The organism is Halocynthiibacter namhaensis, from assembly GCF_000812685.1.
Taxonomy (GTDB): Bacteria; Pseudomonadota; Alphaproteobacteria; order Rhodobacterales; family Rhodobacteraceae; genus Halocynthiibacter; species Halocynthiibacter namhaensis.
This window is the reverse complement of record NZ_JWIF01000011.1, coordinates 1-57,671: the sequence shown is the minus strand read 5'-3', so window position 1 is coordinate 57,671 and position 57,671 is coordinate 1. Positions and strand designations below refer to the sequence as shown.

General features: G+C 53.6%; 58 protein-coding genes (1 of these 58 running past the window's edge). 14 read left to right on the top strand and 44 right to left on the bottom strand.

Annotated features, from left to right (window positions below):
* Positions 1-344, bottom strand: the 5' portion of a protein-coding gene (locus tag RJ38_RS01320; RefSeq protein ID WP_156121707.1) for a hypothetical protein. Its footprint begins 982 nt before the window's first position; the window shows 344 of its 1,326 coding nt (coding positions 1-344); it begins with the start codon at positions 342-344; its stop codon lies beyond the left edge, outside the window.
* Positions 345-510: 166 nt separating this feature from the next.
* Here RJ38_RS01320 and radA point away from each other — a divergent pair, with 166 nt between their 5' ends.
* From radA to RJ38_RS01280, 8 genes are all read left to right on the top strand, one after another.
* Entirely contained in the window at positions 511-1,878 is a 1,368-nt protein-coding gene (radA, locus tag RJ38_RS01315) for a DNA repair protein RadA (protein WP_039017113.1), read from the top strand.
* 29 nt (positions 1,879-1,907) lie between these two features.
* On the top strand, positions 1,908-2,471 hold the full coding sequence (locus RJ38_RS01310; protein WP_039017112.1) for a CvpA family protein: 564 nt from the start codon (positions 1,908-1,910) through the stop codon (positions 2,469-2,471).
* A 192-nt stretch (positions 2,472-2,663) separates the two neighbouring features.
* Positions 2,664-4,187 carry an amidophosphoribosyltransferase gene (purF, locus tag RJ38_RS01305; RefSeq protein ID WP_082005590.1) on the top strand — a complete coding sequence of 508 codons (1,524 nt, stop codon included), beginning with the start codon at positions 2,664-2,666 and terminating at the stop codon, positions 4,185-4,187.
* Positions 4,184-4,690: a DUF1284 domain-containing protein gene (locus RJ38_RS01300; RefSeq protein WP_052245120.1), complete on the top strand. Its 507-nt coding sequence runs from the start codon at positions 4,184-4,186 to the stop codon at positions 4,688-4,690. Before purF ends, RJ38_RS01300 begins: the two co-directional genes overlap by 4 nt.
* Before the next feature lie 67 nt (positions 4,691-4,757).
* A complete protein-coding gene (locus RJ38_RS01295) occupies positions 4,758-5,411 on the top strand; it encodes an SDR family NAD(P)-dependent oxidoreductase (RefSeq protein WP_039017111.1) in 654 nt (217 codons plus the stop codon).
* A 297-nt stretch (positions 5,412-5,708) separates the two neighbouring features.
* Positions 5,709-6,491 (top strand): 5'/3'-nucleotidase SurE, encoded by a 783-nt coding sequence (gene surE, locus RJ38_RS01290; protein WP_039017110.1) that lies wholly within the window; start codon positions 5,709-5,711, stop codon positions 6,489-6,491.
* A gap of 2 nt (positions 6,492-6,493) precedes the next feature.
* Complete coding sequence (locus RJ38_RS01285; RefSeq protein ID WP_039017109.1) at positions 6,494-7,159, top strand: protein-L-isoaspartate(D-aspartate) O-methyltransferase; 666 nt, start codon at positions 6,494-6,496, stop codon at positions 7,157-7,159.
* A 72-nt stretch (positions 7,160-7,231) separates the two neighbouring features.
* Positions 7,232-8,479: a peptidoglycan DD-metalloendopeptidase family protein gene (locus RJ38_RS01280; protein ID WP_082005589.1), complete on the top strand. Its 1,248-nt coding sequence runs from the start codon at positions 7,232-7,234 to the stop codon at positions 8,477-8,479.
* Positions 8,480-8,694: 215 nt separating this feature from the next.
* On the opposite strand, the gene RJ38_RS01275 is transcribed toward RJ38_RS01280, so the two are convergent.
* The 8 genes from RJ38_RS01275 to RJ38_RS01240 form a co-directional block, all read right to left on the bottom strand.
* Positions 8,695-9,540, bottom strand: coding sequence for an ATP-binding protein (locus RJ38_RS01275; protein ID WP_039017108.1), 846 nt, complete (start codon positions 9,538-9,540; stop codon positions 8,695-8,697).
* Positions 9,537-10,433 carry a twin-arginine translocase subunit TatC gene (gene tatC / locus RJ38_RS01270; protein WP_039017107.1) on the bottom strand — a complete coding sequence of 299 codons (897 nt, stop codon included), beginning with the start codon at positions 10,431-10,433 and terminating at the stop codon, positions 9,537-9,539. Before tatC ends, RJ38_RS01275 begins: the two co-directional genes overlap by 4 nt.
* A gap of 2 nt (positions 10,434-10,435) precedes the next feature.
* Positions 10,436-11,074, bottom strand: coding sequence for a Sec-independent protein translocase protein TatB (tatB, locus tag RJ38_RS01265; protein ID WP_039017106.1), 639 nt, complete (start codon positions 11,072-11,074; stop codon positions 10,436-10,438).
* 18 nt (positions 11,075-11,092) lie between these two features.
* Positions 11,093-11,308 (bottom strand): twin-arginine translocase TatA/TatE family subunit, encoded by a 216-nt coding sequence (locus RJ38_RS01260; RefSeq protein ID WP_039017105.1) that lies wholly within the window; start codon positions 11,306-11,308, stop codon positions 11,093-11,095.
* Positions 11,309-11,486: 178 nt separating this feature from the next.
* Positions 11,487-12,596: an ABC transporter ATP-binding protein gene (locus tag RJ38_RS01255; RefSeq protein WP_052245119.1), complete on the bottom strand. Its 1,110-nt coding sequence runs from the start codon at positions 12,594-12,596 to the stop codon at positions 11,487-11,489.
* 94 nt (positions 12,597-12,690) lie between these two features.
* Positions 12,691-13,776 (bottom strand): methyltransferase domain-containing protein, encoded by a 1,086-nt coding sequence (locus RJ38_RS01250; RefSeq protein ID WP_052245118.1) that lies wholly within the window; start codon positions 13,774-13,776, stop codon positions 12,691-12,693.
* Between the two features lie 84 nt (positions 13,777-13,860).
* Positions 13,861-14,982, bottom strand: a complete 1,122-nt coding sequence (locus RJ38_RS01245; protein ID WP_039017104.1) for a DNA alkylation repair protein — start codon at positions 14,980-14,982, stop codon at positions 13,861-13,863.
* 27 nt (positions 14,983-15,009) lie between these two features.
* Positions 15,010-15,789, bottom strand: a complete 780-nt coding sequence (locus RJ38_RS01240; protein ID WP_039017103.1) for an SDR family oxidoreductase — start codon at positions 15,787-15,789, stop codon at positions 15,010-15,012.
* A 293-nt stretch (positions 15,790-16,082) separates the two neighbouring features.
* On the opposite strand from RJ38_RS01240, the gene RJ38_RS01235 reads away from it, so the two are divergent.
* From RJ38_RS01235 to RJ38_RS01220, 4 genes are all read left to right on the top strand, one after another.
* Positions 16,083-17,147 carry a Hint domain-containing protein gene (locus RJ38_RS01235; RefSeq protein WP_052245117.1) on the top strand — a complete coding sequence of 355 codons (1,065 nt, stop codon included), beginning with the start codon at positions 16,083-16,085 and terminating at the stop codon, positions 17,145-17,147.
* A gap of 71 nt (positions 17,148-17,218) precedes the next feature.
* On the top strand, positions 17,219-18,826 hold the full coding sequence (locus tag RJ38_RS01230) for a peptide chain release factor 3 (RefSeq protein ID WP_039017102.1): 1,608 nt from the start codon (positions 17,219-17,221) through the stop codon (positions 18,824-18,826).
* A 1-nt stretch (position 18,827) separates the two neighbouring features.
* Complete coding sequence (locus RJ38_RS01225; RefSeq protein ID WP_039017101.1) at positions 18,828-19,592, top strand: hypothetical protein; 765 nt, start codon at positions 18,828-18,830, stop codon at positions 19,590-19,592.
* 205 nt (positions 19,593-19,797) lie between these two features.
* The gene (locus tag RJ38_RS01220; protein ID WP_039017100.1) at positions 19,798-21,333 is read left to right on the top strand and encodes a DEAD/DEAH box helicase; all 1,536 of its coding nucleotides are present in this window, start codon (positions 19,798-19,800) and stop codon (positions 21,331-21,333) included.
* Positions 21,334-21,461: 128 nt separating this feature from the next.
* Here the strand turns inward: RJ38_RS01220 and RJ38_RS01215 are convergent, their stop codons facing one another.
* The 23 genes from RJ38_RS01215 to RJ38_RS01100 all read right to left on the bottom strand — a co-directional run bounded on the left by RJ38_RS01215 (position 21,462) and on the right by RJ38_RS01100 (position 43,344).
* Positions 21,462-23,129, bottom strand: a complete 1,668-nt coding sequence (locus RJ38_RS01215) for a ribonuclease J (protein WP_039017099.1) — start codon at positions 23,127-23,129, stop codon at positions 21,462-21,464.
* The gene (locus RJ38_RS01210) at positions 23,126-23,905 is read right to left on the bottom strand and encodes a type III pantothenate kinase (protein WP_039017098.1); all 780 of its coding nucleotides are present in this window, start codon (positions 23,903-23,905) and stop codon (positions 23,126-23,128) included. The genes RJ38_RS01215 and RJ38_RS01210 overlap by 4 nt, the downstream gene beginning before the upstream one ends.
* A 15-nt stretch (positions 23,906-23,920) precedes the next feature.
* Complete coding sequence (locus RJ38_RS01205; RefSeq protein ID WP_039017097.1) at positions 23,921-24,676, bottom strand: biotin--[acetyl-CoA-carboxylase] ligase; 756 nt, start codon at positions 24,674-24,676, stop codon at positions 23,921-23,923.
* Positions 24,666-26,108, bottom strand: a complete 1,443-nt coding sequence (gene nuoN / locus RJ38_RS01200; protein ID WP_039017096.1) for an NADH-quinone oxidoreductase subunit NuoN — start codon at positions 26,106-26,108, stop codon at positions 24,666-24,668. The genes RJ38_RS01205 and nuoN overlap by 11 nt, the downstream gene beginning before the upstream one ends.
* Before the next feature lie 12 nt (positions 26,109-26,120).
* Positions 26,121-27,668, bottom strand: a complete 1,548-nt coding sequence (locus RJ38_RS01195) for an NADH-quinone oxidoreductase subunit M (RefSeq protein ID WP_039017095.1) — start codon at positions 27,666-27,668, stop codon at positions 26,121-26,123.
* A 1-nt stretch (position 27,669) separates the two neighbouring features.
* On the bottom strand, positions 27,670-29,817 hold the full coding sequence (gene nuoL, locus RJ38_RS01190; RefSeq protein WP_039017094.1) for an NADH-quinone oxidoreductase subunit L: 2,148 nt from the start codon (positions 29,815-29,817) through the stop codon (positions 27,670-27,672).
* A gap of 6 nt (positions 29,818-29,823) precedes the next feature.
* Positions 29,824-30,129, bottom strand: a complete 306-nt coding sequence (gene nuoK, locus RJ38_RS01185; RefSeq protein ID WP_039017093.1) for an NADH-quinone oxidoreductase subunit NuoK — start codon at positions 30,127-30,129, stop codon at positions 29,824-29,826.
* Between the two features lie 118 nt (positions 30,130-30,247).
* Positions 30,248-30,862, bottom strand: a complete 615-nt coding sequence (locus tag RJ38_RS01180; protein ID WP_039017092.1) for an NADH-quinone oxidoreductase subunit J — start codon at positions 30,860-30,862, stop codon at positions 30,248-30,250.
* Positions 30,859-31,284, bottom strand: coding sequence for a carboxymuconolactone decarboxylase family protein (locus RJ38_RS01175; RefSeq protein WP_039017091.1), 426 nt, complete (start codon positions 31,282-31,284; stop codon positions 30,859-30,861). Before RJ38_RS01175 ends, RJ38_RS01180 begins: the two co-directional genes overlap by 4 nt.
* Positions 31,281-31,772 (bottom strand): NADH-quinone oxidoreductase subunit NuoI, encoded by a 492-nt coding sequence (gene nuoI / locus RJ38_RS01170; protein ID WP_039017090.1) that lies wholly within the window; start codon positions 31,770-31,772, stop codon positions 31,281-31,283. The genes RJ38_RS01175 and nuoI overlap by 4 nt, the downstream gene beginning before the upstream one ends.
* A 3-nt stretch (positions 31,773-31,775) precedes the next feature.
* The gene (gene nuoH, locus RJ38_RS01165) at positions 31,776-32,816 is read right to left on the bottom strand and encodes an NADH-quinone oxidoreductase subunit NuoH (protein ID WP_039017089.1); all 1,041 of its coding nucleotides are present in this window, start codon (positions 32,814-32,816) and stop codon (positions 31,776-31,778) included.
* 10 nt (positions 32,817-32,826) lie between these two features.
* A complete protein-coding gene (locus tag RJ38_RS01160) occupies positions 32,827-33,228 on the bottom strand; it encodes a hypothetical protein (protein ID WP_039017144.1) in 402 nt (133 codons plus the stop codon).
* 62 nt (positions 33,229-33,290) lie between these two features.
* On the bottom strand, positions 33,291-35,309 hold the full coding sequence (nuoG, locus tag RJ38_RS01155; protein WP_039017088.1) for an NADH-quinone oxidoreductase subunit NuoG: 2,019 nt from the start codon (positions 35,307-35,309) through the stop codon (positions 33,291-33,293).
* 3 nt (positions 35,310-35,312) lie between these two features.
* On the bottom strand, positions 35,313-35,735 hold the full coding sequence (locus RJ38_RS01150; protein WP_052245115.1) for a DUF5333 domain-containing protein: 423 nt from the start codon (positions 35,733-35,735) through the stop codon (positions 35,313-35,315).
* A gap of 149 nt (positions 35,736-35,884) precedes the next feature.
* Complete coding sequence (nuoF, locus tag RJ38_RS01145; protein ID WP_039017087.1) at positions 35,885-37,180, bottom strand: NADH-quinone oxidoreductase subunit NuoF; 1,296 nt, start codon at positions 37,178-37,180, stop codon at positions 35,885-35,887.
* A 54-nt stretch (positions 37,181-37,234) separates the two neighbouring features.
* The gene (locus tag RJ38_RS01140) at positions 37,235-37,456 is read right to left on the bottom strand and encodes a DUF5337 domain-containing protein (protein WP_039017086.1); all 222 of its coding nucleotides are present in this window, start codon (positions 37,454-37,456) and stop codon (positions 37,235-37,237) included.
* 3 nt (positions 37,457-37,459) lie between these two features.
* Entirely contained in the window at positions 37,460-38,650 is a 1,191-nt protein-coding gene (locus RJ38_RS01135) for an NADH-quinone oxidoreductase subunit E (protein WP_039017085.1), read from the bottom strand.
* 55 nt (positions 38,651-38,705) lie between these two features.
* The gene (locus tag RJ38_RS01130) at positions 38,706-39,926 is read right to left on the bottom strand and encodes an NADH-quinone oxidoreductase subunit D (protein WP_202903853.1); all 1,221 of its coding nucleotides are present in this window, start codon (positions 39,924-39,926) and stop codon (positions 38,706-38,708) included.
* Positions 39,926-40,801, bottom strand: coding sequence for a sulfotransferase (locus RJ38_RS01125; protein WP_039017083.1), 876 nt, complete (start codon positions 40,799-40,801; stop codon positions 39,926-39,928). The genes RJ38_RS01130 and RJ38_RS01125 overlap by 1 nt, the downstream gene beginning before the upstream one ends.
* Positions 40,802-40,821: 20 nt before the next feature.
* Positions 40,822-41,430, bottom strand: coding sequence for an NADH-quinone oxidoreductase subunit C (locus RJ38_RS01120; RefSeq protein WP_039017082.1), 609 nt, complete (start codon positions 41,428-41,430; stop codon positions 40,822-40,824).
* Between the two features lie 12 nt (positions 41,431-41,442).
* On the bottom strand, positions 41,443-41,973 hold the full coding sequence (locus RJ38_RS01115; RefSeq protein WP_039017081.1) for a NuoB/complex I 20 kDa subunit family protein: 531 nt from the start codon (positions 41,971-41,973) through the stop codon (positions 41,443-41,445).
* The gene (locus tag RJ38_RS01110) at positions 41,964-42,329 is read right to left on the bottom strand and encodes an NADH-quinone oxidoreductase subunit A (RefSeq protein ID WP_039017080.1); all 366 of its coding nucleotides are present in this window, start codon (positions 42,327-42,329) and stop codon (positions 41,964-41,966) included. The genes RJ38_RS01115 and RJ38_RS01110 overlap by 10 nt, the downstream gene beginning before the upstream one ends.
* A gap of 400 nt (positions 42,330-42,729) precedes the next feature.
* Positions 42,730-43,344, bottom strand: coding sequence for a response regulator transcription factor (locus RJ38_RS01100; RefSeq protein WP_337588966.1), 615 nt, complete (start codon positions 43,342-43,344; stop codon positions 42,730-42,732).
* Between the two features lie 156 nt (positions 43,345-43,500).
* Between RJ38_RS01100 and RJ38_RS01095 the strand changes: the two genes are divergently transcribed.
* Entirely contained in the window at positions 43,501-43,989 is a 489-nt protein-coding gene (locus RJ38_RS01095; protein WP_052245114.1) for a putative pterin-binding protein, read from the top strand.
* A gap of 113 nt (positions 43,990-44,102) precedes the next feature.
* Positions 44,103-46,658, top strand: a complete 2,556-nt coding sequence (locus RJ38_RS01090; RefSeq protein ID WP_039017078.1) for a PAS domain-containing hybrid sensor histidine kinase/response regulator — start codon at positions 44,103-44,105, stop codon at positions 46,656-46,658.
* A gap of 6 nt (positions 46,659-46,664) precedes the next feature.
* Here the strand turns inward: RJ38_RS01090 and RJ38_RS01085 are convergent, their stop codons facing one another.
* The 12 genes from RJ38_RS01085 to RJ38_RS01025 all read right to left on the bottom strand — a co-directional run.
* Positions 46,665-47,447, bottom strand: a complete 783-nt coding sequence (locus RJ38_RS01085) for a crotonase/enoyl-CoA hydratase family protein (protein ID WP_039017077.1) — start codon at positions 47,445-47,447, stop codon at positions 46,665-46,667.
* Positions 47,440-47,913 (bottom strand): DUF6653 family protein, encoded by a 474-nt coding sequence (locus RJ38_RS01080; protein WP_202903851.1) that lies wholly within the window; start codon positions 47,911-47,913, stop codon positions 47,440-47,442. Before RJ38_RS01080 ends, RJ38_RS01085 begins: the two co-directional genes overlap by 8 nt.
* 33 nt (positions 47,914-47,946) lie before the next feature.
* Entirely contained in the window at positions 47,947-48,801 is an 855-nt protein-coding gene (locus RJ38_RS01075; protein ID WP_039017076.1) for a hydroxymethylglutaryl-CoA lyase, read from the bottom strand.
* The gene (locus RJ38_RS01070) at positions 48,798-49,481 is read right to left on the bottom strand and encodes a glutathione S-transferase family protein (protein WP_039017075.1); all 684 of its coding nucleotides are present in this window, start codon (positions 49,479-49,481) and stop codon (positions 48,798-48,800) included. The genes RJ38_RS01075 and RJ38_RS01070 overlap by 4 nt, the downstream gene beginning before the upstream one ends.
* A gap of 10 nt (positions 49,482-49,491) precedes the next feature.
* Positions 49,492-49,833, bottom strand: coding sequence for a hypothetical protein (locus RJ38_RS01065; protein ID WP_039017074.1), 342 nt, complete (start codon positions 49,831-49,833; stop codon positions 49,492-49,494).
* On the bottom strand, positions 49,830-51,782 hold the full coding sequence (locus tag RJ38_RS01060; RefSeq protein ID WP_039017073.1) for an acetyl/propionyl/methylcrotonyl-CoA carboxylase subunit alpha: 1,953 nt from the start codon (positions 51,780-51,782) through the stop codon (positions 49,830-49,832). Before RJ38_RS01060 ends, RJ38_RS01065 begins: the two co-directional genes overlap by 4 nt.
* Entirely contained in the window at positions 51,775-52,293 is a 519-nt protein-coding gene (locus tag RJ38_RS01055; RefSeq protein WP_156121705.1) for a hypothetical protein, read from the bottom strand. The genes RJ38_RS01060 and RJ38_RS01055 overlap by 8 nt, the downstream gene beginning before the upstream one ends.
* A gap of 5 nt (positions 52,294-52,298) precedes the next feature.
* Positions 52,299-52,967: a hypothetical protein gene (locus tag RJ38_RS01050; RefSeq protein ID WP_039017071.1), complete on the bottom strand. Its 669-nt coding sequence runs from the start codon at positions 52,965-52,967 to the stop codon at positions 52,299-52,301.
* Between the two features lie 129 nt (positions 52,968-53,096).
* Positions 53,097-54,701 (bottom strand): carboxyl transferase domain-containing protein, encoded by a 1,605-nt coding sequence (locus tag RJ38_RS01045; RefSeq protein ID WP_039017070.1) that lies wholly within the window; start codon positions 54,699-54,701, stop codon positions 53,097-53,099.
* 557 nt (positions 54,702-55,258) lie between these two features.
* Positions 55,259-55,780, bottom strand: coding sequence for a lysozyme inhibitor LprI family protein (locus RJ38_RS01035; protein WP_039017068.1), 522 nt, complete (start codon positions 55,778-55,780; stop codon positions 55,259-55,261).
* 31 nt (positions 55,781-55,811) lie between these two features.
* Positions 55,812-56,975 (bottom strand): isovaleryl-CoA dehydrogenase, encoded by a 1,164-nt coding sequence (locus tag RJ38_RS01030; RefSeq protein WP_039017067.1) that lies wholly within the window; start codon positions 56,973-56,975, stop codon positions 55,812-55,814.
* 214 nt (positions 56,976-57,189) lie between these two features.
* Positions 57,190-57,671: IS3 family transposase (locus RJ38_RS01025; protein WP_039017066.1), on the bottom strand; the 482-nt coding region annotated here is incomplete at its 5' end.

The following is a 57,671-nucleotide window of genomic DNA, read 5'->3' as shown; positions in this document are numbered from 1 at the left end:
GAAATGCTCTCAGCAAACCCTGCACTCCCAAGACCCGCGGCATTCGGATCAAATTGGCCCATTGGAAAGAGCATTTGCCCCGAAAAACTAGAACTCAGCGTTCCTCCGCTTCGGGTACTCGTGAAGGCGCCTGTGATGGTTAATTCGTAAGCTTCGTAGCTTGTTCCAGGATCAATTCCGATCCCAGGGCTTATCCCCCAAGTCGGCGAAGTGTTGGTCAACGCGCCAGAGATGATCAAATCTGGCTGCGGTATTGCCAATACCGACGTCGTCATCGCCATACCAACAATACCAACCATCCCAAACTTCAGAGAAAAATTTTGCAATGTTCGTCTATTAATCATTTTATTCCCCAATTTTTAAACGGCTCCCCAGAAGGCCTCAATTTCATTAGTAATCAAATGTGTTTAAAAAGCGGCGCAAACTGTTCCATTTCAGGTCTCGAGACACCCCACAGAAACAATTCCCTATCCCTGTTGCCCTTTCGTTCACTTCGGGGCACAAAGCGGCATGGCAAAAGCAATTATTTCATACAACTGCTCGGCTTGTGGCCAGGCGCATAAGAAATGGGCCGGACAATGTGACGGCTGCGGCGAGTGGAACACATTGGCCGAGGAAGCCCCCATGTCTGCGGGCCCCTCATCCAGCTCACTGGGTGCGGCGCGCGGGCGTAAAGTACCCCTGATGGATCTTGACGGCGACATTGAATTGCCGCCGCGCACATTGTCAGGCGTGCAGGAATTGGACCGTGTTTTGGGCGGCGGGCTTGTGGCCTCATCCGCCATTCTTGTGGGCGGTGATCCTGGCATCGGGAAATCCACGCTGTTATTGCAAGCCGCCGCAAGATTTGCGCGTAATGGGCTGAAAGTGATCTATATCTCGGGCGAGGAAGCTTCCGCCCAGGTCCGCATGCGCGCCCAACGTCTTGGGGTCGAGAAATCCCCCGTGCTTTTGGGCACGGAAACCAGCCTGCGCGATATTTTGACGACGCTTGAGAATGAAAAACCTGATCTTGCGGTGATTGATTCGATCCAAACCATGTGGGCCGATAACGTAAGCTCCGCGCCGGGGTCTGTTAGCCAAGTGCGCGCCGCCGCGCATGAACTGACAACATTTGCCAAACGCAAGGGCATGGCGGTGGTTTTGGTTGGCCATGTCACCAAAGAAGGTCAGTTGGCCGGGCCGCGTATCGTTGAACATATGGTCGACACCGTTTTGTATTTTGAGGGCGAACGCAGCCACCAATTCCGCATTTTACGCGCGGTTAAGAACCGCTTTGGCGCGACCGATGAAATCGGTGTGTTTGAGATGACCGGCAAAGGTCTGCGCGAAATCAAAAACCCATCGGCTTTGTTCCTGTCTGAACGCGACAAAGCCGCCCCCGGATCCGTTGTTTTCGCGGGGATCGAAGGCACGCGCCCGGTGCTTGCCGAATTTCAAGCGCTTGTATCGCCTTCCCCCCACAGCCAATCCAAACGCACGGTTGTCGGCTGGGACGGCAGCCGGTTGGCAATGATCTTGGCGGTACTTGAATCGCGATGTGGCATTCCTTTTGCGGGGCTTGATGTGTACCTAAATGTGGCAGGTGGGATCAAAATCACGGAACCCGCCGCTGACTTAGCTGTTGCCGCTGCGCTACTGTCTGCGCGCGAAGATACAGCTTTGCCCGCAGACACTGTCGTTTTTGGGGAAATTAGCCTATCAGGTTCCCTGCGCCCGGTTGGGCAGACAGAAAATAGATTGAAAGAAGCCGCAAAACTTGGTTTCTCCGGGGCGATTGTCCCATCAAAAAGTAAAACGGGGTCAGATTCGACGCTGGACATTAAACAGTTCGCCGATCTGGCAGAGTTCACAGAACTAACATTTTCCGCCGAGTAATCGGCAAAACGATCGCTAAAGGAATACCCATGGAAGGTTTCACAATTATTGACGGGGTTGCAGCCGCTGTCATCATCCTGTCGGCCCTGCTCGCGTATTCCCGCGGCTTGGTGCGAGAAGTCTTGTCCATCGGCGGCTGGATTGGCGCAACGATCCTCGCTTATATGTTTGCCGCATCAGTTCAGCCATTGTTGGCACAGGTTCCTGTGCTGAGCGATTTCATTGAAGGCCAATGCGAGCTTGCTTTGCTGATCAGTTTCGCCGTTGTCATGGTGATCGGACTTTTGCTGTTCTCAATCTTCACCCCTCTCTTTGCTGGCGCGGTTCAACGCTCGGTTCTTGGTGGTATCGATCAGGGGCTAGGGTTTCTCTTTGGGGTTGGACGCGGCATTTTACTGATTGTCATCGCCCTTATGGCCTATTCATTCATCAATCCGGGCGCACCCGCTGCCATGGTTGCAGACAGCCGCACAGCCGCTGTGTTTGGAAACCTCACCACACAGGTCGAAGATCAAGTGCCAACAGACGTTCCGGGTTGGCTGCAAAGCCGCTATAATAGCTTCATCGCAAGCTGTGATGCACCCGCCCAATAATCCGGGAAACCTGCGGAATACATCGATTTCAAAACGGGCCTTGGCATTTATTTGTCACGGCCCGTTTTCTGTTTGAAAAGGAAAATTGCGATTTCTGTGACTCTTTGATGACAGATGGGCCTGAGCAGACTAAGAGAAGGCAACGCCACGCTGAGGGGATTCGCACCCTCGGACAAACGGAGCTGCTGCCACATGCGCAACCTGCCACGACGTTCGCCCATTTCTTCTAACAGCCAAGATGTGCCTGATATTGCGGATGCCAAGCCGTATTATGCGCACCCTTTTGACGACAACAAACTGAAAGAAGAATGCGGTGTCTTCGGGGTTGTTGGTGTCACAGACGCTGCCAACTTTGTCGCCCTTGGCCTACACGCGCTACAACATCGCGGCCAAGAAGCCGGTGGGATCGTGTCACATGACCCCGAACACGGCTTCAATTCAGCCCGTCGTTTTGGCTATGTGCGTGATAACTTTACCAAAGCCAGCCTGATGGAAACCCTGCCGGGACCGATTGCAATCGGTCACGTACGCTATTCCACCGCTGGGTCAAAAGGCGCTGTCATCCGTGATGTGCAGCCCTTCTTTGGCGAGTTTTCCATGGGTGGCGCGGCCATTGCCCACAATGGCAATTTGACCAACGCCAATTCTTTGCGCAAAGAGTTGATTGAACGTGGCTCGATCTTCCAAAGTTCATCCGACAGTGAATGCATCATTCACTTGATGGCGCGTTCCCTGCAACGCAACATTCCTGAACGTATGGAAGATGCCCTGCGTCGTGTGGAAGGTGCGTTTTCCGTGGTTGCCATGACCCGTACCAAATTGATGGGTGTACGTGACCCACATGGTGTGCGCCCGCTTGTGCTTGGTAAAATCGGCGATGGCTGGGCGTTGTCATCTGAAACCTGCGCGCTTGATATCATTGGTGCGGAATATGTTCGTTCCATTGAACCAGGCGAGATGGTTGTGATCACTGAAGATGGTGTCGAAAGCCACTTCCCCTTCCGCAAGCAGGCGTCAAAGTTCTGTATCTTTGAACATGTGTATTTCTCACGTCCAGACAGCATCATTGGCGACCAATCCGTCTATGAGACCCGCCGGCAAATCGGTGTGGAACTGGCCCGTGAAACCCCTGTGGATGCAGATCTTGTCTGCCCCGTACCGGACAGTGGCACCCCTGCGGCGATTGGGTTTTCTCAAGAAAGCGGCATTCCTTACGCGATGGGCATTATCCGCAACCAATATATGGGCCGGACCTTCATTGAACCGACCGAGCAAATCCGCAACATGGGTGTGCGTTTGAAGTTGAACGTCAACCGGGCGCTGATCAAAGACAAACGGGTGATTTTGGTTGATGATTCCGTTGTTCGTGGAACCACATCCCGCAAAATCAAAGACATGATTTTAGATGCAGGCGCAGCAGAAGTGCACTTCCGCATCGCGTCCCCGCCCACCGCATGGCCTTGCTTCTATGGCGTGGACACACCTCAGCGTGACAAGCTTCTCGCGGCCACTATGTCCGAAGACGAGATGCGCGACCACCTGGGCGTGGACAGCCTCAAGTTCATCTCACTTGATGGTCTGTATCGTGCCGCTGGTCAGAAGAAAGGCCGCAACAAAAAATGTCCGCAGTACTGTGATGCATGCTTCTCTGGTGAGTATCCGGTGACACCAGCAGATATGCTCGAAAAGGGTTTCGAGATGAAAGCGGCTGAGTGAGCGCCCAAAATTCTTCGAAGAATTTTCCCCGGAGTTTTTCAAAAACTCCGGGCGAAGCTGCACTGAAATTTCGTCCGCATCACTTCCTCTGCTCTCTTGGTTTCCAAGGCAAAGGCTATTCCGACGAATTCACTGCCAATATGACGCGGATCGTCGACCAAGGTTTACGTGCCCCCAAAGGTGAAGCCACCGACATCGTGGTCGTGCGCAACACAGATGACATCTGCGCCCCCTGCCCCAAACGTCGCGGTCTACGGTGCAGCAACCAAGACGGGATTGAAAAACTAGACAAAGCGCATCTGCGTGCCCTTGGTTTAAGTTACAACGAACGCCTCACTTGGGGCGACGCTTTGGATCTGATAAAACAGCGGATCAGCCCAGGCGGCCTACAGATTATCTGTGCCGGATGCCAATGGCTGGAATATGGTATGTGCGAAACTGCGGTTCAAAAACTTCACACCGAACGTGCACCAAGCCCCCCCGAGGATTTCGAAGGACCGTGACGTCGCAGCTGGTCAAAAAGTGGCATGGCCTCTCGACAGAGTATCTGTGTAAGGATAGAGAAGCCTCATGACCGAGATTGCACAAAAAACCGCCCTCATCACCGGCGCATCCCGTGGCCTTGGCGCCGCACTTGCGTTGGCGCTTGCCCCCACCCATCACATCATCGCAGTTGCCCGCACCCAGGGTGGATTGGAAGATTTGGATGACAATATCAAAGCAGCTGGCGGCAGCGCGACCCTGGTTCCAATGGACCTGACGGATGAAGGCGCTTGCGCGTATCTCGGGGGATCAATTGCCCAACGTTGGGGCGGCGTCGATCTTTGGGCCCATAGCGCCATTCACGGCGCACCACTGACCCCGACATCGCATATCGACAATAAAGATTTCGACAAAAGCCTGGCGGGCAATGTGAATATGACGCGTTTCCTTATCCGCGCGGTCGAGCCCCTACTGCTTGCGAAAAAAGGCCGCGCCATGTTCTTCGAGGATAAAAGCATCGGTGGGAAATTCTATGGCAGCTATGGTGCAACCAAAGCTGCGCAGATCGCTCTTGCAAAGAATTGGCAAGCAGAGGGTGCGAAGAACGGGCCTGAGGTGATAATCGCCAACCCCGCCCCCATGGGCACGGGATTGCGCGCAAGGTTTTATCCAGGCGAGGATAAAAGCGTTCTGGCCGATATCCATGACGAGGCCGCCAAAATAGTATCTCATCTGGCGTGATCTGCCCCGTCGCGCGTTAAGCGATGTTAACCCTCTATTGGAAAACCAGTTTTCTAGTTTTCTAGTTTTCTAGTTTTCTAGTTTTCTAGTTTTCTAGTTTTCTAGTTTTCTAGTTTTCTAGTGAAACGGGCCATGGCGCTGTATCTCCGTCAACATCGCATCACGCCTGTCTGTTTTCTGCGGCCAATACAGCGCAATCACGCATCCATTCAAAAACTCTCGATCAGTGTACTTTACGCACGACTCTTCGATCGTTATTGATCAGAAAACAGCTCACAACCATGTATCGGGGCCAACATGCGCATTCTCATCACCAACGACGACGGCATTCACGCTCCCGGTCTAAAAACACTTACCAAGATCGCAGAAGACCTCGCTGGCCCCGATGGCGAAGTCTGGATTGTCGCGCCCGCATTTGAACAGTCCGGCGTCGGCCATTGCATTAGCTTTACACATCCTTTCCTGGTCGCCCAACACGGCCCGCGCAGCTTCGCTGCAGAAGGCAGCCCCGCTGACTGTGTGTTAACCGCTTTGCACGACGTCATGCCTGAACGTCCCGATCTGGTGCTCTCTGGTGTCAACCGTGGCAATAATTCAGGTGAGAACACGCTATATTCCGGGACAATTGGTGCCGCAATGGAAGCTGCACTGCAGGGCATTCCCGCAGTGGCCATGTCCCAGTATTTCGGCGTTGATAATCGTGACCTCGACGACCCTTTTGAATGCGCCGCAGCCCATGCGGTTGGGGTGATTAAACGGATCTTGGCGGCACCACAAACCAATGATACAGCGGATTACCGCCTGTTTTGGAACGTGAATTTTCCGCCCGTATCCGCAACCGCGCATAAGGGCGTCCGTCTGTCTGCCCAGGGCTTTCGCCGTGACGTAGATTTCACCGTTGAACCCCACCATTCGCCATCCGGGAAACGTTTTCTTTGGATAAAAGGCGGCCCCCAGCAAACCCCAACTTTGCCTGGAACAGATGTTACCGACAACCTCAATGGATACACCTCGGTCACCCCCATGCGGGCAGATCTGACGGATCACAAAACTCTTACCGCCCTGAAGGAAAGCTTCTAGGCATGTCTTCTCAGGTCAACCAAGATATCGCCGAGCGCAAAATGCAGTTTCTGTTTCAACTGCGCTCGAAAGGTGTGACGGATAATCGTGTGTTAACCGCGATGGAAAAAATTGATCGCGGCCCTTTTATTCAAGGGTTTTTCGCTGATCGCGCCTATGAAGACACACCATTGCCGATCGCCTGTGGGCAAACCATCAGCCAGCCGTCTGTGGTGGCGCTAATGACCCAGGCGCTGAATGTGCAGCCCCGTGATAAGGTGCTCGAGGTGGGCACGGGATCGGGGTATCAGGCTGCAATTCTCAGCCAATTGGCGCGACGTGTTTACACCGTTGAACGGCACCGCCAACTCATCCGCACAGCGCGCAAAGCCTTTGAAGAACTAGACTTGGGAAACATCACAGCGATCATTGGTGACGGCAGTTTTGGCCTCCCACAGCAAGCGCCATTTGATCGTATTGTCGTGACAGCTGCGGCCGAAGATCCGCCGGGCCCTTTGCTTGCACAGTTGCGTGTCGGGGGCATTATGGTCGTGCCTGTAGGTCAATCTGACGCCGTTCAAAGCCTGATTAAGGTCACACGCACCGAGACTGGGTTCGACTATGACGAGCTTCGGCCCGTGCGATTTGTGCCTTTGCTGGAAGGCTTGGGCAAAGAAGAGTATATTTAGTCAATCACACACCCTGATGGGCCGAATACAAAGCCAATTGATTGGCAAAGCGGCCCAGAACGAGGAAGAGCAATGAGCATAACACCTGTATTCGCCCCCAATGTCACACGACGCCTGCGGCTTTTATCCATGGCTGCTGTGGTTGGATTAACCGCTGGCTGTTTTGAAAACGTAGATCTGGACCTGCGCAATAATTTCGGCAATGGAATTGACACTTCGGATGCGGTCCGAGGGTCGTCCAACCGACGCCCGCGTGCCGACAATCGCGGCCTGATCTCATACCCGAATTACCAAGTTGCTGAGGCCCGCCGTGGCGACACGGTTGCCGATGTCGCGAACCGTCTTGGCGTCGATGCACAAGCGCTGGCGACCTATAATGGCATGGAAACCAGTTCTCCGCTGCGCAACGGTGAAATCATCGCCCTGCCAGGCCGTGTCTCGGAACCCTCCGCCGACACGGGTGCGATCACGTCCGGCGCGTCCCAAACCCCAAGGGTCATCGATGTTCAAACCCTGGCTTCTGGTGCAATTGACCGCGCGCCCAACAGCAACTCAGGCACTGCATCTGGCACGATTACGGCACAAACCAACAGCGAAACCGGTATCGAACCGATCCGCCACAGGGTTGGCCGTGGCGAAACCGCATATACGGTCGCCCGCCTGTATAACGTATCCGTGCGTTCTTTGGCGCAGTGGAACGGGCTAGCCTCGGATCTCAGCGTACGTGAAGGACAGTATTTGTTGATCCCGACCAGCACAGAGAGCAACAACACGACCCCCACGCCCGCCCCTGCCCCTGCCGTGGCAGCGCCAGCACCGGTGGAAACCACCCCTCCTGGCCAAGGCAGCCCGACGCCAGTTCCGCCAAGTGCCAGCACGCCATTGCCACGCAATGACACGACAACCGCGACGGAGGCGGCTGAAAACACACCGAGTTCACCTGATCTCAGCGAAAGCCGCAGCAATGCTGGGGGCCGACTTATCATGCCTGTCGCTGGCAATATCATCAGGCCCTTTGAAGAAGGTCGCAGCGGCGGTATCGACATCGCCGCCAGCGCAGGTGCGAAAGTCGTGGCTGCAGACGCAGGTACCGTCGCCGCAATCACCGAAGATACAGACGATGTCCCCGTGTTGGTGCTGCGTCACTCCGGCAACCTATTGACGATCTATGCCAATGTCAGCGACATCACGGTGTCAAAAGGGGACCGGGTGACACAAGGACAACAATTCGCCAAGGTACGTGATGGCAATCCATCATTCATACGTTTTGAAGTGCGTCGTGGGTTTGATCCCGTGGATCCGGTCGACTTCTTGAACTGATCAAACAGGTAGTGGGCGGCGCTTTGTGCATCTACGCCCAATCCTTAGCACCTCTAAAATTCCAGTATTCTAGAATACTGATTTTATCGCCACACCAGATAAGCCATCGAAATAAAACAAAAAATCCCAAAACCGCCAACCACGCTTATGGGAATAGCTGTTATCAAAAGGTAAACTTCGCCAGATTTTGGCTGTGGGCCTATTTGCCAAAAGGCCTATAAGGCGACCCCACGGCGTCCTGCCAAATCGCAAAAGAACTGCCACGCCACACGCCCGGAACGATTGCCACGTGTCGCTTGCCATTCAATGGCCTCAGCACGCAAATCATCTTGCGAAATATCAACGCCATAAGCATCGCAATACCCCCGGATCATCGCAAGATAGTCATCCTGATCGCAGGGATGGAACCCCAACCACAGACCAAAGCGATCAGACAAAGACACTTTTTCTTCCACCGCTTCTGATGGGTTGATCGCGCTTTGACGTTCGTTTTCAATCATATCGCGTGGCATCAAGTGACGCCGGTTAGACGTGGCATAAAGCACAACATTGTCTGGCCGCCCTTCAATGCCACCATCCAAAATCGCCTTCAGAGACTTGTAATGTTCATCATCATGAGAAAACGACAGGTCATCGCAAAAAAGCACAAATCGATGTGGCACACCACGTAGCAGGCCCAAAAGACGTCCCACGGACGGCAAGTCTTCGCGTTGCAGTTCAATGATCTTCAGGTTGTGACCTTGGGTCAAGATCTCTGCATGGATGGCCTTCACAAGCGATGACTTTCCCATGCCCCGCGCGCCCCACAACAGAGCGTTATTGGCGGCGAAACCTCGGGCAAATTGCAGGGTGTTTTCCAGCAATGTATCACGCGACCGATTGATCCCCACCAGCATATCCAGCGCCACACGCGACACTTTGGTCACGGGCACCAGCGCATCAGGATCCGCCTGCCACATGAACGCATCTGCGGCGTCAAAATCAGGCGCTGTGGCGGCGGGCGGGTTCATCCGTTCAAACGCCTCAGCGATGCGTGTCAGCACATCCGTTTTGCGGCTCATTTGTCGTCCATCTCTTCTGGATGCTGATCAAGTTCTTCGTCGAACTCATCCTCGTCCTCAACCCAAAGGCCTTCTGCACGCAATTTGGCTTCCCGTTTCACTTCGATACGCCCCACAAGGAAGATAGAGATCTCGTACAGACCATAAACCACGGTGAACAAAATCACCTGCGTGATAACATCTGGCGGGGTCACAAGAGCCGCCAAAACCAAGATCGCAACAACTGCATATTTGCGCACACTGCCAAGACCTTTGGCCGACACAAGCCCGGCTTTCCCCAACAATGTCAGCAAAACTGGCAGTTGGAAACACAGGCCAAAGGCCACGATAAATTTGATTGTCAGGCTAAGATATTCTTGCGCTGAGCCTTGGAAAGCGATGCCCGCAGTTGCATTGTCGACGTCTTCGCTCATGACGGTGCCCGCTTGCTGAAAGCCCAAGAAGAAATCAAAGGCCAGCGGTGTCACCACATAAAAGGCGAAACTTGCGCCCAGGAAGAACATGAAAGGCGATGCGATCAGGAATGGCAGGAAGGCCCCCTGTTCGTTCTTATAGAGGCCGGGCGCCACAAAGCGCCACATCTGGAAGGCGATATAAGGGAAGGAAAGCAACAATCCCCCCATCAGCGAAATCGAAATCGCCACAAAGAAACCTTCTTGCAGTTTGATCAGGATCAGCCCGCAATCATCCTGGCCACGTTCCGCCATTGCGGAACATAGGGGATGTGTCAAAAAGTTAAAAATTGGGTTCCAAATGGTGAAACAAATCACCATCCCGATGATAAAGGCCACCACGGAATGAATCAGGCGCGAACGCAATTCCGTCAGATGTTCGATAAGGGGGGCTGAGCTTTCTTCAACCTCATCCGGCGCAGAGGTGGCCTGGTCTGTCATGCTTATGTGTCTTTATCACTGGCCGCTTTTGCAGCGGGCTTTTTCGCCGTGGTTTTCTTCGCCGGCGCCTTTTTAGCAGCTGTTTTTGCAGCCGTTGTCTTCTTGGCTGGCGCTTTCTTCGTCGCTGCTTTCTTCGGTGCTGCTTTTTTGGCAGGTGCCTTCTTGGGCGCAGTTTTCTTCGCAGGCGCAGGCGTTGCCACTGGAGTTTCGGAATTGGCCTCCGCGGCGGCAGCCTCCGCCGCTTTGCGTTCTGTCGCCTTTTCAGCAGCTTTGTTGCGGATCTTCTCGGCAGCTTCCGCGCGATCAGCAGCAAGCTTTTGCGTCGCTGGGCCCGCTGTGCCATCCGTCAAAGATGAAGACCAACCTTTGGTCGCATCTTTCACCGCATCCAAAGACGCACCAACTGGATTGGTTGCGGCCTTTAACGTTTTGCTGACGTCAGCGCCCATGTTCTTGATGTCTTTGACACCAGATTCATCGGCAGCATCTTCCATTGCACGTTGAAATTCGCGGGCCATGCCACGCATTTTTCCGGTGAACCGGCCAAGTTGGCGGAACATACCAGGCAGATCTTTGGGACCGACGACAATTAGCGCGACGATCCCGATCAAGAGAAGCTCAAGGAAGCCCAGGTCAAACATGTTCTGTCAGCCCGCGGATCAGGCTTTGTCTTGTTCAGAGTCCGGTGTCACATCGACAGCGGCATCTACAACTTCGTCTTCCAGCTCTTTTTTGCTGTCGTCCACGCCGCGTTTAAACGCTGTAATGCCTTTACCCACTTCGCCCATCAAAGACGAAATTTTGCCGCGTCCAAACAGAACCAGCACAACAACAGCGATCAGCAGAATGCCCGGAAGGCCAATATTATTCAGCATTTTAGTCTCTCTCCCATTCCGGATTTTTTTGGGGTCTTCCCGTCCGGACTTCTTGTTCGGTATATATTTAAGTAACAGACAACAGGATTCATAGCCCAAAGGTGAAATGAATCAAAAATCACAACGTAATTTCGCATTTTTCGCCGTGGGATGCAGAGATCTCACCGAAAAACGCGGGTTACTCAACAAAGACGTAACAACGCGCACGCGGTACAGACACCCACATCACCCGTCCCTCAACCGGTAAGAAAACCGAAGGCACAGTTGCCGACAGATGCACACCGCAATCAAGTTCAAATTCCACGATGCTTTCGCGCCCTAAGAACCGTGCGCGCTTTACTGTGGCCCGCGCGGCAACCCCATGCGTCGGCGTCGGTTCAGGTCCTCGTCCCCCACGATCGAAATCGATGCGAATATGTTGCGGGCGAAATGCGATATTCACACGGGTTCCATCCGCATGGCCAGGCGCCAGAAACTGCCCAAAAGGTGTGTCAGCCAAAGCGCCATTCACCTCGGATTCAATCACATTGAGATCAGAGAAAAAACGCGCGGCATCAAGATCACACGGGGCATTATAGATGTTATAGGGTGCGCCGCGTTGGACGATTTCACCGTCACGCATCAACAGGATCTCATCTGCCATGCGCATGGCTTCTTCCGGCTCGTGCGTCACAAGCAAAACCGCTGTACCTTCTTCCTTAAGCATCGCCAAAGTTTCATCGCGCACGTCATCACGCAGGCGATCATCAAGGCCAGAAAAAGGTTCATCCATCAACATCATCACAGGACGCGGTGCAAGCGCGCGGGCCAAAGCCACACGTTGCTGTTCACCACCGGACAATTCATGCGGATAACGATCGGCGTAATGGGCCAGGCTGACACGTTCCAAAAGCTCTGAGACACGGGCCGCCTTTGCAGATTTATTGCCCTTCAGACCGAACCCAACATTTTGGGCGACGGAAAGATGTGGGAACAATGCAAAATCCTGAAACATCAACCCAATCGACCGCCCTTCCGGGGGCACACGATGCAATGTGTCACAGATCAATTCGCCATCCAGCCAGATCTCGCCGCTGTGTTGCATCTCGACGCCAGCGATCAAACGCAAAGTCGAAGATTTCCCGCAGCCAGAGGGCCCCAGCAAACAGGTCACCTGCCCCGGCATCACCGTCAGCGACACATCCTTCACAACCTGTTTTCCGCCATAGAATTGACAGATGTTCTTCAGCTCAAGTCGCGGAGCCGAGCTTTGGTCTGGTTGTTGATTGTGCTGCGCGGTATCGGTCACGACAGAGCCTTCGCTGAGTAAATTTGTCAGTTTTATCGACTAACAGAGGCCCCGGCACACGGCAAGGGCGCTGCGTATATTTCGCGCAACAAGCTTATCCGCAACAGCCACCTGCAGATGGGCTTGGCGCGCAACAACTGTCATCAACGGGATTTGATACGCCTTGATTTTTCGGGATCGAAACAGGTGCTCCTGACGCGAATTCACCATAGTGGCGATCAAAACCACCAATAAAATCAAAGAATTGCGCAAAACGACTTTGATGCAAGATCTGCCAAGTGTTACCACTGACCGTTGTGCATTTTCCCGCTTCAAAGGCGTGGGCCTCGTCCAAAACGAACACCTGCGGCATATGTTCCACCTGACCATTATAGATCACCGCCTGGCCGTAATCTTCCTGATCCGCATCAATGTTTTCCAGCTTAAACAAGCGCCAGGTCTCAGAGGTAAAGCCAATACCGCCCAGTTTCGCTTCGATCTGGGGGTTCTCAACCGTCAGAACACGGGTGTCCACCATGCGCGGATCGCCAAAACCAACATATTTGGCCAGGGACATAAAGTCGTTTCTATACAAGGCACCGGACAGGCATTCCCCATATAAAACAGGGTCATCGCGCAGATCCACAGGCACACGGCGGTCGCAATATACATCCGAGAAATACATCTCGCCGCCAGGTTTCAGAATGCGCAGGGCTTCGGTCAATACCGCCTCTTTGTCCAAGGCCAGATTGATCACACAATTCGAGATAATCAGGTCAAAACTATTGTCTTCAAACCCAAGCGCACCGAGGTCTTCAATCGTGCCTTTGACGAAATCCGTGTTCGGCTTGGCATAGCCAAAAGCATCCGCGTGAAAATCAATATGCGCGCGTGCGACGTCAAGCTGGGCGTCGGTCATATCAACGCCCGTGACAAAACCGTTCTCACCCACAAGCGCCGATAACGCATAAACATCACGCCCTGATCCTGATCCCAGATCAAGCACTTTCAACCCGGTCAAAACTTCGGGTGCAACAAGCCCGCAACCATAGTATCGTGACAACACATCATCATGAATTTTGGCAAGGATTTTCTTAAGAAAATCAGGCATATCGTCAGGCGTGCAACAGGCATTGGTCTGCAGATCAACCGATCCTTGAAGGGTTTCGCCGTAATATTCTTGAACGGTTTCATGTTGCATGTCGGGACCTCTATTGCGCTGTGTTTGGGGCAAAGACCTAGCCTCTCGCCCCCCATGAAGCAACAACAGACATCACCAAATTGATCACTCTAGAGTGAAATCGAACCCGGCCAAAATTTTGCCATTCACCTGCAAAGATAGGCGCTGAACACCGGGGTAATGGGTGAATGTTGTCGCGCCCTTCTTAAACAAGTGTTTTTTCGACAGGTTCAAGGTCTCACCAGCCTTCATCTGTACCTGTTTCAACTTGAACACTTTTGGCGCGGTTTTGCCGTTGGATTTCACAAAATCAACGACATAATCAACCATCAGCGCCTCATCACATTGCGCCGTCAATTGCCCCGAGAATGTAAAGCTTTCGCCAATCATCAACTGATCACGGTCCGGCGCAAAATGGGTCACATTAACGTCGGGATCAGTGCGATACCCCAGCAATTTCAACGCCCCCACATGGCCCTTTTTCACAAGGCCTCGCAAGGCGTGACGGGTGATCCATTGCATTTCCTTGATCTCTTGGCGCCCCTCGGATTGCCAACGCGTAAGGATGTCAACCACCAGATCCGCATCAATTTTAGATATATCATTCAAATGGTTGGCCACGGATCGTGTGACAAATCGGGTTGGATCCGCATGTAACTTATCCAAATATGGAACAGGATCCGTCACCCCAAGCCCAACCTTTATCCCCCAAGGCAGCTTTGGGCGCGTCCCTTCAGACACCAACCGGCGCACATGATAATTGTCATGCAGCATCCAGCTCTCCATCCGAGCCAAAACTTGGCTTGGCCAGTGGTTCAGAAATGGACGGATCGCAAATTCCATTGAAAACCGTTGTGTCAGAGCCTCAAGCAGATCCAGTGACAGATCTAAATGTGCCGCAAGCCCGTGGGTCACGACGTAATCCCCCAGTGGTGCGAAAATGAACCGCCCAAAATCATCATCCCTACGCGACGGGTCCAAAGGCGGCGGCAGCATCGCCATGATTTGTTCCGCTGCTGTGGGAAAATCCGGCGAAAGATGGTCTTCAAGCACGGTCGCGATATGGGCGATGCGTTGCTTAAGTTCCAGCTGTGCAAAAGGGGCAAGCACGGCATCCGTAAACACCTGCGCCTGAAACGATGGGTCGGCCACCAGGAAGAACCCCGCCAGATCACCTATGGTTTCTGGGTTAAACAGATCGTCTTTCAAACTGTATTTCTCAGCCATGCCCGCCCCTTACATTCTTTCTAAAACTTACAGTGTCGCGTTCACCGCACCGCCATCAAGCAGAATATTCTGACCAACGATAAAGCCCGCGTGTTGGGAACAGAGAAACGCACAGGTTGCGCCGAATTCCTCAGCCGTTCCATAACGGCGGGCCGGGATCGTCGCTTCTCGCTGGGTCTTGGCGTCATCCATGCTGATTCCCTGCGCGTTCGCAACACCGCCATCCAGCGACACCGCGCGATCCGTGGCATGAATGCCCGGCAGCAGATTGTTGATCGTCACACCACTGGGCGCAACCTGGCGCGATGTGCCTGCCACATAGCCCGTCAACCCCGTGCGCGCCGCGTTGGACAGGCCAAGCACAGCAATCGGCGCCTTCACAGATTGGGATGTGATGTTCACCACCCGTCCCCAACCCCGGTTCATCATCGCGGGCACCAACGCTTTGATCATCGCGATGGGCGCCAACATATTTGCGTCTAAAGCTTGAATAAAATCGTCACGTTCCCAATCGCTCCACATGCCCGGAGGCGGACCACCGGCGTTATTCACGAGAATATCCACATCACCAGCAGCCGCCAAAACCTTTGCTTGCCCAGCGTCGGTCGAGATATCAGCAGCCACAGTCGTGACCTCAACACCATAGGTGCTGCGGATGCCCTCAGCCGCCGCCAGAAGCGGGCCTTCCGTCCGGGCATTCATAATGATATCAGCACCTTCAGCCGCCAATGCCTGCGCACATCCAAAGCCAAGCCCCTTCGATGACGCGCATATTAATGCACGCTTTCCTTTGATTCCCATATCCATATTTGATCTCCATCCCCATCGGTCAGCCCCGCCAAGGGCCATCTCAGTTGCACAATTCGGTGTTCATATTCAATAAAGGCACAGATCCCGCAAATGTCACCCCACCTCGCACAATCTTCCTGCATCTTACCGTATTTTTTGATAGTTTTTTCGAAGAATTAGGACTGTGCTGATATCAAACAGCTGATACTATACAAATAGACGACTTGAGTTATTTTTTTGCCTTGTTTAAATAGTGTTAAAGATCAAGCCCAAGATTAACCTGCGGTTCCGCAGACAGATTGTAGGTAAATGTGAACGTTTTATATAACAAAGAATATGCCGCCGCAGATGCCGGACGTTTCAGTTTACCCGTGATCCCAGGATCCTGTTTTATTGTTTCAGACGGCGTTAATTTAGGTGACACCCTGCAAGACGCAGCAGGTCTTTTACTTGATGATCACTATCAAATCAGTCGCGACAGCGCGTTGCAAAGCCTAGAAATCATCCCTGTACCGGCTGACACATCCTTTGATGCCATTGCAAAGCCCGATTATCTGATCGCGTCGGAAACAAATATCGGTCAACCGGGCAACGCGATTTTCTTGGATTCCGTCATCACATTGATGAAACACAACGGGAAGACGATTGATGCGCTCATTATGGTCGAGGTCTGCCCAAAAACTGGACATTTCGTCCAAACACATTTGCTGCCAATGACCGACATTGCGCCCTCTATCCCCTACCGCTTGATTGGCATAAATCGCCAAAACCCTCAGAAATTCTTCGCGCTGATCGCATGTGTATCATTTGGCGGCGGCACCTCCATCACTTTGGCAAATGGCACACAACGTAAGGTCGAAGACCTTCGCGCAGGCGATCACGTTTTAACCCGCGATAACGGATCACAAGAAGTGCGCTGGGTTGGCGGCACGACACGTCGCGCTGTTGGGAAATTCGCGCCGATTCTCATCAAAAAAGGTGCGCTGAACAACGCGAGGGATTTGTTCGTCAGCCCCACACAGCGTCTGTTTTTCTGGCAACGCGTGGATTTACTTGAACTTGGCCGCTCGGAAGTCATGGTGCAGGCCCGTCATTTGGTGAATGATGATACCATCCGGACCTTCGAAGGGGGCTTCATCGATTACTATCAAATCCTGTTTGATGATCATCAAATCATTTATGCTGAAGGGATTGCGGCTGAAAGCATGTTGCTGGATCCCAGCACAAGCCCCGCCCTGCCAGATGAAATGAATGTACAGCTTTCCGACGTTGCCCCCACCCAAGCTATGGGATCCCCCCGGGTTTATGAGGTCGAAAAGACTGACTTGCATCTCGACATGGCAGACCGTCTCAAACGCGCGTCATCCCCCCGTTAATTCTGGGCAATTCTTGTTAATTGATGGGGGCTAAGCTTGCTCTTTGAACATCGCGGCCCTATAGGAATGCCATGTCAGATTTAGCACCAAACCAGCCCGTCCTACCGCCCGAGATTGCGAACCGTCGCACATTCGCGATCATTTCGCACCCGGATGCGGGGAAAACCACTCTGACAGAGAAATTTCTTCTCTATGGTGGCGCTATTCAGATGGCCGGTCAGGTCCGGGCCAAAGGCGAAGCACGCCGCACCCGTTCTGACTTTATGCAGATGGAAAAAGACCGCGGCATCTCTGTGTCGGCATCGGCCATGTCATTTGACTATGATGGGCATCGTTTCAACCTCGTTGATACGCCTGGCCACTCGGATTTCTCGGAAGACACCTATCGCACGCTGACCGCTGTGGATGCCGCTGTTATGGTGATCGACGGCGCAAAAGGTGTGGAAAGCCAAACGCAAAAACTGTTCGAAGTTTGCCGCATGCGCGATCTTCCCATTCTGACCTTCTGTAACAAGATGGACCGTGAAAGCCGCGATACATTTGAAATCATTGACGAAATTCAGGAAAACCTGGCAATCGACGTGACACCGGCATCCTGGCCGATTGGGACAGGGCGTGAATTCATTGGATGTTATGATATCCTGCGCGATCGTCTTGAACTGATGGATCGCGCGGATCGCAATAAGATCGCGGAAAGCATTGAGATCAACGGACTTGATGATCCTCGTTTGGCAGAACACGTCCCAGCCGATCTGCTTGAACAGTTTCTCGAAGAAATCGAGATGGCCAAAGAACTTCTCCCACCGCTTGACCACCAAGCCATGCTGGACGGCACATTGACGCCGATTTGGTTTGGCTCAGCGATCAACAGTTTTGGCGTGCAAGAACTGATGGCCGGCATCGCAAAATATGGCCCGCAACCACAGCCACAGACTGCACAGCCACGCGATATCGACCCGGCTGAGAAAAAGGTCGCGGGCTTTGTTTTCAAAGTGCAAGCCAACATGGACCCCAAACACCGTGACCGCGTGGCCTTTGTTCGCATGGCCTCAGGCCACTTCAAACGCGGCATGAAATTGACCCATGTGCGCACAAAAAAGCCCATGGCGATCTCTAACCCCGTGTTGTTTCTCGCCTCTGACCGCGAACTGGCCGAAGAAGCATGGGCGGGCGACATCATCGGCATTCCCAACCACGGCCAATTGCGCATCGGCGACACATTGACCGAGGGCGAAGCCCTGCGCGTCACCGGCATCCCCTCGTTTGCGCCGGAATTGCTGCAAAGTGTCCGCGCTGGTGATCCGCTGAAATCAAAGCACTTGGAAAAAGCCCTTATGCAATTCGCCGAAGAAGGTGCCGCAAAAGTGTTTAAGCCATCAATCGGATCTGGCTTTATTGTTGGCGTTGTTGGGCAGCTTCAATTTGAAGTTCTGGGGTCTCGCATTGAACTTGAATATGGGTTGCCTGTGAACTTCAGCCCCAGCCAGTTCACCTCAGCGCGCTGGGTACACGGCGAAAAATCAGCTGTCGAAAAATTTGCGGACGCCAATAAACAACATATTGGATATGATAACGACGGCGACACTGTGTTCCTGACACGGATGCAATGGGACATCGACCGCGTTGTGCGTGACTACCCGGATGTGACCCTATCAGCGACCAAGGAAATGATGGTTTAGCATGGCAAAGGCCGAAAGCATCACCTGGAAAAGTGGCTTTGCTGGCCTTCTTAATGAATGGAACCTCCGCGAGGAACCATTCGCTTCAAACACCGTTGTTTTGCCTGATGTTCATGCCGATCTCGCCATATTGGCCAGTACACCCTGCCCGCCTCCGGCCGCAAATTTCACGCATCAAGGGCGGTTGCATTATCCTTCCCGGATGCAGGACGTACATGTGGAAATGTCACGGGAATATGTTGCGCAATCCGCACTCTGTCTCATGACAGCACAACTCATTCCCGTTTTCCGGCGACGCAATCCAGCAGACGAATTCATCGTGTTGTGGCATCGCGTCTGGGCAGAGCAAGCGCAACATTTACTGGACCGTTTATCATCGCGTTGGAAGATTTCAGCCATCCAGACATTCGCTGAACTCGGAGAAACCGAAACCGAACGCCTTTTAGGGTGCGAAGCTGTACAGTTTTTCGGAATGTTGAAGATATTTGAGGCCGAACGCAAAACATCCGGCTTGCCCAGTTGGAAGATTTTTAGCTTCGGAGCCAAAAATCGTGGCCCCATGCCTTTGAAGATGGAGCCTTTCAGCTTGGAAGACGGCGACCTAGACCGCTATTTGGTCATGCGTTTGTTTCAGCTTTGTCAAAGTTGCCAGGACACTCCGGTTTCTTGGCTTGTGATGGATTTATTGAACGCACTGAATACAGACAGCAACAATATTTTCCACCGGCTCGCCAAAGTTCGCGGAAATCAAAACAGCGACAGCTGACAATCGCGTCTGATTGTTGCACCCCCGTCGCAGTTTCCACTTAGGCGTGATTGGTATGCGCGCTTTATTGACCTTCGCGTAGAAAGGCGCTACGACGTTCGGTGTCTGGAGCACCCCATTGTACCGGCGGCCACGCGGGTCGCGCGCTCCGAAAATCCCCTGTTCAGCAGGGCCAGGGAATACGCCCTGCAAGTCATGGATAATAATGACAAAATTTAGTGATCTAAAACTTGGACCCAAGGTCCTGAAAGCCGTTGATGAAGCGGGCTACGAAAGCCCCACACCGATTCAGGCTGGCGCAATTCCCCCTGCCCTTGAGGGGCGTGACGTGTTGGGAATCGCCCAAACTGGCACAGGAAAGACTGCGTCTTTTACCCTGCCAATGATTTCAATGCTGGCCCGTGGGCGCGCTCGTGCGCGTATGCCACGGTCCTTGGTTCTGTGTCCAACGCGCGAATTGGCAGCCCAGGTTGCTGAAAACTTCGACACATACGCCAAACATGTCAAACTGACCAAAGCCCTGTTGATCGGTGGTGTGTCCTTCAAAGAACAAGACATGCTGATTGACCGTGGTGTTGATGTTTTAATCGCGACACCTGGCCGTCTGTTGGACCATTTTGAACGTGGCAAGCTGCTGTTGACCGGTGTGCAAATTATGGTTGTGGATGAGGCCGACCGTATGCTTGATATGGGCTTTATCCCTGATATCGAACGCATTTTCGGCCTGACACCTTTCACACGCCAGACCCTGTTCTTCTCGGCCACTATGGCCCCTGAGATCGAGCGCATCACAAACACCTTCCTGTCTGCGCCTGCGCGTATCGAAGTTGCACGTGCCGCCACAACAAACGACAAAATCACCCAAGGTGTGGTGATGTTCAAACCATCACGCAAAGATCGCGCCAGCAGTGAAAAACGCAATCTTTTGCGTAAGTTGATTGATAGCGAAGGTGAAAAATGCACCAATGCGATCATTTTCTGCAACCGCAAGTCTGACGTTGATATTGTTGCAAAATCCCTAAACAAAAACGGCTATGACGCATCGCCAATCCACGGTGATTTGGACCAAAGCAAGCGTATGGAAACATTGGATGCGTTCCGCTCAGGCAAGCTTCGCTTCCTTTGTGCGTCCGACGTTGCCGCCCGTGGACTTGACGTGCCAAACGTCAGCCATGTGTTCAATTTCGACGTTCCAGGACATGCGGAAGACTATGTGCACCGCATTGGCCGCACGGGTCGCGCCGGCCGCACTGGCACCGCCTATATGATCTGCGGCCCATCGGATGAGAAAAACTTCGACGCGATCGAGGCTTTGGTTCAGCAGCCGGTTCCACGCTTGGAAAACCCGCTGAAGAAAGACCCAGCCCCCGCGGTTGAAACCAAATCCGATGATGCACCGACTGAAAAGCCCAAGCGTACACGGACGCGGCGCAAACCACGCGACGAAAAGCCTGTGGATGCGAAACCGGAAGCGGTTGATGCGGCGCCAGCAGTGCAAGAAGATACCGTGGTTCCAACCACAGAAGCAACAGCTCTATCCCAGGATGATGCCAAGCCAAACCGCAGTCGCGGTGGACGCGGTCGTGGCAAAGGCGACAACAACAACGCCCATGGCAACCATGCAAATGGCAACAACACAACTGGCAATGCCAAAGCACGCGACAACCGCGTGGTTGGCATGGGCGACCACCTGCCCGGCTTTATCGCCATGAGCTTTGATGAACGCCGCGAAGCAGGCTAAGCCCTTCATATAACCTAATTAAAAAGGCGCGCTGGTTCAAACCAGCGCGCCTTTTTTTGATTTTAATCGTAAATATTCTGTTGGCAGAGGTTGGTGCGGGGGCTGGCCCCGCACCGGCAATTAACCAGTTATGCCAAACGGCTGATCACAACCGTAACTTCGGGCTTATGACCCACTTCATTATTGGCGGAACGACGGGTTTCACGACGCAGCGCTTCTTCCAAAGCGTCATCATCACGCAGGGTTTTCTTGCCTGTACGATTGATCAACTGGCCTAGATCCGCTTCAAGCACATCTTGCAAAGGCGCGTTTGAACGACCGGTCTCAGCCAAGCCTTTCAGCTCGACCCAAGGTTCGCCCAGTGGTTCATTGTTCTCATCGATGATCATCGTCACCAGAACATGACCGTTCAGCGCCATACGGATACGATCGCGCACGACACCATCCATGGCACCGATTTGCACGGACCCATCGAGATATGTTCGGCCGGTTTGGATCGAATCAACAATCGCGCCACCACGGGTGATGTCGATCATCGTGCCATTCACGGCCAACACGGCGGAACGCCCATGGCTCATGGCGACCTTCACATGTTCACGCAGGTGACGGTGTTCACCGTGCATCGGAATGACAAGATCAGGGTTCATGATCTCATGCGCCAATTCAAGATCCGGGCGGTTTGCGTGACCAGACACGTGATAAATGCCCGCGCGATCATCGACCACATCCACACCTTTTTCAGAAAAGCTGTTGATGATTTTGATCACACCGCGTTCATTGCCTGGAATGGTTTTGGATGAAAATAGGAACAAATCCCCTTCTTTCATCGTCAGACCAAGATATTTCCCGCGTGCCAGTTGGGCTGATGCCGCACGGCGTTCGCCTTGGGAACCAGTCACCAGCAACATCAGGTTTTCGCGTGGCAATTCGCGTGCGTCTTCAGGGGAGATCGTTTTGGGGAAGTCCTTCAAAACGCCAGTGGCGTGGCCCGCTTCGACCATGCGACGCATGGAACGGCCCAGCAAACAGACGGAACGGCCCGCAGCAACACCAGCGTCCGCCAATGTTTTCACGCGCGCCACGTTGGATGCGAAAGTTGTCGCAACAACCATGCCTTTGGACTCGCCCACCAATTTGGTGATCTCAGGACCAACGGAAGCTTCTGATTTGCCAGCGTGTTGTGAAAACACATTGGTGGAATCACAGACCAGCGCCTTGATGCCGTCTTTCGCGATATCCGCCCACATGACTGGATCAAAGGCTTCGCCCACCAATGGGGTTTCGTCCATTTTGAAGTCGCCCGTGTGCACGATACGGCCTTCTGGCGTGTCGATCACAAGGCCGGAACTTTCCGGGATGGAGTGCGCCAAAGGCATGAAGGAAACCTTAAACGGTCCCGCATCAATCATCGCAGGCCAAGGGCTTGCGATGATCACTTGATCCGCAGGTGCACCCTGTTCCTCCATTTTACGTGTCGCGTGATAGGCCGTGAAAGGGCGCGCATAAACCGGCGCTTCCAGGCGATCCCACAGGTGCCCAACGGCCCCAACGTGGTCTTCATGGGCGTGGGTGATAAAGATCGCATCCAAGCGGTCTTTGCGTTCTTCCAGCCAAGCGATATCGGCGAAAATCAGATCAACGCCAGGGGATCCATCCATATCCGGGAAGGTCACACCAATATCCACGAGAATAAAGCGTTCTTTATCCTTCGGGCCATAGCCATAGACATATGCGTTCATGCCAATTTCCCCGGCGCCGCCAAGGGGAAGATAAATTAGACGATTTTTGCTGCTCATAAGTTGCCAGCATCCTTATTATATTTGTGAATGACGACCAATCCATGCATGGTCAGATCGTCTTCAATTGTGTCAAAGCCAACGTCGGCTTGTTCAAACAGGGGCGCAAGTCCCCCAGTGGCGACCACTTTCATCGGCTGGCCATACTCCGCTTTAATCTTGTCGATCAGACCTGAGATCAGGCCCGAGTAGCCCCAGAAAACACCAGATTGAATACAGCCAACTGTATCCGTTCCAATCACTTTGTCCGGGCGTGAAATATCCACATGTGGCAGCGCGGCTGCACCCTGATGCAGGGCCTCAAGCGACAGGTTGATTCCCGGCGCGATCACACCGCCTACATACGCGCCATCTTCTGCAACCACATCAAAATTCGTAGCTGTCCCGAAATCAACCACAACTATGTTGCCCCCATGCCGATCCCAGGCGGCAGCGGCATTGGCCAATCGGTCAGGACCAGGGCGCGTGCCCTCATCCACACGGGATGTGACGGGCAACATGCATTCGGGCTTGCCAACCACCAATGGTCGGCAATCAAAGAAACGATCCGCGAACACACGCAGGTTCCACACCACACGCGGCACAGTCGAGCTGATCACCACATCCGTAATATCCGCGCTGATGCCATAATGGCTGATCAATGTGGTGAACCAGGTGAAATAGGCATCCGCCGTACGCGAATGATGGGTGGATGTACGCAGGGTACACAGGAATTTTTCGCCGTCCCAAATGGAAAACACGGTGTTTGTATTGCCGCAGTCAATGGCCAGAAGCATCGTGCCCCCTCCCCCTCAGAAGAAAATATCGGCGGCGGCAATCACTTGACGCCCAGCCGTGGTTTTCAGAACAAGGCTTCCCGCCTCGTCAATTGTCTCAAATGTGCCGGTGATCTCGGCGGTGCCGGTGCGGGCAGTGATCACATCGCCAAGCCGGGCAGCGCGGGCAAGAAAGCCTTCGCGCAGCGGGCCAAACCCATAGGTTTTCAACCGGTGTTCCCATTGTGCAAAAGCCGGGGCCAGCAGATCAAGGAAGGTTTCTGGCGCCATATGCGCCCCAGCTTCCTGCAGGCTGACTGGACGCACAGCGCGCTTCTCAAGCCCATCCACAAGTGGCACATCCGCAAGGTTCACGCCGATCCCAACCGCAAGATGCATCAAACCAGATTGCCCCGCGATCCCAGCACTTTCCAACAGGATGCCCGCAAGCTTGCCACCGTTCAAAAGCACATCATTGGGCCATTTCAACGCGAAAGCATCCGCACGCCCCGTGGCGGCAACACAGGCGTCATAAAGCGCCAAAGCAGCAACAAAACTGTAAAGCGCCACATCACCGGGCTTGCCGTCTGGGCGCAGCGCCAAAGTGGCGGAAAAATTCCCTTTCGGGTCAACCCAGCCCCGACCACGGCGCGCGCGGCCTTTGGTTTGCTCTAACCCCAGAATCCACGTCGGCCCCGAAAGTGTCGGGGCCTGACGAATTGCTTCAGCATTTGTACTGTCGACAGAGGGGAGGACAATACGCCCTACCCCTTCAGGCCATTTAGTTGACAAGGGCTTGTGCCGCTGCTGCTGCGAGGGGTTCAACGCCAAACAGGTTCACGATACCAACCAACATGATCACGGCAGATGCCATCAGACCCGCTGTCAAAACCGGTGAAATGCCACCATCCAGCGCGTCGTCATTTTCCTCACCGAAGTACATGAAATACACGATGCGCAGGTAATAGAACGCACCGATAACCGAAGCAATCACACCAGCAACCGCCAGCCAAGACATGCCCGCGTTCACGGCCGCTTGCAGCACATAGAACTTGCCAAAGAAACCAAGCATCGGCGGAACACCCGCGAGGCTGAACAGCAGAACCAGCATCGCCAATGCGCGCAAAGGCTCGGCCTTGGCGTATTGGTTCAGCGCGGAAATATCAGTCACAGCCTTGCCGTCTTTCTCAAGCGACAGGATGAAGGCAAATGTGCCGATGTTCATGGTCACATAGATCGCGATATACACCAGCATGGCTTGCACGCCAAAGACAGTACCAGACGCAAGCCCCATCAAGGCAAAGCCCATATGCGCGATGGATGAATAGGCCATCAGGCGTTTGATGTTTTTCTGACCAATCGCAGCGATTGCGCCAAGGAACATGGATACAACGGACAAAAGCGCGATGATCTGGCTCCAGTCCGCAGTTACGCCGCCAAATGCGTCATGCAGCACGCGGGCAAACAGACCCATGGCCGCAACTTTTGGTGCGGTTGCAAAGAAGGCCGTCACAGGTGTGGGTGAGCCCTCATAAACATCCGGTGTCCACATGTGGAACGGTGCAGCAGAGACTTTGAACGCAAGGCCGGATGCGATGAACACCATGCCAAACAGCAAGCCAAGGCTTGCGTGGCCACCATGCATTGTCGACATGATGCCTGCGAATTGCGTGGTACCAGCGAAACCATATGTCAGCGATGCGCCATACAGCAGCAGACCAGAAGACAGGGCGCCAAGCACGAAATATTTCAAGCCCGCCTCAGTGGAACGCACTGAATCGCGGTGCAGCGAGGCAACCACATAAAGCGCAAGTGATTGCAGTTCCAAGCCCACATACAGCGCCATCAAATCGCCTGCGGACACCATCATCATCATGCCAACAACCGCCAGCGTGATCAGGATCGGGTACTCAAAGCGCAGCAAATCACGCTTTTCCATGTAATCCTGGCCCATGACCAGCACGGCTGCTGCGGACAGCAAGATCACCACTTTGGCGAAACGTGCGAAAGCGTCGTCATTGAACATGCCGTTAAACGCGGTCTGTGTGCCCGGCCCCGCAAAAGCGATCCAAAGACCGACAATTGTGAACATTGCCGCCGTTGCCCAAAGGATCACGCCCGCAAGTTTATCCTTGCTGGTGTAAACCCCGACCATAAGCGCCGCCATCGCGTAAACCGCCAAGACGATTTCCGGCAATACAACTGAAATATCCTGAGAAATCATAGTACAGGTCCCTTAATGCGATGCTGCCGGAGCCGCGACCTCTGCCATGACGGCAGGGACGGCTTCGTGATAGTTATGTACAAGTGCTTCCACAGATGGCCCGATGATATCGGTGACCAACCAAGGCGCAACACCCAGTAAGATTGTCATGACAACCAGCGGCGCGAAGATGATCTTCTCGCGTGGTGTGATGTCGGAAATTGTTGCCAATGCTTCTTTGATCAGCTCGCCCATCACCACACGGCGATAGAGATAGAGCGCATAAGCCGCCGACAAGATCACACCGGATGTCGCGAACATTGCGACCCAAGTGTTGACCTGGAAGATGCCCATCAAGACCAAGAATTCGCCGACAAAACCAGAGGTGCCCGGCAGGCCAACGTTCGCCATGGTGAAGAACATGAAGATCAAAGCGTAAGCCGGCATGCGGTTCACAAGACCACCATAAGCGCTGATTTCGCGTGTGTGCATGCGATCATAGATCACGCCCACACATAGGAACAACGCACCCGAGATAAACCCGTGGCTGATCATCTGGAAAATCGCACCATCAATACCTTGCTGGTTCGCCGTAAAGATCCCCATGGTCACGTAACCCATGTGGGCCACGGATGAATAAGCGATCAGTTTTTTCATGTCTTCTTGCACAAGCGCCACAAGCGACGTGTAGACAATCGCAATCGCGGACAACCAGAACACCATCGGTGCCAAAAGGTCAGATGCAACCGGGAACATCGGCAGTGAGAAACGCAGGAAGCCATAGCCACCCATTTTCAAAAGAACCGCCGCCAGGATCACAGACCCGGCCGTTGGCGCTTGAACGTGGGCGTCAGGAAGCCATGTGTGCACAGGCCACATTGGCATTTTTACCGCGAAACTTGCGAAGAAGGCCAAGAACATCAGGGTCTGCATGCCGCCAACGACTTGCATGCCCAAAAGGCTGAAGCTGCCGGTGTCAAATGTATGCGTCAACAATGTTGGAATGTCGGTTGTGCCCGCATCCAAGAACATCGCGATCATCGCAACCAACATCAAAACGGATCCGATGAAAGTGTATAGGAAGAACTTGAACGCCGCATAAATACGGTTTGCCCCGCCCCAAATCCCGATGATCAGGAACATTGGGATCAAGCCCGCTTCAAAGAAGACGTAGAACAACACAAGGTCCAGCGCCATGAACACACCCAACATCAGGGTTTCAAGCAGCAGGAATGCGATCATGTAATCCTTGACGCGGTCCGTAACGGTCCAACAGGATAGGATCACAATCGGCATCAGGAATGTGGTGAGCATCACAAACAGGATCGAAATCCCGTCAACGCCCATCTTATATTTCAGGCCCATGATCCATTCTTTTTCCTCAACGAACTGAAAGCCCGTGTTGGCAGGGTCAAAGCCGGTCAGAATGAAGATCGACAGAAGGAAGGTTGCACTGGTTGCAATCAACGCAAGCATCTTAGCATTTTTCTGTGCTGCCGCATCATCACCGCGCAGGAATACTGCAAGGATCAATGCTGCAAGCAGTGGAATAAATGTGACGATGGAAAGAAGGTTTTCCATGTTATTCAGCCCCTCCGCTGATCGTAAGCCATGTCATCAGAACCAGAACGCCGATGACCATCCAGAAGGCATAAGTAAAGATAAAGCCGGACTGCGCGCGACCCGCGAGCCGTGTGAAGAATGGGATAATCCCCATGGCAACACCATTCAGCGCACCATCAATCGTTTGCTGATCGCCACGTTTCCAAAGGAAACGACCCAGCGCCTGCGACGGTTTGACGAATAGGAAATCAAAGATCTCATCGAAGTACCATTTGTTCAGCAGGAACTGATAAGCATGTGGCTGTGCCTTGGCCAAACGACCTGGCAAAGTTGGGTTCCAGATATACATCCAAAGCGCCAACAGCAGACCCGCCAGCATCGCAATGAATGGCGAAACCTTAACCCATTTCGGGGCGTGGTGTGCGTTATCCATCACGTGATTGTCTGGGTGGGTGTAAACCGCACCTGAACCTGGGGTCCAACCGGCCGCATGTTCTTCAGCTGCATCAGCATGGGCATCCGCGACAACAACCTCAGCATGACCAGCGTCCGCTTCAACAGTTGTGGTGCCGTGATCATCCGCTTGTGTATCGCCGTGGCCATCTTCTGCCACTGCGACTTCATGTGTTGGCACACCGTAGAATTTGTTCACTGCATCATGATCGCCAAAGAACGGCGACAACCAAAGCATACCGGCAAACACCGCACCCATTGCCAGCACACCAAGCGGCACCAACATAACCATTGGGCTTTCATGTGCGTGATCATGGGTATGCGCGTCACCGCGCGCCTTGCCAAAGAAGGTCATAAACATCAGACGCCATGAGTAGAAAGACGTCATAAAGGCGGCAATCACCAGCATCCAGAAACCAAAACCACCCGCGGCAGTATGTGCACCCCAAGCGCTTTCAATGATCGCGTCTTTAGACAAGAAGCCCGCAAAACCGATGGTTGTCAGTGGGATACCAACACCCGTGATCGCAAGGGTACCGATCATCATGGCCCAATAAGTCACTGGGATCTTTTTGCGTAGATCACCGTAATTATTCATGTCTTGTTCATGGTGCATTGCGTGAATGACGGACCCTGCCCCAAGGAACAACATCGCTTTGAAGAACGCGTGCGTGAACAGGTGGAACATCGCCGCTGAATAAGCGCCAACACCCACGGCCACAAACATATAGCCCAGCTGCGAACAGGTGGAATATGCGATGACGCGTTTGATGTCGGTTTGCACAAGGCCAACGGTCGCCGCGAAAAACGCAGTCGTGGCACCGATGTAGACGATGATTGTTGTGGCTTCTGGTGCGAATTCCATCAGTGGCGACATGCGACACATCAAGTAAACGCCTGCCGTTACCATGGTCGCCGCGTGGATCAGGGCTGACACGGGTGTCGGGCCTTCCATCGCGTCAGGCAACCAAGTGTGCAGGAACAATTGCGCAGATTTACCCATCGCCCCGATGAACAAGAGGAAGGCCAGCAGGTTCGCCGCGTTCCATTGCGTCCAAAGGAAGCTGATGTTCTGATGCGCCAGATCCGGTGCAGCCACAAAGATGTCATCAAGCTTGATGCTGCCCGTCATGTAAAACAGGCCAAAGATCCCAAGTGCGAAGCCAAAGTCACCGACCCGGTTCACAACGAAAGCTTTCATCGCCGCCGCGTTTGCGGTTGGTTTCTTATAATAGAAGCCAATCAACAGGTAAGACGCAACGCCCACACCTTCCCAGCCAAAGAACATTTGAACCAGGTTGTTTGAGGTCACCAGCATCAACATGGTGAAGGTAAAGAAGCTGAGATATGCAAAGAACCGCGCGCGGTAGTTTTCACCCTTGGCTTCATCAAAGTTCACGTCATGGGCCATGTAGCCCCATGAATACAGGTGAACCAAGGATGATACCGTGGTCACAACAACCAACATAATCGCGGTCAAACGGTCCAAACGAATGGCCCAATTTGTGTCCAATGTGCCGGACTGGATCCATGTTCCCAGTTCGATCAGGCGGGTTTCGCCGTCAAAACCAAGGAACACGACCCAAGATAGAAGTGCTGCAAGAAACAGCAGGCCTGTGGTGACAAGCTGTGCGCCTTTTTCACCGATAATCCGCCAGCCGAAACCGCCGATCAGCGCCCCCACAAGCGGGGCAAAGAGGATGATTTTTTCCATGTCCCCTTACCCTTTCATTACATTGACGTCTTCAACCGCGATCGTGCCACGGTTGCGGAAGAAGCAAACAAGGATCGCAAGGCCAATCGCGGCCTCCGCTGCGGCCACTGTCAGCACGAAAAGCGTAAACACCTGCCCGACGAGATCGCCGCTGTAGGATGAGAACGCCACAAGATTGATATTCACCGCCAGAAGCATCAATTCGATCGACATCAACAGAATGATGACGTTCTTACGGTTCAGAAAAAGCCCGAAGATGCCAATGACGAACAAAGCCGCCGCTACGCCTAGGTAATGTTCAAGTCCGACCATTTTTCCCTTAGTCCTTCTTCTCTTCGTTCTTTTTATTCTTATCACCACGCGCCAGCATGACGCGCAGAGTTATTCCAAAAGCAATCATCGCAATCCCGATGATCAGCCAGCTGTTCACTTACAGCCCCTGCCCCGGTTTCACGTCGATCAGCTCCATTGCTTTGGCTGGATCGCGGTGCATTTGTTCCATCACGTTTTGACGTTTGACGTTGGTGCGGTGACGCAGTGTCAGAACAATCGCGCCGATCATTGCGGTCAGCAGGATCAGGCCTGAGGCTTGGAACAGGTAGATATAGTCATCATAAATCAGCAGACCCAAAGCTTGGGTGTTGTGAATGTCGCCAATCGCTGGTGTCACGGCTTGGCGCAGGCTTTGCGCTTCTTCTGCGACTTGCCACGTGCCAAATACCATGGCCAATTCCATCAGGATCACGATGCCAATCAACAGGGCAACGGGCATATATTTCGCCATGCCGCTTTTGAGTTCGGCAAAATCCACGTCCAACATCATCACAACGAATAGGAACAGAACCGCGACCGCGCCCACATAGACGATGATCAACAGCATCGCGACAAATTCCGCGCCCAAAAGCACGAACAGGCCCGCCGCCGATAGGAACGATAGGATCAACCACAAGACTGAGTGCACCGGGTTGCGGCTGATCACCGTGAGGAACCCAGCAACCACAGTTGTGAGGGCAAAAAGATAAAATGCGAAATCAGCGACTGTCATTCGCCTGTCTCCTTTTTCTCGCTGTCAGCCAGCGCATCCTGTGCAAATTTTGCGGCGCGTGTAGACGCGGGCAGACCTGCAAACATTCCCATCATTGCGATGGTCTCTGAAATTTCTTGGGGCGTGGCCCCGGCAACATGTGCGTGACGCACCGTCAGTTTAAACGGCGCTTCCGCCTGTGCGCCCTGGCAAGTCAAACCCGCCAAGGTCAGCAATAATTTTGTCTTCGCGTCCAGGCCATCTTCCGACAGGCCCTTGCCGAACATCCCTTCCATCCAATCTGCTGGCATGGTTGGGATCAGCTTTTCAAACCCGTCCGCTGCGAAGGTCTCAAGCGCCGGGTTCACGGCTTTCGCCATCTCCCCGAACTGTTCTTGGGCCTGTTCCATCATCGCTGCAAAAGGGTTTGTTGGGTTGCTCATCGGTAAGGCGCATCCATTTCTAGATTGCGTGCGATTTCCGCTTCCCAACGTGCACCGTTATCCAAAAGCTTTTCTTTATCATAGAACAGCTCTTCGCGGGTTTCGGTTGAGAATTCGAAGTTTGGCCCTTCAACGATCGCGTCCACGGGGCAGGCTTCTTGGCAGAAACCGCAGTAGATACATTTCGTCATATCAAGGTCATAGCGTGTTGTGCGGCGCGAACCATCATCGCGGGGTTCCGCGTCAATGGTGATCGCTTGTGCCGGGCAAACCGCTTCACACAGTTTACAAGCAATGCAACGTTCTTCGCCATTTGGGTAACGGCGCAGCGCGTGTTCACCGCGGAAACGTGGGCTAAGAGGCCCTTTTTCCTGTGGGTAGTTCAGCGTTGCTTTTGGGGCAAAGAAATATTTCAGACCCAATTGAAAGCCCTTGATGACATCCATCAGCAGAAAGTATTTCGCCGCGCGTGTGTAATCCATAGCCATCGATTAGCCCCCCACTGCCCAGCGTGCATAAGCACCGCCAAAGGCTCCGTATTGTGCAAAGAACGCGACCAAAACAACCCAAGCCAGTGACATTGGCAGGAAGACTTTCCAACCGATGCGCATCAGTTGGTCGTAACGGTAACGCGGTGTGATTGCCTTCACCATCGCGAAGATGAAGAAGAAGAAAATGATTTTCAGGATCAGCCACAGGATGCCATCTGGCAGGCCCGGAATGGGTGACAACCAGCCACCAAAGAACAGCAGTGATGTCAGGGTACACATCAACACAACCGCCATCAATTCACCGATCATGAACAGAAGGAAAGGCGTGGATGAATATTCAACCTGATAGCCCGCAACCAATTCGGATTCCGCTTCGGGAAGGTCAAATGGGGGACGGTTGGTTTCAGCCAGGGCTGAGATGAAGAACAGGAAGACCATCGGGAAATGCGGCAGCCAGAACCATGAGAAGATGCCATATGCGCCGTCTTGTGCCGCCACGATACCTGAGAAGTTCAAGGAACCGGATGAGATGATCACACCGATGATGATCAGGCCAAGCGAGACTTCATAAGAAATCATCTGCGCGGCAGATCGAAGGGATCCCAAGAATGGGTATTTCGAGTTCGAAGCCCAACCGCCCATGATCACGCCGTAAACCTCAAGTGAGGAAACCGCGAAGATATACAGAACCGCGACGTTCAAATCTGCCAGAACCCAACCTTCATTGAAGGGGATCACGGCCCAGGCGATCACCGCCAGAACGAATGTGGTCATCGGGGCTAGGAAGAAGACAGCTTTGTCAGCCCCTGCGGGTACAACGACCTCTTTCACGATGTATTTCAGGAAATCCGCAAAACTTTGCAGCAGACCAAAAACCCCAACCATGTTGGGACCTTTGCGCATTTGCACAGCCGCCCAGACCTTACGGTCCGCGTACATCAGGAAGGCCAAGGCCACCAGAATAGGAACAAGCACCAACAGACACTGACCAATGATCAGCAATGTTATGCCCAGGTTTGTAGTGGTGAAGAATTCGACCATCTGTTGCCTCTTATACCGTCGGTATGTCAGTTTCCACGCAGTTCGCACGAACGACTTCAGCGTCGATTGTGCGGGATCCACGTGGCAGCGCCGCTGAGATGCTGTAAACAGCATCCCCCTGCCAAACGCCAGCCTCAATTTCAATATTCGTGCGTAAATGCCGTGCAAATCCGTAACCACGGATCAAAGCATATTGCGCCGCAGCACAATCCGCATAGGCAGCAACATCTGCTCGCCCACGCGCACCGCGCATTTTGACGTCAAAGGCGATCAAGTCGTCACCTTCATAGTCCCGATCCAGCAGGTGGGTTTCAATGCCAAGATATTCCGGCTTGAAAGGCCCATCATGTGTCACGTCAGTCGTTCCTGCACCCGCCACACATCCGAACAGACCCACAGCCACAGACGCCATAAGCGCCCCTGCCCGCAGGATACCTCGCGGTGAGGATCCGGTGATATGGTGGGTGAGGTTCATTATTCAGCTGCCATCGCAGTTTCACGACGCGCTTTTGCGTTCGCGGACAGTTCCGCCATCAACTGGCTGGACCGTGCAATTGGGTTGGTCAGGTAGAAATCTGTGATCGCATTCACAAATGTCGCCTTGCCCATTTTACGCAGTGGAACGCGTTTCCATTCATTTTCAGGAACCACATCCATCGCGCCCAAATGTGGCACGGCTTCGATCATCTGGGTGCGCAAACCACCAAGACTGTCCCAAGGCTGTGTGGCCTCAAGTTCAGCAGACAGCGCGCGCAAAATCGCCCAGTTTTCTTTCGCATCACCCGGCGCAAATCCCGCACGTTGTGCAAGCTGTGGACGCCCTTCGGTGTTCACAAACACGCCGCTTTCTTCAGTATATGCAGCACCCGGCAAGATCACATCCGCACGATGCGCACCGCGATCACCATGGCTGCCCTGATAGATCACGAAAGCACCCTTAGAAATCTCAACTTCGTCGGACCCAAGGTTGTAGATCACCTCAGCACCGTCAAGTGCGGCTTCAAGACCGCCCTCAGTCACAGCACCCACATCCATCGCACCAACGCGGCCGGCTGCCGTGTGCAGGACCATCAGTTTGCTTTCTGTGGTTTCAGCGAATTTCATCGCCTGGGAAAGCACCGCTTCACCGTCGGCTTCGCGCAAAGCGCCCTGCCCGATGATCACAACAGTTTCACGCGTCAACGCATCCGCATGTTCACCTTCATTGAGGTTCGCCAAAGCGGCGCGATCATCGCCAATGTGGAAATATTCATAGGACAGATCAATCTTCGGCCCAACAACACCGATTTTCGCGCCAGCAAGCCAAGCTTTGCGGATACGGGCGTTCAAAACCGGGCTTTCAATGTTTGGATCGGTGCCGATCAACATGATCCCTGTCGCGGTATCAATGTCTTCAATAGAGGCCGTGCCAACGTAACCAGAACGGTTGTCATCCGGCAATTTCGCACTGTCGGTGCGGCATTCAACCTTACCGCCAAGACCCTCAATCAGTTGTTTCAGCGAAAAGGCCGCATCAGTTGACACAAGATCGCCAATGATCCCGGCAACTTTCTTGCCCTTCATGGCGTCAGCCGCTTTGCCCAGGGCTTCGCCCCAAGTGGCTTTGCGCAGTTTACCACCTTCGCGGATGTAAGGCGTATCCAAGCGTTGACGACGCAGACCATCCCACACGAAACGTGTTTTGTCAGAGATCCATTCCTCGTTCACGCCATCATGGTTGCGTGGCAGAATGCGCATCACTTCGCGACCTTTGGTGTCCACACGTATGTTGGCCCCCAGAGAGTCCATAACATCAATGGTTTCAGTCTTGCGCAATTCCCAAGGGCGCGCGGAAAACGCGTAAGGTTTGCTTGTCAGCGCGCCAACCGGGCAAAGATCAATGATATTGCCCTGAAGGTTCGAATCCAGTGTTTCATTCAAATAGCTTGTGATTTCAGCATCTTCACCACGGCCCGTTTGGCCCATCTGGGTGATGCCCGCGATTTCAGATGTGAAACGCACACAACGCGTACAAGAAATACAACGTGTCATCGCGGTTGAGACCAATGGACCAAGATCCAGATCATCTACAGCGCGTTTCGCTTCCTTGTGACGTGTGGTGGACAGGCCATAAGCCATGGCCTGATCCTGCAAATCACATTCGCCGCCTTGGTCACAAATTGGGCAATCCAGCGGGTGGTTGATCAGCATGAATTCCATCACACCTTCACGCGCCTTTTTCACCATGGGTGAATTGGTTTTCACAACAGGTGGCGCACCTTCGGGACCAGGGCGAAGGTCACGGACCTGCATCGCACAGCTTGCCGCCGGTTTGGGCGGGCCGCCAACGACTTCAACAAGACACATCCGGCAGTTGCCAGCAATCGACAGACGTTCATGGTAACAGAAACGTGGCACTTCCACGCCCGCCTGTTCGCACGCCTGTATAAGGGTCATGGCCGGGTCGACCTCAACCTCTTTTTCGTCGATGATGATCTTACGCAGGTCCGTCATGTCCTAGTCCGTCCTTAGAAAATTGCCGATTTGGCTGTCAGCGGTCATTTCCGCATTGCCAACGGCGCAATAACTTTCCGCATCACCCTCACGGGCACCACGGCTTGAAAGCCAATTGTCGACACGAACGTAAAGGCGGGCCTCTTCGTCTGGGTCATCGACATAAGCTTCGATTTCTTCTGCACTATAGCCTTCAGCCTGCGCGCGATTATGTACACTGCGCAAAAAGGCAAAGCTGCGAAACTTGCGATAGGTAATCGTGGGGCAGCGTTTGTGAATACGGCGCACGATGCCCGCCGTGATCAAACCACTGTTCACCCGTTCATTGTCGCGCAAAGGCACGATCTCGGGTGACATTGCAAAACTTGGAACCGCCGTAAGGGTCGTTAAAGCCACGACCCCGAGAAACTTTTTAATATCAGACATATGCTGTCTCCTTTTGATAGAAAGGAGTTGGGGTTTCACCCAGCTGACATTCAATAACACACACGCACACATCCCCAAACACGGCAGAAACCTGCCGTGTCTCGGTGCCTTTTGGCTGATGATATGTTGCGTTATGTTTCATTGTTGTTTTATTCCGCCGCCATCGCGCCCATGCGCCCGGTTTTGTTGGCTTTGATGCGGTCTTCGATCTCTTCGCGGAAGTGACGGATCAGACCTTGAATTGGCCAAGCCGCCGCATCGCCAAGGGCACAAATCGTGTGGCCTTCAACCTGTTTACTGACGTCAAACAGCATGTCGATTTCTTCAACTTCTGCCTCACCGCGCACCAGACGATCCATCACACGCGCCATCCAGCCCGTACCTTCACGGCACGGCGTACATTGGCCGCAGCTTTCGTGTTTAAAGAACTTTGATAGACGCCAAATCGCTTTGATCACATCGGTGTCATTGTCCATCACGATCATACAGGCCGTGCCCATGGAGGATTTGTTTTCACGCATCCAATCGAAATCCATGATCGCATCTTCGCACATGTCTTTCGGCAGGATCGGACAGGACGCGCCACCTGGAATGATGGCTTTCAGATTGTCCCAACCGCCACGAATACCGCCGCCGTGTTTTTCAATCAATTCGCGCATCGGCAAGGACATCGCATCCTCAAACACACAAGGCGTGTTCACATGCCCCGAGATCGCGAATAGTTTCGTGCCCACATTATTCGGACGCCCAAAAGAGCTGAACCATTCAGGCCCACGACGCAGAATGGTCGGCGCAACCGCAATAGATTCAACGTTGTTCACAGTGGTCGGGCAACCATAAAGACCCGCGCCCGCTGGGAACGGTGGCTTCATCCGCGGCATGCCTTTTTTGCCCTCAAGGCTTTCGAGCAATGCGGTTTCTTCACCGCAAATATAGGCCCCTGCCCCGTGGTGCAGATACAAGTCAAAATCCCAACCGGATTTCGCCGCATTTTTGCCCAACAGACCATCAGCATAACATTCGTCAATCGCCGCCTGCAGCGCCTCTTTTTCGCGGATGAATTCACCGCGAATATAGATGTAGGCGTTATTCGCACCAATCGCGAAAGAGGCCAGCAAAGCGCCCTCAATCAACGTGTGTGGATCGTGACGCATGATCTCGCGGTCTTTACATGTACCGGGTTCAGATTCGTCAGCATTGATCACCAAATAGGCAGGGCGACCATCGGTTTCCTTGGGCATGAAAGACCATTTCAGACCGGTCGGGAAACCCGCACCACCACGCCCACGCAGGCCAGAGGCCTTCATCTGGTCGATGATCCAATCGCGCCCGTTCTTGATGATGTTGGCGGTGCCATCCCAATGGCCGCGCTTCTTCGCACCAGCAAGGCTACGGTCATGCATGCCGTAGAGATTGGTAAAGATCCGGTCCTGATCCTTCAGCATCTCGTTCTTCCTTCCATTGCGGATCGCCAAATCGGCCACCCTGCCCAACTGGGCTTAGCTATCATCACGGCGCGCACGCCAAATTCCAAACGTCACAACCAGCACCCAAACAAAGGCGCCCATTGCCATCAGATCGAACAGATAAGCAAAACGTCCGGGTAAGCCCAACATTCTGCCAATCCACTGCCCCCCAAGCCAAAGGATCACGGCACCTGCAACAACAAGGGATAACATCCTTGCCCGCTTCGCCAGTTCTTGATCCTTCTCAGGGGTCATCAATTATTTATCCTTATAAACGCCGCCCTTTTGGACGCGCTTAGAGAATTCAGTTTCTTCGCCAGCTGCCAAGGCTTTCGCCTGGTCAATCCAGCCATCACGAATGATACGGCCTTTGAACTTCAGGCGGCTGTCCACCCAAGCAACGGCGGCATCATCCCATTTGGCAATTTGATCGAAATGCCAGAAACCCATTTCATTCAATGTGGTTTCAAGCTTCGGACCAACACCCTTGAGCTGCTTTAGATCATCCGCACCCGCTTTGCGCGGCGCGGTCATTGTGCGTGGTTTCTTCTCAGCCACGTCATCCGTAGGCGTCGCATCCACTTTCGGAGCAGCCTTCGCAACTTCAGCTTTTGGGGCTGGCTTCTTCGCAGCAGGCTTTTTCGCCGCAGCTTTCGCCGGTTTCGCAGCCTTTTCAGCAGCCGCCTGTTTTGCAGCGGTCATGGGTTCAACCGGGGTTTCGCCATTGCGTGGGCGTCCACCGCGATCGGTCCACGGCGCAGTCAAAGGCACCTCGGATCCGTCAATACGTTTCACGGTTTCGCCAATATCCGTCGCCAGTTGCACAGACGCGTTATACTGTGTTTTGCCGCTTTCATAATCCGCCAGCACAACCGCGCCACCTGCAGGTTCACAGCCATAACGGCCATTTTGCGGACCAGGCACAGGTACTTCGCCTTTGCCCAGACGTGTCAGAATATCACGCAGCATGTCAGGGGTCAGATCCTCGTAGAAATCCTTGCCGATCTGAACCATAGGCGCATTAGAACAGGCCCCCAAACATTCAACTTCTTCCCAAGAGAAATTGCCGTCCTCAGAAACATCATGCGGGTTCGCCGCGATCATCTCTTGGCAAACTGCAATAAGGCTTTCCGCGCCACAGATCATGCAAGATGTGGTGCCGCAAACCTGAACATGTGCAATAGAACCCGTGGGTTGCATCTGGAACATAAAGTAGAAAGACGCAACTTCCAGCGCCCGAATATAGGCCATGCCCAACATATCCGCGACATATTCAAGGGCGGGCTTAGACAGCCACCCTTCCTGTTCCTGCGCACGCCACAACAGTGGAATAATCGCAGATGCTTCGCGCCCCTCAGGGTATTTCGTCAATTGCGCAGTCGCCCAAGCAAGATTGTCTGGGGTGAAAGCAAAGCTGTCAGGCTGGGTGTGGTGTAGACGGCGAAGCATTATGCGCTGGCCTCCTCAGAAAGGTATTCAAAATGCGTTGGGCGTGTGTTCAAGATCATCTGTCGATCTCCCCGAACACGACATCCATGGTGCCGATAATGGCGGCGACGTCGGCCAGTTGGTGACCAACTGCTACGTGATCCATCGCTTGCAGATGCAAGAACCCAGGCGCGCGGATTTTGGAACGGTAAGGTTTATTGGTGCCATCCGCCACAAGGAACACGCCGAATTCGCCCTTGGGGGCCTCGACGCATGCGTAAACTTCACCGGCAGGCACGTGGAAGCCCTCGGAATACAGTTTAAAGTGGTGGATCAAGGCTTCCATTGAAGTCTTCATGTCGCTGCGTTTTGGCGGGCTTAGCTTGCCACGGGCCATCACATCGCCCTGCCCTTCGGGGGCACGCAGCTTTTCAATCGCTTGCAGAATGATCCGCAGGGATTGACGCATTTCTTCCATGCGGCACAGGTAGCGATCATAACAATCGCCATTTTTGCCCACGGGAATTTCGAAGTCGAATTCATCGTAGCATTCATAAGGTTGGCTGCGTCGCAGATCCCATGGCAGGCCAGAACCACGCACCATCACACCAGAGAAGCTCCAGTCCAGGATGTCTTTCTCGGTCACGATACCAATGTCAGCGTTGCGCTGTTTGAAAATCCGGTTTTCAGTCAACAAACCGTCGATATCCGCGAGAACATTCGGGAAGGTGCCACACCATTCTTCAATGTCGTCCAGCAGATCATCGGGCAGATCTTGGTGTACGCCACCGGGACGGAAATAGGCCGCGTGCAGACGCGCGCCACAGGCACGTTCATAAAACACCATCAGCTTTTCGCGTTCTTCAAATCCCCAAAGCGGCGGTGTCAGCGCGCCAACATCCATCGCCTGTGTCGTCACGTTCAACAGGTGGTTCAGAATACGGCCAATTTCAGAATAGAGCACCCGGATCAAGCTGCCACGACGGGGAACTTCTGTGCCGGTCAGTTTTTCAATCGCCAAACACCAAGCGTGTTCTTGGTTCATCGGCGCCACATAATCCAACCGGTCGAAATACGGCAGGTTTTGCAGATAAGTCCGGCTTTCCATCAGCTTTTCCGTGCCACGGTGCAGCAGGCCGATGTGGGGATCGCAACGTTCTACGATCTCGCCGTCCAGTTCAAGCACCAAGCGCAAAACACCGTGTGCCGCCGGGTGTTGCGGACCAAAGTTAATGTTGAAGTTACGGATCTTCTGCTCGCCTGTGCGCGCATCGTCAAACTTCTGGGTTCCGTCCATCATGCTGATACCTTCGCCATATCTCGTTGCCAGCGTGTGGGCAGCTCGCCAAAGCGGGCCTCCACAGCTTTATACTGGTCGTCCAGCAGCGCACGCGCCGCAATTTTCAAGTCGCCCCGCATCGCAGTTGCGCGACCGGCATGAACCTTCTTCTTAAAATCCGCAGATTGGTAATTGATGCCCAGAAAGGTACAAATACTGCGAACTGTTTTCTCTTGGAACAGGCGCTCAAAGAACACCACCTTGCAGTCTTCAGCGGGCAAAGCCTTGTCCATCTTTTCCAATATTCCAGCATAATCTGAACGCTGCATCAGCGACGGATGATGACCAGATTTGATAAGACGTTCCAAAATGAGATTGGCAAACTCGTTCAAAGACTGCCCCTCTTCCAGACGTCGCATTGCATTCATGCGCACATTAGACCACATGCGATCCACCGGATCCCGCATGATGTAGATAAACCGCGTTTTCGGGGCCATTTGTGACATCTCGCGCAACGCATCTTCAGACAAAAGTGCATAAGCTGGCGTGATGTCGCCGCCCAAAATCGCGCCTTCATCTTCGGCGGATTTCAAGATCAACTCGCGATAAGCTGCATGACCATCACGTGGAGCACGCAGAACACGGGCCGCTTCACGATGTTCTTCAGCAGACATCAACATCTTGACCTGTTTCTTCGCATCTTGGTCTTGCGCCGCAGCGATCAGTTGATCCGCTTTCCCTTCGATCCGAAGGGCATGCATATCCACTTTTTCAGGCGTGTCGCTGTTGAAATAATGCAGCTCTTTTACAGCTGGCATGCGGCACTCTGGATGCATGCTTAGATAACGGTAGAGCCAACTGGTCCCCGCTTTCGTTGCACCTATTCCAAACATGAGCGTCGCCTGCTCCATTATCAGCCTTTGGCCTCTTGTTTTTCGTCACCGGGAAGAATGTATTCCGCGCCCTCCCAAGGGGACATGAAATCAAACTGGCGGTATTCCTGAACCAAGTTAACAGGTTCGTACACAACGCGTTTCAGTTCTTCGTCGTAACGCACCTCTGTATAACCAGTGGTCGGGAAGTCTTTCTTCAACGGATGACCACGGAAACCGTAATCCGTCAGAATGCGACGCAGATCTGGATGGCCTGAGAACAGGATACCAAACATGTCGAAAACTTCGCGTTCAAACCAATTTGCACTTGGATGCACATCAACGATAGACGCGATCATTTCGTCTTCACGCAGCTGGCTGCGCAGACGAATGCGGTGGTTCTGATACATGGACAGAAAGTGGTAAACCATGTCGAAACGCTTGTCGCGTGACGGGTAATCCACAGCCGTGATATCAATCAAGCTTGAGAATTTGCAACGCGCATCATTCTTCAGAAACTCAACCAACGTAACGATGCCCGTTGGGGCAACATCTACGGTCAATTCACCATGGTTGATCTCATAACCGATCACAGCATCAGGCTGTTTCAGTTCAAGATATGCACCAAGTTCGTTTAGGGCTTCAGCCATTGTCAAATCCCCTTATCGCGCGATGGTGCCGGTGCGGCGAATTTTGCGTTGCAGTTGCAAAATCCCGTACATCAAGGCTTCAGCAGTGGGTGGGCAGCCAGGAACATAAATATCCACAGGCACGATACGATCACAGCCACGCACAACAGAATAGCTATAGTGGTAATAACCGCCGCCATTCGCACAGGATCCCATAGAGATCACATAACGTGGTTCGGGCATTTGGTCGTACACTTTGCGCAATGCGGGCGCCATTTTATTGGTCAGCGTGCCCGCAACGATCATCAAGTCAGATTGGCGTGGGGAGGCGCGCGGCGCGGTGCCATAGCGTTCAAGATCATACCGCGGCATGGATGTGTGCATCATTTCAACCGCACAACAGGCCAGACCAAAGGTCATCCAGTGCAGGGAACCCGTGCGGGCCCAGTTGATCACATCTTCCGTGGAGGTCAGGATAAAACCTTTATCCTGAAGTTCTTTATTAAGCTCAGCGGTGGCGACCGAACGGTCTTCCCCGGCAGTGGCTGCGGTGGTTACTCCCATTCGAGTGCCCCCTTCTTCCATTCGTAAGCGAACCCAATGGTCAGAACCCCGAGGAACACCATCATAGACCAGAAACCGACCATCCCGACATCCTTAAAGGCAACGGCCCATGGGAAGAGGAAAGCGATCTCAAGATCGAAGATAATGAACAGGATCGACACAAGGTAGAACCGCACATCAAATTTCATCCGCGCATCGTCAAAAGCATTAAATCCGCATTCATATGCAGATACTTTTTCCGGATCGGGATTGCGAACAGCGAGGACAACAGCAGCAAGGATCAAAACAAGTCCAATGCCGATGGCCAACGCCAGAAAAATCAGGATGGGGAGATATTCTCTCAGAAGGTCTTGCACATCTGGCTCCTTGGTGGCGTGAAAGCAACGCGTGCCTGGTTGCCCATGGGTTTAAACGCCTGTGTCAGCAGGGTCAATGCGGTGGGCGTTAACCAATTGCAGTTTTTCAACATTGCGATTTTTGCTTTTTTTGTCTGTTCACCTGTAAATTTTCCTGAAAAACAAGGGGATTGAATAGACACCAACATACTTCATTGGTTAACAGCCCACAAAAAATTGTGCCAAAGCCATGCCAGAGTCACGTCAAATTCATTCTGACAACAGGTCAAACTGTGATCAAAATACTATTGCGACTCTCTGCTGTAACCCGGCAACGAAAGGCAATTCGGTACTATAGCACGCCAAACATATAGACCCGCAAGATTGGGTACGAACTGGGCGCGAACTGGGAGCGGACAAGTCAGTGAAAGCCGCGCTCATTGGCAAATAGGGCCGCTTGTGTGCGGTTCTTCACACCCAGTTTCGCCATCAAGGTTTTCACATGCAATTTCACGGTGACCTCTTGAAGACCCAGGTCACGCCCGATTTCTTTATTGCTTAATCCGCGCTGCAACCTCTGCAAGGTCTCGCGTTCTCGCCGGGTTAATGTTGCCAAAACCGGGTCTTGCGCATGTTCAACCGGGTCATCCAAGCCAAACGGGAAAAACGCTTCGCCCTGCGCCATCAAACGGATGGCATGCACCATCGATTTGGCGCTCATGGATTTCGACAAAAACCCCGCAGCGCCGCATTCCATCGCCTGAAGCCCCACGGTTTTGCCTGCAACTCCAGACATCAAAGCAACACGTGCATGTGGCAACAATGCTTGGGTGCGTTTTAGCCCCTCAAGCCCATTCATGCCCGGCATATTATAATCTAAAACAATCACGTCCATCGGCGTCATGCCACGTGCGAGGTCTAATGCGGCATCAAGGGTCGCCGCACCCAGCACATTGAAACCATTATCTGCGTTCAAAAATGCAACAATCGTGTCTCGCACGAGGTCATGGTCATCCGCGATTAATACATTCACCATTGCGGATCCTCCATAAGTTAATCTTATAATTTTAGCACGGAAAGACAACTGCGCCTATGAAAAATATACCAAAGTCTATTTACATACACCTAATAGACCTCGTAAAATCCTTCAACTCACGGCACTCTATTGACACTCTCAGAGACGGATCACCAGATGTTTATGTCCCGAATTACCACATATACGTTGGCACTCGTTGCAGCCGTGTTGGTCATTCCCCCTTCACTGCTTGCAGATACAACTCCATCTCTGAGGGTACAAATCGAGGACACGGTCATAAATCTAGACCTGCAGCAACTTGATGCCCTGCCCCAAACGGAATTCACAACAACCACGATCTGGACGGATGATGAAGTGCATTTCTCGGGCGTCACCCTACATGATCTGCTTGAACATATTGAGGCCAGCGGGACCCAAGTCAAACTGACCGCCGTGAATGATTACGCCTCGACCCTGTCCATCCAAGATGTGACCCCGCATGCGCCTTTGATCGCCACACGTTTGGATGGCGAGACGATGTCCGTGCGGGAAAAAGGCCCATTTTGGGTGATTTACCCGTTTGATTCCGGAGCAGAATATCGCACTGAAATCAACTTCACGCGCAGCGTTTGGCAGTTGGTTTCCATGACAATTCTGGACGAATAGGCACCCTTGCCCTAATATGGCGCGACATTGGGATATCAGCCCACTCACCAGATCCATAACGGTCTGTGCATCCCGATTACAGTTGTCTTTTCCTAGATCCAGACGGAGACCACGTGCAACAAGACGAACTCCAAAAACTGCGCCCATTCATGGTCAAACTGCCCCTTTTGTTCGTGTTGCTTGCTGTGCTGTTGGGCATGCTGTCTTTCTCTTTGTATCGCCAAGTTCAAAATCTAAGCGCGGCTGGTGACGGCAACACACAATGGAGCCTCGCACAGCTCGAAACTGAATATTTTCGGTATAAGCAAACGTTGCATCATCACGATGAAACACAGCCTTTCAACGCAAACGACGTCCGGCTGCGCTTTGACATTTTGGTTAGTCGCTACAATCTCACCCAAACCGGTACGCTTGGTAGGCTTACGCAAGGCGACCCGCGCTTCGAGCAACCCAAAGCGGTCATTGTAACCTTCATCCGGGACAGCGACGCGATTTTTCAATCTGACGCCCCCTTGAAGGATAACCTGCATCTGCTTCTGGAATTGGCTCATTTGGCAGAAACAAACATCCACGAATTGGGTGTGTTGGGCGCGCAGGTCGTGGCTTCCGCAAGTTCCGTTCGCCGCCTCGCGATAAAACGCCAACTTGCCCAAACCAGCGCCACGGTCGTGTTGTTGATGGCGGCCTTGTTCTTGGTGGTGATCCATATGCGTCATCTCTATCAGAAATCCCAACTTGCGGATCGCATGTTACGCGACACGTCCCGCTTCCTCAGCGCGACAGTTGAAGGATCTCTTGACGGGATCATCATCATGGACAATCTCGGCAATATCATCGATTTCAATCCCGCCGCAGAGATGATTTTCCAATGGTCCCGCGACGACGTAATAATGAAACCGCTGATAGAAGTCGCAGTTCCCCAGCGCCTGCGCGCAACGCTTCTCGAAGACGTTCAACGCTCGCTGTCGAACGATGAACCACCTGCGGTCAATAGCGAACGTTTGATCTTAACCGCCCAACGTGCCTCTGGGCAGGAATTCCCGATTGAGTTCAACATCACCCCCGCATCGGATCAAAGAGGCACCCATTATATTGCCTATTTCCGCGACATCAGCCAACGCGCCGAAAACGAACGCCACCTGATTGAGGCCCGCGACACAGCCGAACGCGCAAACCAAGCAAAATCCAGGTTTGTTGCCATGGTAAGCCATGAAATGCGCACCCCGCTGAATGGGATGCTTGGGGTCTTCGATCTGCTGAGCAACACAAAGACCACGGATAAACAGGCCGAATACATCGACATGGCGCAATCGTCGGGGGAATTCCTTCTGGAACATATCAACGACGCGCTTGATATCATCCGCACCGACAGCGTCGATCAACCCCGGATCCGAAGCCCCTTTATTGCCTATGATTTGGCCGCAAAGGTGGTCGCCGATCTTACGCCATTGGCCAATGAAAAAGATCTGCAGATTACGATGGAAGGCAGTGGCAATACATTGGTTCAAACCTGCGGCGATGTCGAAGCCATCCGCCGCATTCTGACCAATCTGCTTGGCAATGCCATCAAGTTCTCGCAGGATGGCACCATTCTTGTTGCACTCAACATTACAGCCAACGCTTATACCGCTGACCTTCAGGTCTCGGTGACGGACACAGGCCCTGGGATTTCACCGGACCGCCTTGAGGAAATATTTCACGACTACACCGTTTTTGAACGCCCCGAAGGGCGTCAGCACCACAGCCATGGCCTGGGCCTCGCGATTTCACGCCGCCTTGCTCAATCCATGTCAGGCACTGTTCAGGTCAACAGCGTGTTGGGCCAGGGCAGTTGTTTCACCTTCACTGTCACCCTTGATCTCGCCGATAAGCCACCTGTCGCTCCGACCTTGGCTGTGCCCGCAGTAACGGCACATGAATGCCCCCTTCCGTCCCCCATGCATCCCCTAAGTTTGCCGCGGTTAAAAATTCTTGTGGTCGAAGACAATGCGATCAACTTGCAGGTTCTGGGTGATATGTTGCATTTCCTTGGTCAAGACGTCGTCACAGCCCAAGACGGGTCAGAAGCCATTGCACGGTGTTCAGATCAAACGTTTGATCTGATTTTGATGGATATCAACATGCCTGTGATGAACGGAGTTCAAGCCATCCGACACATCCGCGCGGGCACATCCACCAATGCAAACAGTCCAATCATCGCCCTTTCTGCCCAATCCCCTGACGCTTTCAACGCGGGGGATCTCGCCGAGTTATGCACCTTCGAGGCCAAACCCCTACGTTTGTCCCGTTTGCGCGATTTGCTACAGTTCCAAACTCTGCCCAATGGGCCGACAGACAGGACGACGGATGTCTCCATCCCGGTGTTAAACGAGCTGCGCGAAATTCTCGGGGCGCTGACCACCACCAAAACCCTTATCGAGTTTTTCGACGAACTGGCCTTGGTTCAAACCGCGACCGTAGATATCGACAGCGACGCGTTCACAAGCCAAGCCCATAAAGCCGCCGGTGCCGCCGCAATCTTGGGTTTGACCAAATTGCAAGAGCTGCTGGCACATCTGTCAAAACAAGATGACACAGGTGATGTTCCATCGCGCACAACCCTTATGACCCAAGTGGGCGCAGCCACAGAAACCACCCGTAAAATACTGATTGAGAACGAATTTATCTGATCTATTCTACGTGTTCCAAGACGCTTTACGTTTGTCAAAGAACGCACCAATGCCCTCGGCACTTTCCGCGTCTTCCCAACGCCCTGCCAGCGCGGCAATCGACATATCAATCACCTCATCATCGATGCGCGGCCCCAAAGCACGCGCCAAAGCCTTGGCATCTGCAACCGCACGCGGCGCACAAGACAGGTAAGGCACGACTTCGGCCTCAATCGCCGCATCTAGGTCATCCAGCGAAACGACACGCGCCAGTAAATCCATGTCACGTGCTTCATCCGCACCAAACAGACGCGCCGACATAAAGACACGCCGTGCCTTACCCTCGCCCATCCGAGCCAAAACATAAGGCCCAATGGTGGCCGGGATTAGACCAAGCCGGGTTTCCGTCAGCCCAAATTTTGCGCCCTCGACACCAATCGCCACATCACAAACAGACAGCATCCCAATGCCGCCGCCAAAAGCGTTGCCCTGCACGCGCCCGATCAAAGGCTTGGGCATGGTGTTCAGCGCTTGCAACATCTCGGCCAATTTGCGCGCCTCGCACATACGCGCAACCGGATCCGCCGCCATCTGATCTTGCATCCAGCGCAGATCCCCACCGGCGCAGAACGACTTACCGCCAGCGGCAAGGATCACGACACGCACGCTGTCATCCGCACCAAGCTGCCCTGCCGCCTGCGTTAGCTCGGCCAACATCTGTGCCGACATCGCGTTGTGTTTTTCAGGTCGGTTCAACGTCAGCGTCGCGACACCGCGCGCATCGGTTTCAATTGTAATCGTTTCATACATCGCCATGTTTCCTCGCAGGGTCCGCCGCCAGAAAGTCGAGATAGATCCAAACCATCCGGTCCACAAACCAAGTTTTCATAATCATTGTCAGCGCAACGCCCGTCACCGTCGCCATCAGGTCAAACTGCCACACCCCCCAGGCCATCAACCCCATTCCAGGGATCGTGATAACCATCAAAACCCTCAGGCAAATCAGATGATGTTGCGCAACTTCATCTGTACGCTTCAGATAAATCTGTTCCCCCAAAACGCCCCGAGATGCCCAATTGTCCAGGTGCTGCGGCACCTGAAACAAACGCGGGTTCAGCCAGTTCCAAATCAGAACCAGCCCGACCACAAGCCATGCCCAACCGCCAATCCAATCACGCGACCAGATCGCAAGACTGAACAGCGGCAGCAGCGTAAACCGTGTCCAAACCGACCAAGGGTTCGCGTGACGCAGCCAAATGGCATCCGTCATGCCCATGAAGCTTTCCAGCCTGTGGATGAAGCCCATCTCTTAACTTTCGCGCATTTTACGTGCCATAACAGCCGCTTCCTGCACGACATTCGCGTCAAGACCCGTATCAATCCCGATGCGTTCGCAATGTTCCATCACACGTTCCGTCGCCACATTTCCGGCAGCACCCGGCGCATAAGGACAGCCGCCAAGACCGCCAACAGCCGCATCAAACACCTTCACGCCAAGCGAAATAGACGCATCAATATTATCAATCGCCCGTCCAGATGTGTCGTGATAATGCCCGGCCAAACGGTGCACAGGCACGACATCACGCATCTTCAAAAGCATCTTCGCAATGCTATCGGGCGTCGCTTGACCAATCGTGTCGCCCAGCGAAATCTCATAGCAGCCCATGGCGAACAAAGCTTCCGCCACACGCGCCACCTCATCCGGGTCAACCTTGCCGTCATAGGGGCAATCGGTCACGCAAGACACATAGCCGCGCACCGGCATATCCACATGACGCGCGGCCTCCATGATCGGTTTGAACCGCTCAAGACTTTCCGCAATGCTCGCGTTGATATTGGCTTTTGAGAACCCTTCCGAGGCCGATCCAAAGATCGAAATCTCATCCGCCTTGGCCGCAATCGCGCCCTCATAGCCGCGCATATTTGGTGTCAGCGCCGCATAGCTGATGCCATCCGCCCGCGTGATACCTGCCAAAACATCCGCACTGTCCGCCATCTGAGGCACCCATTTGGGCGACACGAAACTCGCGCATTCAATCCGGCGAAAGCCCGCGCGCGACAAGCAATCCACCAGCGCGATTTTCTCGGCCGTGGGGATCTGGCGTTTTTCATTCTGCAAACCATCCCGTGGCCCACATTCAAAAATCTCAATCGCGTCCGTCATGCGTTTTCCTCCGGTTTCACCACCTCAGGTGGCGGGTAAAAATCCTTACGGTAAATCAGCGGCTCACCCTCTTGCGGCAAAGCCTTCGCAAAACTCGGTCGCGCCTTGAACCTGCCCCACCATGCACGAAGATTTGGCATCTCATCAAGGGATGTAAATCGTGCGCCAACGAAAACACCGTAAGCCAAGGCGCAATCCACCGCAGAATACCCGCCCGCCAACATCCAATCACGCCCATCAGCCAATTGTGCATCCAAACGCTTCAAGGTCACAGCCAGACGTTTCGCCTCAAGCCCCATCTGGGTCGGCGATTTCATCCAATCCTGGTACAACACGATATGCGCTTGCGTCAGGTTCGCGCAATGCTGGCCTATGGTTTCAGCATAGTGCAACAGATCCAGATACTCCGCGCGCTCGGGCGACCCAGGCGCACGCGACAAAGCCCCGTCCCCCAGCTCAGCCAGATATTCAACCGCAGCCCCGCTTTCACAGATCACCTGGCCCGTGCCGATTTCCATCGCAGGCACACGCCCCGCCGGGTTCAACGCCTTATATTCCTCAGATCGCAAGGATTTATCAAAGAAGTTGTAGCTGACCAATTCATAGTCCAGCCCCAATTCCTCCAACACCCAAATCACCCGCATGGACCGCGCCTGTGCTGCGTGATGTAAACGTATCATATTCTTCCCCTCACCAGAGCCAACGGCCCATCTCGATCAAATGTCGCGCATAGCCCGCCGTCACCGCAATCATCGGCAACAACCAAATATAAGCCGCAATTCCTTCGCGTTTTGGCTCAGAAACGGCCTCTTCAATGGGATCTTCTTTGCGCCCAAAGATCAAGCGTCGCAGCCCATAAAACACCCCAACCAAGGCCCCTTCGAACACCAGCTGGATCAACATAATCGGCCAGAGCACCGAGACAATGAAAGCGATAAATGGCAGCATATAGCCAACCGCATGCGCAAGCAGAGACACGATCGCCAGCAACAACAGCTCTGCAATGTGAACCTGCCCGCGCATTACTTTCATGCAGCGGCCTCGTCTTCTTCCGCCAATCGGATCAAGGCAGCGCCTGCTTCGACCTGTCCGCCCGCCGCGCATAGAACCTCAGCCACCACACCATCGCGTGCCGCCGTCAATGTATGTTCCATCTTCATGGCTTCCAAAATTGCCAAAGCGTCGCCTTCTTGCACGACGGCCCCCGCTTCAACCATTACGGCTTTCACAAGACCCGGCATGGGCGCCTCAATCAAGCTTGGGTCGCCCCCCGCGCCATGGGCCACATCCAGAACGTCAATGCCCTCAAAGTGGTAATTATTGCCCCAGAACACCGTGACATTATCGCCAAGCACCGCAATCTCAGCCGGGGTTTTGTCACCGCCAACCCACCAGATACCATCGGTGCGGGTCACCGTCACAAAACCACCGTCCAGTTCAATATGGAAATTGCGATCCGTCATCGTGGTGATGCGGGCCTCGATTTCATCGCCCTTATGGCTGAACTTCACCGTCACAGGTACACGCGCCCAAAGGCCAAATCCGGACTCCTGGGCGTTATCGCCTGCCAGACCCGCAAAGCCCAAAGCCGCCAGGCTACGCGCCTTAATACAAGGCACGGGATCCGGCGTCAGCGTATCAATATCGCGATCAATCAGACCCGTATCCACACGCCCGGCCGCGAAATCATCATGGCGTACCAGCGCACGCAAAAATGCTAGGTTGGTCACAGACCCCGCAACTTGCGTCTCCGCCAAGGCCTGCGCCATCTTGCCCAAAGCAATGTCACGCGACCCACCATGGGTGATGATCTTTGCGATCATCGGATCATACCAAGGCGAAATTTCATCGCCCGCGCGCACCCCAATGTCAGACCGCGCGCCTTCAGGGAATTGCAAATGCGTCAGCGTGCCAGTGGCAGGCAAAAAACCCGCAGGCACATCTTCTGCATATAGGCGCACCTCAAAACTGTGCCCATCAATCGACAACTCATCCTGTTGTTTTGGAAGGGTTTCCCCCGCAGCCACACGCAATTGCCATTCCACCAGATCAACGCCGGTGATGGCCTCGGTCACAGGGTGTTCCACCTGCAAACGCGTGTTCATTTCCATGAACCAAAACCCATCAACGCGCAGGCCATCCGACCCATCAACGATAAATTCCACCGTGCCTGCGCCGGCGTAGCCGATCGCCTCAGCAGCCCGCGTCGCCGCGTCACCCATAGCTTTGCGCACGTCATCGGTCATGCCGGGTGCAGGGGCTTCCTCGATCACCTTTTGGTGGCGACGTTGCAGCGAACAGTCCCGTTCAAACAAATGCACGGCGTTTGTGCCGTCGCCAAAGACCTGCACCTCAATATGACGCGGGGAAGTCACGAATTTCTCGATCAACACAGCGTCATTGCCAAAGGCTGTTTTCGCCTCCCCCATCGCACTCGCCAACGCCGCATCAAAATCACTCTCGGCCTCAACCAAACGCATGCCCTTACCGCCGCCGCCCGCAACCGCTTTGATCAACACGGGGTATCCAATTTTACCCGCTTCCGCCTTCAAAAGCTTCGGATCCTGATCCGCCCCGTGATAGCCCGGCACAACCGGCACGCCCGCCTCAATCATCAAGGCTTTCGCCGCGTCCTTCAGGCCCATCGCGCGAATTGCACTGGCAGACGGCCCGATAAACGCCAAGCCCGCCGCCTCGCAAGCCTCTACAAAATCAGGGTTTTCCGAGAGAAACCCATAGCCGGGATGGATCGCCTCAGCACCACTGTCTTGGGCGGCCAGAATAATGCGTTCCCGCACCAAATAACTGTCCGCAGGCGCATTCGCCCCGATGTGCACCGCCTCATCCGCCATGGCGACGTGCTTAGACTTCGCATCCGCATCCGAATACACAGCCACAGTTTTCACGCCCATCTTGCGCGCCGTTTCCATCACCCGGCAAGCAATTTCACCCCGGTTTGCGATCAGTATTTTCTTAAACATCAGCTTCTCCCGCGTTACGCGTTGTCTGAGCGGCCCCGGCCGCATCTGTTTCGTTTACCCAGCTGCGATAGCGATGCCGGAAAATCAGGTTCGCCCGATCACTGTCCATCATGTAAAACAGCACCAGAAATGAGCCCGCCCCAACGACAACCCCAAATATGGGCCCCGTCAGCGCAAGCAGAATTGAAAAGCAGAAATGCGCCACCACAAACAAAATGGTCGCGGGGGCACGCATCAGGATCCCGACAATGGTCAGCAGTGACAGAACGATCATCAGCGCATGGGTGCCCAGCCTGTAAACATCGTAATACCAGTCCCCACCAAGGCCCTGACCAAGTCCAACAATATGAAAGACAACTTCCGCCAGGAAATACAAAATGATCAGATAAAAGATCACCCCAATGCGCCCCAACCGATGCCCATGCGCCACATGACGCGGCACATAGACCCATTGCGACCCGGTCAGCGCATCCATCTCGCCCCGTTGAAATTCGACTTTATCTTGAACCATCACATTCACCACCAAGACCCGTTTTCACCATCGGCAAGATGTTCGCGTACAAATCCCGGCAAAGGCCAAGCCTCGCGATCCATCCCGCTGACTTTCCCTTTCAAGCCGTCCCGGTAAGCATGATCATAGAGCTCTCGGTGAACGGTCACCTCAATATGGCTTAATGCAGTTTCAACCTTCGCCTTGGTCTGTTCAAACTCGTCCCTCAGCTTGGCCTCGTCGCTTTTCCCCTTCACAAGCCCCGCCAACCCCGTGAAATTCAGCACTTGTTTCCCTGCCCCTAGGGCAATGGCCAAAACAAGGTTCGCGATGGCACCGCCCAGAAATTCACCAGCGGATGCCCAACTCAACCAACCGCTTTTCTTATTGGCAGCTTCCGACCGCATGCGATCAAACTCGCTTGCAAAAACCTCGCGAAACTGGCGCGCGAAACGCGTGCGACTGAAATCATCGCGCCCGGTAAAGATCCGCAACACAGGCCTCACAAAAATCCCGCCCTCAGATTTTGCAACAAATTCCTCAAAGTCGAACAGAAAAAAGTAATCTTCCGCATCCACCGACCGATGCACCATGTAAACCGCGATCTCTGCTTCACGCGTTAACTCAGGAAGCTTCACCTCCGGCAACTTCACCTCTGGCATGCGATCCCAAATCGCCTTTCCAATTCCCTTCATGTGACATCTCTTTCATCTTTCCCGAAATACTCCGGGGGAGTCCGCAGGACGGGGGCAGCGCCCCCTCTGGAACCAGAAATCATATGCGTATCATATGTGTAATATAGGCATGGGATGTGCACCATCAGATTACATCCGAAAGACGCCGAATTTGGTTTCTTCAATCGGTGCGTTCAGGGCGGCCAATAGGGACAGATACAACACGTCACGCGTGTCACGTGGGTCGATAATTCCGTCATCCCATAGACGCGCGGATGCATACAGCGGGTGGCTTTGTTCCTCAAACATATCAATCGTCGGCTGCTTGAATGCGGCTTCTTCTTCCGCAGACCATTCCTCGCCCTGACGTTCAATTCCATCCCGTTTCACGGTCGCCAAAACGCCCGCAGCCTGCTCGCCCCCCATCACAGAGATCCGTGAATTTGGCCAAGACCACATGAAACGTGGCTGATAGGCACGTCCGGCCATGCCATAGTTCCCAGCCCCGAAAGACCCGCCGACAACCATGGTGACTTTTGGCACTTTTGTGGTGGCAACCGCGGTTACCAATTTAGCGCCGTGGCGCGCGATGCCCTCATTTTCGTATTTCCGACCAACCATAAAGCCCGTGATATTCTGAAGGAAAATCAATGGGATATTACGTTGTGAACACAACTCCACGAAATGCGCGCCTTTTTGCGCGGCCTCGCTAAACAGCACACCATTGTTGGCAATGATCCCGATGGGGCAGCCTTTGAGATGGGCGAAACCCGTGACCAAAGTCTCGCCGTAACGTGGCTTAAATTCATCAAATTTCGAGCCATCCACAACCCGGGCAATCACTTCGCGAATGTCATAAGGCGTCTTCAAATCGCCCGGTACAACGCCCAAAAGTTCTTCCGCGTCATACAAAGGTTCCTCAGACTCGCGCCATTTTACGGTCGTCGGTTTGGTCAGGTTCAGGCTTTCCACCGCACGACGCGCCAGCGCCAAAGCATGTGTGTCATCCTCGGCCAGGTAATCCGCAACGCCGGACAAGCGCGTGTGTACATCGCCACCGCCAAGGTCTTCCGCCGTCACAACTTCGCCTGTGGCCGCTTTCACCAAAGGCGGGCCAGCCAGGAAGATCGTGCCTTGTTCTTTCACGATGATCGAGACATCCGACATAGCAGGCACATAGGCCCCGCCCGCCGTACAAGACCCCATCACAACCGCGATCTGCGCGATGCCCATGGCGGACATATTGGCTTGGTTGTAGAAAATCCGGCCAAAGTGATCACGATCCGGGAAGACCTCATCCTGGTTGGGCAAGTTCGCCCCACCCGAGTCCACCAGATAAATACAAGGCAGTCGACATTCCTGGGCGATTTCCTGGGCGCGCAGATGCTTCTTCACGCTCATCGGATAATAGGTGCCACCTTTGACAGTCGCGTCATTACAGACAACCATCACGTCCTGACCGTGCACCTGGCCAATGCCCGCAATCACGCCTGCGCAAGGGGCCGCGCCATCATACATGCCATGGGCGGCAGTTGCGCCGATCTCCAAGAACGGGCTGCCCGGATCAAGCAGGTTCATCACCCGTTCCCGAGGCAACATTTTCCCGCGAGAAAGATGGCGCGCACGAGATTTCTCGCCGCCCCCCGCAGCAGCCACACGCGCCGCATCGCTGATGGTGTCAATCATAACCTCATGCGCCGCCACATTGGCTTTAAACGCATCAGAGGTTGGCAGAGCTTTGGTGGTGAGTTTCATTCAGTTTTCTCCGTCTACGGATGAATTTCTCTGGACCATTCGGTTTAGAACACGAACAGAATACAGATGCATGGTACTTCCCAGCGCTTCGCAATAGATCTCAGGATATGTATCGGGGACTTGGCAGTCGTCGGCTTTAGTTGGCCCTTGACGCACGGCTTCAAGTCTTCGCGCATAATTTCGCGGGGCGAAGCCATCAGCCTGAATTTCTTCTGGCAAACTCTTAAACATTTCGGTTGCACGATCATTTATATCTGCCCTGATAGCCTCCAAACACGTGGGATCGACTTGGCCGTCAGCCTCACAATATCCCAATGGCGCTGAGAGGCAGTCTGTCTCCAAACGAGAGGACAGCACAGACATAGAGATAAAACGTGAGCCGCCGCGTTCAGCACTATCCTTCTGCTCGTAAACATAGTCTGTCGTTTCCAAGCACACATCCAGATAGGAAATGGCATGCTCAACCAGGGACATCTTGGCCTGAACCGGGCCAGAGATTGCGAATACAAGGCACAAGCCCCCTGTCAGTACAATTGGGCTTCGAAAGCAGAACGTCATCACCTACCACCCGCCATTTCATCTTCAAGAAAGAAGAAATGCTCTGCAGTTGCACGTGTCAAGCAGTCGATCTCATAAGACCTTGCATCCGATCCAGGACGCCAACGTGTCTGCATAAAGGTGCAGCGTGTATTGCGAAGGTTGATCCAAGCACGTTGCATATTTTCCAGCAGTATCACCTGTGACGGCGTGCCTTCGTGGCTATTGCTGTCGATTTCCTCCAAGCGGGCTTCCAACATGAAATACGCCCCGCTCGACATCTGATCCCACAGGTCATATTCGGCCTGTAAGCACAGCTCGTTTCGCGCGTGGCCTTCGGCACCCGACGCACCCATACAAGCCTTGGCTGAGCGCCCAATGCAACTTTCCCGCGTTGGTGACGCCTCGGAAATGTCACTTTGGGAATAACATTCCTTGGTCAGTCTTTCATTAAAACTGATGTCTTGCGCGACCAATGGTGTCGCGACAGGCAATAATGCAAAAGCCAAAACAGCCGTGAGGGTTCGAATGGAATGGGCCATGTGTAATCTCCTAGATACAATCACTTGAAGCTTACCCCATCGCCCCCATCAGTTCACGGCCAATTAACATGCGGCGAATTTCCGACGTACCTGCGCCGATTTCCATCAATTTCGCATCGCGGAACATCCGTGACACAGCGCTGTCATTCATAAAGCCCGCGCCCCCCATAGCCTGCACCGCTTGGTGAGCCTGTTTCATGGCTTCTTCCGACGCGTAAAGCACACAGGCGGCGGCATCTTGACGGGTGACTTCACCGCGATCACAGGTTTTGGCGACCTCATAGACATAGGCCCGCGCTGAGTTCATCGCGGTGTACATATCGGCGATTTTACCCTGCATCAGTTGGAAATCCCCGATGCGTTTGCCGAATTGTTTGCGTTCCGCCATGTAGGGCATGACCTCATCCATACAACCCGCGATGATGCCCGTGCCGATGCCCGACAGAACCACGCGTTCATAATCAAGGCCAGACATCAAGACGTTGACGCCTTTGCCCTCCTCGCCCAGCACGTTTTCAAACGGCACTTCTACGTTGTCAAACACCAGTTCCGCCGTGTTCGATCCGCGCATGCCCATCTTGTCGAAATGCTTGGATGTGCTGAAACCCACCATGTCTTTTTCGATGATGAAGGCCGTGATGCCCTTGGGGCCAGCGTCTGGGTCGGTTTTCGCGTAAACCACCAAAGTGTCGGCGTCTGGGCCGTTGGTGATCCAGTATTTCGTGCCATTGAGCACATAGTAACCGTTGCGTTTCTCCGCCTTCAGCTTCATGGACACCACATCAGAACCAGAGCCAGCTTCAGACATCGCCAAAGCGCCCACATGTTCACCAGAGATCAGTTTCGGCAGGTATTTTTGTTTCTGTTCTTCGGTGGCATTGCGGCGAATTTGGTTCACACACAGGTTGGAATGCGCTCCGTATGACAGCGAGACCGAGGCCGAAGCCCGCGCGAGTTCCTCAACAATAATCACATGCGCGAGATAAGGCATGCCCGCCCCGCCGTATTCCTCAGGTGTGGTGACGCCCAACAGGCCCAGCTCGCCCATTTCCTGCCAAAGTTCCGCCGGGAATTCGTTTGATTGGTCAATCTCAGCGGCCATCGGTTTGATCCGGTCCTGCGCCCAACGATGCACCATATCGCGCAGGGCGTTGACGTCTTCACCAAGGTCGAAATTCATCACGGCATTAAACATGGCTGGCTCCTATTGAGGCTGGTCCGGCGATATTTACACCCGCGACCCGATTTATTGAACGCTTGTTCATTTAATACGCCAAAGCCACGATTCAGGTCAATAGCCCGGCAAAGTGCCGTGGCGTCGCAAGCTTGACTAAATGCAATAAGGCGTTTGCTTCCAAACCACTGGCACGCTGGTCTTGTCCCGCTTACGTTCCGGTCTCTGAACTCATTTATGCGGCCTTTCGCTCAAAAGCCAAGGGACTTTTCCCGCCAAGCGATGAGTGGCGACGGCGCGGGTTATAGAACCCGTTGATATACTGGAAGATCGCGCCTTCAGCCTGACGGCGTGTGTCCCAACGGTTGCGCCAAATCAGCTCAGCCTTAATGGATTTGAAGAACGTCTCGACCATAGAATTATCATAACAATTTCCCTTGCCGCTCATCGAGACCTTGAAACCGTGCTTGGACAAGCGCTTCTGATACTCATTTGAGCAATATTGTGAACCACGATCCGTATGGTGAATGCAATCCTCCGGTGGTTGGCGCAAAGCAACGGCCATATCTAACGCCCGGATTGCCAGATCCTTCTTCATGCGGTTACTGATAGCCCAGCCGATGACGCGGCGAGAATACAGGTCAAGGATGACGGCAAGATACAGCCAACCTTCGCTGGTCCAAATGTAGCTGATGTCGCCAGCCCATTTCTGATTGG

Coding starts and splice junctions, on each gene's coding strand:
- nuoF (WP_039017087.1), bottom strand. CDS start 37,180: ATGCTGAAGGATCAGGACCGGATCTTTACCAATCTCTACGGCATGCAT.
- RJ38_RS01150 (WP_052245115.1), bottom strand. CDS start 35,735: ATGTCTGATATTAAAAAGTTTCTCGGGGTCGTGGCTTTAACGACCCTT.
- RJ38_RS01095 (WP_052245114.1), top strand. CDS start 43,501: ATGTTTATGTCCCGAATTACCACATATACGTTGGCACTCGTTGCAGCC.
- tatC (WP_039017107.1), bottom strand. CDS start 10,433: ATGACAGACCAGGCCACCTCTGCGCCGGATGAGGTTGAAGAAAGCTCA.
- RJ38_RS01120 (WP_039017082.1), bottom strand. CDS start 41,430: ATGGCTGAAGCCCTAAACGAACTTGGTGCATATCTTGAACTGAAACAG.
- RJ38_RS01230 (WP_039017102.1), top strand. CDS start 17,219: ATGTCAGATTTAGCACCAAACCAGCCCGTCCTACCGCCCGAGATTGCG.
- tatB (WP_039017106.1), bottom strand. CDS start 11,074: ATGTTTGACCTGGGCTTCCTTGAGCTTCTCTTGATCGGGATCGTCGCG.
- RJ38_RS01125 (WP_039017083.1), bottom strand. CDS start 40,801: ATGTTTGGAATAGGTGCAACGAAAGCGGGGACCAGTTGGCTCTACCGT.
- RJ38_RS01065 (WP_039017074.1), bottom strand. CDS start 49,833: ATGAAAGTAATGCGCGGGCAGGTTCACATTGCAGAGCTGTTGTTGCTG.
- nuoN (WP_039017096.1), bottom strand. CDS start 26,108: ATGATTTCTCAGGATATTTCAGTTGTATTGCCGGAAATCGTCTTGGCG.
- RJ38_RS01045 (WP_039017070.1), bottom strand. CDS start 54,701: ATGAAACTCACCACCAAAGCTCTGCCAACCTCTGATGCGTTTAAAGCC.
- RJ38_RS01050 (WP_039017071.1), bottom strand. CDS start 52,967: ATGAAGGGAATTGGAAAGGCGATTTGGGATCGCATGCCAGAGGTGAAG.
- RJ38_RS01180 (WP_039017092.1), bottom strand. CDS start 30,862: ATGACAGTCGCTGATTTCGCATTTTATCTTTTTGCCCTCACAACTGTG.
- RJ38_RS01085 (WP_039017077.1), bottom strand. CDS start 47,447: ATGTATGAAACGATTACAATTGAAACCGATGCGCGCGGTGTCGCGACG.
- RJ38_RS01215 (WP_039017099.1), bottom strand. CDS start 23,129: ATGAGCAGCAAAAATCGTCTAATTTATCTTCCCCTTGGCGGCGCCGGG.
- RJ38_RS01060 (WP_039017073.1), bottom strand. CDS start 51,782: ATGTTTAAGAAAATACTGATCGCAAACCGGGGTGAAATTGCTTGCCGG.
- RJ38_RS01075 (WP_039017076.1), bottom strand. CDS start 48,801: ATGACGGACGCGATTGAGATTTTTGAATGTGGGCCACGGGATGGTTTG.
- RJ38_RS01030 (WP_039017067.1), bottom strand. CDS start 56,975: ATGTTTAATGCCGTGATGAATTTCGACCTTGGTGAAGACGTCAACGCC.
- nuoI (WP_039017090.1), bottom strand. CDS start 31,772: ATGGCTATGGATTACACACGCGCGGCGAAATACTTTCTGCTGATGGAT.
- RJ38_RS01055 (WP_156121705.1), bottom strand. CDS start 52,293: ATGGTTCAAGATAAAGTCGAATTTCAACGGGGCGAGATGGATGCGCTG.
- nuoL (WP_039017094.1), bottom strand. CDS start 29,817: ATGGAAAAAATCATCCTCTTTGCCCCGCTTGTGGGGGCGCTGATCGGC.
- RJ38_RS01210 (WP_039017098.1), bottom strand. CDS start 23,905: ATGCTTCTGGCCATTGACTGCGGCAATACAAACACCGTGTTTTCCATT.
- RJ38_RS01225 (WP_039017101.1), top strand. CDS start 18,828: ATGGCAAAGGCCGAAAGCATCACCTGGAAAAGTGGCTTTGCTGGCCTT.
- RJ38_RS01140 (WP_039017086.1), bottom strand. CDS start 37,456: ATGACCCCTGAGAAGGATCAAGAACTGGCGAAGCGGGCAAGGATGTTA.
- RJ38_RS01195 (WP_039017095.1), bottom strand. CDS start 27,668: ATGGAAAACCTTCTTTCCATCGTCACATTTATTCCACTGCTTGCAGCA.
- nuoH (WP_039017089.1), bottom strand. CDS start 32,816: ATGGTCGAATTCTTCACCACTACAAACCTGGGCATAACATTGCTGATC.
- RJ38_RS01260 (WP_039017105.1), bottom strand. CDS start 11,308: ATGCTGAATAATATTGGCCTTCCGGGCATTCTGCTGATCGCTGTTGTT.
- RJ38_RS01280 (WP_082005589.1), top strand. CDS start 7,232: ATGAGCATAACACCTGTATTCGCCCCCAATGTCACACGACGCCTGCGG.
- RJ38_RS01285 (WP_039017109.1), top strand. CDS start 6,494: ATGTCTTCTCAGGTCAACCAAGATATCGCCGAGCGCAAAATGCAGTTT.
- RJ38_RS01240 (WP_039017103.1), bottom strand. CDS start 15,789: ATGGATATGGGAATCAAAGGAAAGCGTGCATTAATATGCGCGTCATCG.
- RJ38_RS01070 (WP_039017075.1), bottom strand. CDS start 49,481: ATGATACGTTTACATCACGCAGCACAGGCGCGGTCCATGCGGGTGATT.
- purF (WP_082005590.1), top strand. CDS start 2,664: ATGCGCAACCTGCCACGACGTTCGCCCATTTCTTCTAACAGCCAAGAT.
- radA (WP_039017113.1), top strand. CDS start 511: ATGGCAAAAGCAATTATTTCATACAACTGCTCGGCTTGTGGCCAGGCG.
- RJ38_RS01220 (WP_039017100.1), top strand. CDS start 19,798: ATGACAAAATTTAGTGATCTAAAACTTGGACCCAAGGTCCTGAAAGCC.
- RJ38_RS01250 (WP_052245118.1), bottom strand. CDS start 13,776: ATGCAACATGAAACCGTTCAAGAATATTACGGCGAAACCCTTCAAGGA.
- RJ38_RS01035 (WP_039017068.1), bottom strand. CDS start 55,780: ATGGCCCATTCCATTCGAACCCTCACGGCTGTTTTGGCTTTTGCATTA.
- RJ38_RS01160 (WP_039017144.1), bottom strand. CDS start 33,228: ATGGCGTCTGTGGCTGTGGGTCTGTTCGGATGTGTGGCGGGTGCAGGA.
- nuoG (WP_039017088.1), bottom strand. CDS start 35,309: ATGACGGACCTGCGTAAGATCATCATCGACGAAAAAGAGGTTGAGGTC.
- nuoK (WP_039017093.1), bottom strand. CDS start 30,129: ATGGTCGGACTTGAACATTACCTAGGCGTAGCGGCGGCTTTGTTCGTC.
- RJ38_RS01295 (WP_039017111.1), top strand. CDS start 4,758: ATGACCGAGATTGCACAAAAAACCGCCCTCATCACCGGCGCATCCCGT.
- RJ38_RS01100 (WP_337588966.1), bottom strand. CDS start 43,344: ATGGTGAATGTATTAATCGCGGATGACCATGACCTCGTGCGAGACACG.
- RJ38_RS01115 (WP_039017081.1), bottom strand. CDS start 41,973: ATGGGAGTAACCACCGCAGCCACTGCCGGGGAAGACCGTTCGGTCGCC.
- RJ38_RS01130 (WP_202903853.1), bottom strand. CDS start 39,926: ATGGACGGAACCCAGAAGTTTGACGATGCGCGCACAGGCGAGCAGAAG.
- RJ38_RS01275 (WP_039017108.1), bottom strand. CDS start 9,540: ATGAGCCGCAAAACGGATGTGCTGACACGCATCGCTGAGGCGTTTGAA.
- surE (WP_039017110.1), top strand. CDS start 5,709: ATGCGCATTCTCATCACCAACGACGACGGCATTCACGCTCCCGGTCTA.
- RJ38_RS01135 (WP_039017085.1), bottom strand. CDS start 38,650: ATGCTTCGCCGTCTACACCACACCCAGCCTGACAGCTTTGCTTTCACC.
- RJ38_RS01175 (WP_039017091.1), bottom strand. CDS start 31,284: ATGAGCAACCCAACAAACCCTTTTGCAGCGATGATGGAACAGGCCCAA.
- RJ38_RS01080 (WP_202903851.1), bottom strand. CDS start 47,913: ATGGGCATGACGGATGCCATTTGGCTGCGTCACGCGAACCCTTGGTCG.
- RJ38_RS01245 (WP_039017104.1), bottom strand. CDS start 14,982: ATGGCTGAGAAATACAGTTTGAAAGACGATCTGTTTAACCCAGAAACC.
- RJ38_RS01310 (WP_039017112.1), top strand. CDS start 1,908: ATGGAAGGTTTCACAATTATTGACGGGGTTGCAGCCGCTGTCATCATC.